The organism is Streptomyces sp. NPDC090021 (assembly GCF_044748225.1).
Lineage (GTDB): Bacteria > Actinomycetota > Actinomycetes > Streptomycetales > Streptomycetaceae > Streptomyces.
Genome location: NZ_JBIVFO010000019.1, coordinates 1 through 55,966, shown reverse-complemented (window position 1 = coordinate 55,966; position 55,966 = coordinate 1). Strand labels below are relative to the sequence as shown.

Sequence of the window (55,966 nt, the reverse complement as noted above, 5' to 3'; positions counted from 1 at the left end):
CTCGGTGATGCGGTAGGCGCAGACGCCCGCGACCGCGAAGGGGTCCTCGGCCGCGATCCTCTCGATCTCGGCCCGGGACACCCCTCCGGCCAGGATGACGCCCCCCTCGCGCGGGACCTTGCGCCCCGAGGCGAGGAAGACTCCGGAGGCGTAGTAGCCGTCCAGCCAGGCGATGTGGGCATCCATCTGCTCCTCGACCGCTTCGAGGGGCGCGGTGTAGGAGAGCTCCATGACAAACATGATCGTCAGGCTACTCTCGGTCCACCATGACGAGTGTGAAGACCCCCGCCGACGAGGCCGAGGCCCGGGCGATACAGGACGAACTGCGCCATCACGTCGTGCTCGGCGAGTCCGGGCCGCCACCCGGCCGCGGGCTCGTGACCGGAGTGGACGTCGCCTACGACGACGCGCGTGACCTCGTCGCCGCCGCGGCCGTGGTGCTCGACGCCGCCACGCTGGAGGTCGTCGAGGAGGCCACCGCCGTCGGGCACGTCAGCTTCCCCTACGTGCCGGGGCTGCTCGCCTTCCGAGAGCTGCCGACGGTCCTGGCCGCCCTCGACGCCCTGACCGCCGGACCCGGCCTCGTCGTCTGCGACGGCTACGGCCTCGCCCACCCCCGCGGCTTCGGCCTCGCCTGCCACCTCGGGGTGGTCACGGGGCTCCCCTCCATCGGCGTCGCGAAGAACCCGTTCACCTTCACCCACGACGAGCCGGGCGCCCGGCGGGGCGACTCCTGCGCGCTGCTCGCCGCCGACGGGACCGAGGTAGGGCGGGCCCTGCGGACCCAGGACGCGACCAAGCCGGTGTACGTCTCGGTCGGGCACAAGGTGTCGCTCGACAACGCCTGCGCGCACGTCCTGGCGCTGAGCCCGCGCTTCCGGATCCCGGAGACCACCCGCCGCGCCGACTCGCTGTGCCGCAGGGCGCTGCGGGAGGCCTCCTGAGCCGGCCCGCCGTCAGCGGGCGTCGGCCACCCGGAAGGTGATACCCGCCTTCTGCAGACGGTGGATCAGGGCGTCGCCCATCGCCACGGCGGTCGTCACCTGCCCGGCGGTCTCCGGCAGGGCGTCGTGGGCCAGGCAGAGCGCCGACTCCGCCAGCATCTTCGCGGTCTCCCCGTAGCCCGGATCGCCGCCCGACACCTCGGTGAACACGCGTCGGCCGCCCCCCGCGCCCACGAACCGCACGGTGAACCAGCTGCGGGCCCGCCGCTCCGCGTCCGGTCCGCGGCCCGGCTCCCAGCGGTCCATGAGCCACCGCCGGGCGGGCGGCACCTGTGCCAGCGCCGCCGTCGCGCCCACCGCCGCCGCACCGACCAGCGCGACGGGCAGGTGCCGGACGGAGGCGTAGTGCCGGTAGCGGAAGTCCGGGCCGTAGCGCTCCAGCGCGGCCGCGGACCGGGCCACGATCCGCGGGTCCAGCGAGGGCAGCGGCAGCGCCCAGGTGCCGGTCTCCCGGCTGAACCGCGGCGCGCCCAGCGGCCCGCGCGCCCGGCGCCCCGACAGCCGGGGCTCCCGCAGCCGGCGGGCGTGCGCGGCCGCCAGGGTCTGCGGTCCGCGGCCCAGCGCGGTCAGGGCGGAGGCCAGGGTCCCGCCGGAGAAGAACGCGTTGGACCGCATGAACCCGTCGACCGTCAGCGGGACCCCTTCCGGCAGCTGCCGGACGGTGAAGTACGCGCCGAGGTCGGACGGGATCGAGTCGAAGCCGCACGCGTGGACCAGCCGGGCCCCGCTCTCGCGGGCCCGCGCGTCGTGCTCCACGTACATCCGGTCCACGAACTCCGGCTCGCCGGTGAGGTCCACATAGTCCGTGCCCGCCTCGGCGCAGGCGGCCACCAGCTCGGCCCCGTACCAGACGTACGGGCCCACGGTCGTGGCCAGCACCCGGGTGGACATGGCCAGTTCGCGTACGGTGGCGGCGTCCCGGGCGTCCACGCGCAGCAGCGGCAGCGCCGCGCACGCGGGATCGACCGCGGCCAGCCGCTCGCGCAGCCGCTCCAGCTTCGCGAGGTCCCGGCCGGCGAGCGCCCACCGGCAGCCGGCGGGTGCGTGCGCGGCGAGGTACTCGGCGGTCAGCGTCCCCACGAACCCGGTGGCGCCGAAGAGTACGACGTCGTAGGCCCGTTCCGGCCGGTCCTGCGGGACCCCTGCGTTCATGAGAGCTCCTCCAGTGGGTGTCGGGTGGCCGAGGCTAGCGCGGCGGTCCGGTGTCCGCGCGAGCGGGCGCCGGGAGGGGGTGGCGAGAACCGGTCCCGCGGCGGGAACCGTTCCGCGGCGGGAGCGGCCCGCCCGGATGACGGAGCCCCAGGACGACGGAGCCCCAGGACGACGGAGCCCCGGGACGACGGCGCCCCGGGAACGGCCGTGCGGCCGCGCCCGGGGCGCCGTGGGGTTGTCCTACCGGTGCATCAGCCCTGCTGGTAGAGGCCGAAGAGGTCGACGATGACGTCGATGTCGTCCCAGCCGCGGTTCCAGACGTCGATGATGCCGTTGCTGCCGGTGCTCGCCTGGACCAGGTTCGGGACGGTGGAGCCCTTCGTCCAGTTCAGGTTGGAGGAGTTCGGCGGCGTCGGCCAGACGTCCGAGCCGTTGATGTAGTCGTCCAGCGAGTTCGGGTCCGGGGTGACCGTGAGGTGCCCGTCGCCCTCGGGGTTGGTGACCGTGGTGTTGAGCACGAAGCCCGTGATGCTCGGGTCGTCGAAGGACAGCGGCATGTAGATGTAGCTCTGGCCCCACAGCTTCCCGTAGACCGGGTCGTTGGGGTCACGGGTGTCGAGCAGACGCTCCGGCGTGATCGGCCGGTAGGCGCTCGTGCTGTCGGTGCTGTAGTAGCCGACCACGTCGACGACGACGTCGACGCCCGCCCAGGCGCCGTTGAAGACGCTGATCCTGCCGTCCTGGCTGACGGGGACGATGACCGAGTTGGCGATCGTCTGGCCCGCGGTGAAGTTCAGGTTCGACGCGGTCGGGGTGGCGCCGCCGCCCGGGAAGACCGACAGGTGGCCGGCCTCCTTCGGGTTGGTGACCGTCACGTTCAGCGCCACGGCGCTGATGCCCTGGGGCACGCCGCGCAGGCCGCCGATCTGGGTGGAGAAGGTCTTCCGGCCGCCGAGCTGGCCCTTCGTCGTACCGAGGCCCTCGCGGGTGTCGACGAAGCGGGACGGGGCGACCGGCGTGTAACCGCTGGAGGCGGTCGTGGAGAAGTAGCCGGTGACGTCGGCGATCAGGTCGACGGGCTTGTCGCCGCGGTTGGCGATCTCGACGTAGCCGTTCTTGCCGACCGGCACGATGACCAGGTTCGGGACGGTCTGACGGGCCTTGTAGTTGACGTTCGACGTGGTCGGACGCTGGGTGCCCTCGGGGAAGGCGGTGATGTGGCCGTCGGCGGAGGTGTTGGTGACCGTGATGTTGAGGACCACGGCGGTGACGCCGGCGGGGATCGAGCCGTTGCCGCTGATCTTCACGCGGGTCGAGCTGTACGCCTTGACCGGGGCCATCGGCGCGCCGGTCCCGTTGCGGGTGTCCAGCAGGCGGGTCGGGGAGACCGGGGTGAAGTCCGAGCCCTCGGTGACGAAGTTGACCTCGTTGACGGCCGAGAGGTTGTTCGCGGCGTCCGTCACGGTCACCTTGATCGTGTACGAGCCGACCTCGGCGTAGGTGTGGGCCGTGGTCCGCTCGTCGGAGCCGTAGGCGTTGAAGACGTCCTGCTTCCCGTCGCCCCACTCGATGGTGACCTGCAGGGCGGTGTTCACGCTCGCGATGGTGGTGTCCAGCTCGATGCCGTGGGCCGTGGTGCCGTAGGCGGCCACGCCGACGGCGAGGTCCGCGTTGGCGTTGACGGACTGCATCTGCGGGGCGGCGGCCGCCCCGGTCTTGGCGGACGGCAGGGCCTTGCGGACCGTGCGGTCCGCGGGGCTGGTGAACGCGTGGCCCTTGGCCTTGGCGTCCTTGCCCAGGTCCAGGTCCGGCTTGGTGGTGCCGCGCACGTCCGGCTTGGCCGGATCTGCCTGGGCCACGCCCGGGATGAGACCAACGCCTGCCGCGAGGGCGGCAACGGAAACTACAAGACGGCGACGACGCACCGATCCCCCCATGTATCTGATTGAACGCTTGATCAGCTCGAAAGCGTGTTCAGAGTACAGACTCCCGGGACGATCCATCAGGGGTGGCCCCTCGATTTCCTCGCTGCGCGGGAGCCCGGATGCACCCCTGCCCGCCGATCCCGCCGGAGCCCGGCCCGGGGGCTTGTGCTCGGTGGAACACGTTCCTAGCATCACCGGTGTTACATCAGTTGTGTCACACAGCCGCACACCAGGCACACCAGGCATACCAAGCACACCGCAGACGCTGGGGGCTCGATGGCAGTGACAGGGAACGGGACCGGGACCGGGGTGGCGAGCGGCGACGGCCCGCTCGCCGGCGTGCGCGTCGTCGAGCTGGCCGGTATCGGCCCGGGGCCGTTCGCCGCCATGCTCCTCGCCGACCTGGGGGCGGACGTCGTACGGGTGGACCGGCCCGGCGGTGGCGGGCTCGCGGTCGATCCCGCCCACGACATCACCAACCGCGGCAAGCGATCCGTCCTCCTCGACCTCAAGTCCGCCGACGGGCCCGCCCGAGTCCTGGACCTCGTCGAGCGGGCCGACGTCCTCATCGAGGGCTTCCGCCCCGGCGTCGCCGAACGGCTCGGCGTCGGCCCCGCCGACTGCCACGCCCGCAACCCCCGCCTCGTCTACGGACGGATGACCGGCTGGGGCCAGGAGGGCCCGCTCGCGCACACCGCGGGCCATGACATCGCCTACATCGCCGTCACCGGCGCCCTCGGCATGATCGGCAACCCCGGCGAGCCCCCGGCGGTCCCGGCCAACCTGGTCGGGGACTACGCGGGCGGCTCGCTCTACCTGGTGATCGGCGTCCTCGCCGCCCTCCAGCACGCCCGGGCCACCGGCACCGGCCAGGTCGTCGACGCCGCCATCGTCGACGGCACCGCCCACCTCACCGCCATGATCCACGGGATGATGGCGGCGGGCGGCTGGCAGGACCGCCGCGGCGCCAACCTCCTCGACGGCGGATGCCCGTTCTACGGCACCTACGAGACCTCCGACGGCGGGTACATGGCGGTCGGCGCGCTGGAGCAGCAGTTCTACGACACCTTCACGGAGCTCCTCGGCATCGCCGACCGGGCTCCGGCCCGCAAGGACATCGCACGCTGGGGCGAACTGCGCGAGGCCGTCGCCGCCCGGTTCCGGACCCGTACCCGCGAGGAGTGGACGGCGGTCTTCGAGGGGAGCGACGCCTGCGTGGCGCCCGTGCTCTCGCTGCGCGAGGCCCCCGGCCACCCCCACCTCGCCGCCCGGGGGACCTTCACCGACATCGGCGGGACCGTGCAGCCCGCCCCCGCGCCGCGGTTCTCCGCGACCCCGGCCGCCGTCACCGGCGGTCCGGCCCTGCCGGGTGCGCACACCGAGTCGGTGGCCGCCGACTGGGACGTCCCGGCCCTGCTCCCGAAAGAGGCCTGATGGAACTGTCGATGATGCTGGACTACGCGGGCGATGATCCGCGACGGGCCGCCGACGAGGCGGCCGCGCTGGAGTCCGCCGGCCTCGACGCCGTCTGGGTGGCCGAGGCCTGGGGCTTCGACTCTCCGACGATCATGGGCTACCTCGCCGCCCGCACCGAGCGGATGAGGATCGGTTCGGCGATCATGAACGTCTACTCGCGCACCCCCGGCCTCATCGCGCAGACGGCCGCCGGACTGGACGCCCTCTCCGGCGGCCGGGCGCTGCTCGGCCTCGGCGCCTCCGGGCCGCAGGTCGTCGAGGGCTGGCACGGGAAGCCGTACGACAGGCCGCTCGGCCGCACCCGGGAGACGGTCGAGCTGTGCCGGCGCATCTGGCGCCGGGAGACGATCGACCACCACGGCATCACCGACATGCCACTGCCCCCGGAGAAGGGCGGCCGGCACGGCAAGCCGCTGAAGATCCTGACCCGCCCGGTGCGCGACACCATCCCCGTCTACATCGCCTCGCTCGGCCCGGCGAACGTGCGGCTGACCGCCGAGATCGCCGACGGCTGGCTGCCCACGCTCTTCATCCCCGAGAAGGCCGCGTCCGTGTGGGGCGGCCCGCTCGCCGAGGGGGCCGCCGGGCGCCCGCCCGAGCTCGGTCCGCTCCACACCGTCGCGGGCGGCCTGCTCGCGATCGGCGAGGACGCGGCCGCCGTACGGGAACGCGCCCGCCCGCAGATCGCCCTGTACGTGGGCGGCATGGGCGCGGTCGGCAAGAACTTCTACAACGACCTCGCCGTCGCCTACGGCTACGGGGACGCGGCCCGCCGGATCCAGGAGCTCTACCTCGCCGGCCGCACGCGCGACGCGGCGGCCGCCGTACCGGACGAGTTCTGCGAGCTGATGACCCTGTGCGGGCCCGAGGGGTACGTGCGCGAGCGTGTCGAGGCCTTCCGGGAGGCGGGCGTCACCATGCTCAACATCACCCCCGTCGGCCCCGAGTCGGCCCGCCTGATCGAAACCGTCAAGAACTGGCTTTGAGGAGCCCTTCCGATGAAGCGCCTGATCTTCGACGCCGACCACGAGGCGTTCCGCGAGACCGTACGCACCTTCCTCGCCAAGGAGGTGCTGCCGCACTACGAGCAGTGGGAGAAGGACGGCATCGTCAGCCGGGAGGCCTGGCGGGCCGCCGGTCGCCAGGGGCTGCTCGGGCTCGCCGTCCCGGAGGAGTACGGGGGCGGCGGGAACACCGACTTCCGCTACGCCGCCGTCATCGCCGAGGAGTTCACCAGGGCGGGTGCGCCCGGACTCGCCATCGGCCTGCACAACGACATCATCGGGCCGTACCTGACCTCGCTCGCCACCGAGGAGCAGAAGCGCCGCTGGCTGCCCGGCTTCTGCTCGGGGGAGACCGTCACCGCCATAGCGATGACCGAGCCGGGCGCGGGCTCCGACCTCCAGGGGATCCGGACCACGGCCGAGGACCGCGGCGACCACTGGGTGCTGAACGGCTCCAAGACCTTCATCTCCAACGGCATCCTCGCCGACCTGGTGATCGTGGTGGCGAGGACGACTCCCGAGGGTGGGGCGCACGGTCTGTCGCTGCTGGTCGTCGAGCGCGGCGCCGAGGGCTTCGAGCGCGGCCGCAACCTCGACAAGATCGGCCAGAAGGCGCAGGACACCGCCGAGCTGTTCTTCCGCGACGTGCGCGTCCCGAAGGAGAACCTGCTCGGCGAACCGAACGGAGCGTTCGTCCACCTGATGACCCATCTCGCGCAGGAGCGGATGGGCATCGCCATGGCCGGGATCGCCGCCGCCGAGCACCTGCTGGAGATCACCACGCGGTATGTGAAGGAGCGCGAGGCCTTCGGGCGTCCGCTGTCCAAGCTCCAGCACATCCGCTTCGAGATCGCGGAGATGGCCACCGAGGTCGCCGTCACCCGGGCCTTCCTCGACCGGTGCATCACCGACCACTCCAACGGCGAGCTGGACCACGTGCACGCCTCGATGGCCAAGTGGTGGGCCACCGAGCTCCAAAAGCGCGTGGCGGACCGCTGCCTGCAACTCCACGGCGGCTACGGCTACATGACCGAGTACCGGGTGGCGCGGGCCTTCACCGACGGCCGGATCCAGACGATCTACGGCGGCACGACCGAGATCATGAAGGAGATCATCGGCCGGTCCCTCCTCAGCTGACCCCCTCACCCGAAGCCCACCCGAAGCCCACCCGCAGCCCCGCCGAGGACCTTCCCAGGACCTTCCAGCACACCGAAAGGCTTGACCAGTGAGCACCGAAGCTTACGTATACGACGCGATCCGCACCCCGCGCGGCCGCGGCAAGGCCAATGGCTCCCTGCACGGCACCAAGCCGATCGACCTCGTCGTCGGACTCATCGACGCCCTGCGCGAGCGCAACCCCGGTCTCGACCCCGCCACCATCGACGACATCGTGCTCGGCGTCGTCGGCCCGGTCGGCGACCAGGGCTCCGACATCGCCCGTATCGCGGCGATCGCGGCCGGGCTCCCGGACACGGTGGCCGGCGTACAGGAGAACCGGTTCTGTGCCTCCGGCCTGGAAGCGGTCAACCTGGCCGCCGCCAAGGTCCGTTCCGGCTGGGAGGACCTGGTCCTGGCCGGCGGCGTGGAGTCCATGTCCCGCGTCCCGATGGCCTCGGACGGCGGCGCCTGGTTCGCCGACCCGATGACCAACTGGGACACCGGCTTCGTCCCGCAGGGCATCGGCGCCGACCTGATCGCCACCGTCGAGGGATTCTCCCGGCGCGACGTCGACGAGTACGCGGCCCTCTCCCAGGAGCGCGCCGCCGCCGCGATCAAGGACGGCCGCTTCGCGAAGTCCGTGGTCCCGGTCACCGACCGCAACGGCCTGGTCGTCCTGGACCACGACGAGTTCGTCCGCCCGGGGACCACCGCCGACACCCTCGCCAAGCTGAAGCCGTCCTTCGCGGACATCGGCGAACTCGGCGGCTTCGACGCCGTCGCCCTGCAGAAGTACCACTGGATCGAGAAGATCGACCACGTCCACCACGCGGGCAACTCCTCCGGCATCGTCGACGGCGCCTCGCTCGTCGCGATCGGTTCCCGCGAGGCAGGAGAACGCAACGGGCTGGCGCCGCGCGCCCGGATCGTCTCGGCGGCCGTCTCCGGCTCCGAGCCCACCATCATGCTCACCGGCCCCGCCCCGGCCACCCGCAAGGCCCTCGCCAAGGCCGGTCTGACGATCGACGACATCGACCTGGTCGAGATCAACGAGGCCTTCGCCGGCGTCGTCCTGCGCTTCGTCAAGGACATGGGCCTCTCCCTCGACAAGGTCAACGTCAACGGCGGTGCCATCGCGCTGGGCCACCCGCTCGGCGCCACCGGCGCGATGATCCTCGGCACGATCGTCGACGAGCTGGAGCGCCAGGACAAGCGCTACGGCCTGGTCACCCTCTGCGTCGGCGGCGGCATGGGTGTCGCCACCATCGTCGAACGCCTCTGAACCGTCCCTGTCCCCCGACCCCTCCGACACGGAAGTAGCGAACATGAGCGAGTCCACCACGATCCGCTGGGAACAGGACGAGAGCGGCGTCGTCACCCTGGTCCTCGACGACCCGGGCCAGTCCGCCAACACGATGAACCAGGCCTTCAAGGACTCCATCGCGGCCGTCGCCGACCGCGCCGAGGCCGAGAAGGACTCCATCCGCGGCATCATCTACACCTCCGCCAAGAAGACCTTCTTCGCGGGCGGCGACCTCAAGGACATGATCCGGCTGCGCCCCGAGCACGCGCAGCTCGCCTTCGACACCGGAACCGAGATCAAGCGGTCCCTGCGCCGCATCGAGACCCTCGGCAAGCCGGTCGTCGCCGCCATCAACGGCGCGGCCCTGGGCGGCGGTTACGAGATCGCCCTCGCCTCGCACCACCGCGTGGCCCTCGACGCGCCCGGCTCCAAGATCGGCCTGCCCGAGGTCACCCTCGGGCTCCTCCCGGCGGGCGGCGGGGTCACCCGCACCGTACGCCTCATGGGCATCGCCGACGCGCTGCTCAAGGTGCTGCTCCAGGGCACCCAGTACACCCCGCGGCGCGCCCTGGACAACGGCCTGGTGCACGAACTGGCCGCCACACCCGAGGAGATGCTGGCCAAGGCCCGCGCCTTCATCGAAGCGCACCCCGAGTCGCAGCAGCCCTGGGACGTGCCCGGCTACAAGATCCCCGGCGGTACGCCGTCCAACCCGCGGTTCGCCGCGAACCTCCCGGCCTTCCCGGCCAACCTGAAGAAGCAGCTGAACGGCGCCCCGTACCCGGCTCCGCGCAACATCCTGGCCTGCGCGGTCGAGGGCTCCCAGGTGGACTTCGAGACCGCGCTGACCATCGAGGCCCGCTACTTCACCGAGCTGGTCACCGGACAGACCGCCAAGAACATGATCCAGGCGTTCTTCTTCGACCTCCAGGCCGTCAACGCCGGCCGCAGCCGCCCGCAGGGCGTCGAGCCGCGGCAGGTCCGCAAGGTCGCCGTCCTCGGCGCCGGCATGATGGGCGCGGGCATCGCCTACTCCTGCGCCCGCGCGGGCATCGAGGTGGTCCTCAAGGACGTCACCGCCGAGGCCGCCGCGAAGGGCAAGGCGTACTCCGAGAAGCTGCTCGACAAGGCGCTGTCCCGCGGCCGGACCACCGAGGCGGGACGCGCGGAGCTGCTCGCCCGGATCACCCCGACCGCCGACGCCGCCGACCTCGCGGGCTGCGACGCCGTCATCGAGGCCGTCTTCGAGGACACCGCTCTCAAGCACAAGGTGTTCCAGGAGATCCAGGACGTCATCGCGCCCGACGCACTGCTGTGCTCCAACACCTCGACGCTGCCCATCACCGGACTCGCCGAGGGCGTCAAGCGGCCCGCCGACTTCATCGGACTGCACTTCTTCTCGCCCGTCGACAAGATGCCGCTCGTCGAGATCATCAAGGGGGAGCAGACCGGCGACGAGGCCATCGCCCGCGCCTTCGACCTGGTCCGCCAGATCAACAAGACCCCGATCGTGGTCAACGACTCGCGGGGCTTCTTCACCTCGCGCGTCATCGGCCAGTTCATCAACGAGGGCGTGGCGATGGTCGGCGAGGGCGTCGAGCCCGCGTCGATCGAGCAGGCCGCCGCCCAGGCCGGCTACCCGGCCAAGGTCCTCTCCCTGATGGACGAGCTCACCCTGACCCTGCCGCGCAAGATCCGCAACGAGAGCCGCAAGGCATTCGAGGCGGAGGGCCGGACGTGGACCGAGCACCCCGCCGACACCGTCATCGACCGGATGGTCGACGAGTTCGGCCGCCCCGGCCGCAGCGGTGGCGCCGGGTTCTACGAGTACGACGAGTCCGGCAGGCGCGCCGGCATCTGGCCGGGCCTGCGCGAGCACTTCGCCAGGCCGGGCCACGAGGTGCCCTTCGAGGACATGAAGGAGCGGATGCTCTTCTCCGAGGCCCTGGACACCGTCCGCTGCCTCGACGAGGGCGTCCTCACCTCGGTCGCCGACGCCAACATCGGCTCCATCATGGGTATCGGCTTCCCGGCCTGGACCGGCGGCGTGATCCAGTACATCAACGGCTACGAGGGCGGGCTCACCGGCTTCGTGGCCCGCGCCCGCGAGCTCGCGGAGAAGTACGGCGAGCGGTTCACCCCGCCGGCCTCCCTCGTGGAGAAGGCCGAGCGCGGCGAGACCTACGCCGACTGATCCGCCACGGACGTCCCCGGGCCCGCACGGTGGGCCCGGGGACGTGCTGCGGGCCCACCGGACGTGTTGCGGGCCCGGGGACGTGCTGCGGGCCCGCCGGACGTCCTGCGGTCAGCGCTCGGACGCGGCCAGGTGGGCGAACGGCCCGTGCTGCCGGGCGCCGTCCGGGGCCGACCAGTCGGCCAGTAGCCGTCCCGTCGCGCCGTCACCCTCGGGAGCGGGCCCCGGGCGGAGCACCCGGCACAGGGTCAGGGTCGACACCGGGCCCTCCTGAGCCGTCGGGCCCACGGTGACGAGGCTCGCGTCGTCGGTGTCCGTCACGGTCCCGGGGCCGGTCAGGCCCTGCGGCACCCCGGAGCCCTCGCTACGGACCTCGACCGTCGGGTCGGGGGCGTTGCTCGCGTTCTGGTCCTGGGCGGTCGTAAGGCCCGCCAGCAGGGCGAGCAACTGCTCGACCAGGACCACGTCGTGGGCCCCGTCGTAGATCCAGCGACGGCCCAGCACACCGTGCTCGGAGGTACCGATCAGGCCGTCCGCGGCGGACGCCAGCGGTACCCCGCGGTAGGTCATCGGGACCTGGTAGGCGACGGGGGAGTCCCCAGAGGTGTCGGTGACCACCATGAACTCGATGCCCACCTCGCCCTCGGGGTCGTCGAGCCGGAACCCTCCGGCCTTGGCAAGCAGGGGCGCGTCCCCGCCCCGGTACCAGGGCCTCGACGGCAACCAGGCGGCGATCAGTTCGAGCTTGCCGGGCGACATGGTGGTGCGGTGAATGACTGCCATGATCCATAAACTACCGGGGCGGCGCGGGTGCCGACCCGTGGCCGGCCCGGGTCACCGGGGAACGGCCGCGGGGTGTTCCCGGACGGCGATCCTGGCCAGTTTCGTCAGCATCATGCCGTTGCGCACGGCGACGAGGTAGTCCACCGGCAGCCCGTGCATACGGGTGCCGGGCCCCCGCAGCGGATGCCAGTCGAGGGTGAAGAGGGTGTTCCCTCCCCAGGGGGCCAGGTTCATGGCGATGCGGGCCGCGCCGAAGGGTTCGGCGCGGGCCTCCAGCTCCAGGCGCCGCTGCGGTTCGCAGACGCGGACGACACAGGTGTCGTCGAGGGTCAGCGGGCCGGCGCCGACGCGGACCCGCAGCCGGGCGCCCACGTCGGGCCAGTGCGGGTCCGCGGCCAGGACCTGCCGGGTTCCCGTCACCCACTCCCCGTAGCGGTGCCCGTCGGCCAGAAGGCGCCAGACATCGGCGGGCGGACTCAGGATCAGACGGCGGTTGCGCGCCACGGCGGTCACGTTCCTTCCGGTCGGCGGCCGGGCCGTCGTGCCGCCCTGCCCACCCCCACCCTCACGCCGTGCACCCGCGCCCGCAGTCCGGCAGACCCGAACGGCTGCCACCGACGGCTGCCTCGGACGCCGCCACCGACGGCTGTCCCGGACGCGGCCACCGACGGGTGTGCCGGACGCCTGTCACCGACGGCTGTCCCGGACGCTGCCACCGACGGGGTCCCGCACGCGGCCACCGACGGCCGTCCCGGACGCCGCCGGGCCGGCCCGCCCCCGCCCCGGAACCGTCACCCGGGCTCCGGGACGAAGGCCGCGCGCAGCTCCTCCCGTAGCGACCGCTGGAAGGCCGTCACCAGTGCCTGCACCACCATCGGCTGCATGTGCGCCGACAGCGCCTTCATCGACTCCACCCGCTCCGGGTCGCTCTCGCCCTGCGTGAACGGTCCCCACACCTCGTCCCGGAACAGGGCCGTCAGCTCGTGCGCCGCCGACCGGGTGTGCTCCACCAGCACCTTGCGCGCCGCCAGGATCGTCTCGTGCGCGATCGGTACGTCGAGCAGCGCGACCCCCAGCCGCAGCAGTCCCACGTCCACCCGGAACCCGTCCCCCGCCGGGGCGAGCACGTTCATCGCCGCCAGCCGCCGCACGTCGGTGTCCGACAGGTTCCGACCCGCCCGCCTCTCCAGTTCCTCCCGGGAGACCTCCCGGGCCGCGTCGGGGGCCCAACTGGCCACCATGGCCCGGTGGATGGCGAGATCGTGGGCGCTCAGATCGTCGGGCAGGGCGTCCAGGTAGCGCTCGATCGCCGACAGGGTCATGCCCTGGTGCTGGAGCTCCTCGATCAGGGCCAGCCGCGACAGGTGCTCGGGCCCGTAGTGCCCCACCCGACGCGGACCGATCACGGGAGGGGGCAAAAGCCCGCGGGTGCTGTAGAACCGTACCGTGCGCACGGTGACGCCCGCCCGGGCCGCCAGCTCGTCGACGGTGAGCATCGGCTCGGGTGCCTGGTCGGCCATCGTCTGCGCCTCGCTCTCTGCTCCACAGCTTGGGTTCAACAGTATTGCTGTCGCACCAACGATGTGAAACGGCCAGGAGCTGCCCATGACCACGAACCTGCGACTGCCCGGACGACCCGAAGAGATCACCTTCTCCGCCCTGCTGGCCCGCAACGCCGCCGAGCACGGGGACCGCCCCGCCCTCTCCTGGCGCGCCGGGCCCGACGCGGCCGGGTGGACGACGCTCTCCTGGAGCGAGGTCCGCCACAAGGTCGCCGTCCTCGCCGCCGGCTACGCGGCCCTCGGCGTCGAGCGCGGCGAACACGTCCTGCTGATGATGGGCAACCGCCCCGAGCACTGGCTCAGCGACCTCGCCCTCTTCCACCTGGGCGCCGTGCCGGTCACCGTGTACGGGACCTCCGCGCCCGAGCAGATCGCGCACATCGCCCGCCACAGCCGGGCCCGGGTCGCTGTCGTCGAGGGAGCCCGTGAACTCGTCCGGTGGGAGCCCCTGCTGGCCGCCGCCGGCATCCCCCTGGAGCGCCTCGTCGTCGCCGAGGCCGCCGAGGCCGGACGGCACGGCACGTACGCGTCCCTGTACGCGAGCGGCGCCCGGATCCACCGCGCCGACGCCTTCGAGAAGGCCTGGCAGGAGAGCCGACCCGAGGACCCGCTCACCGTCGTCTACACCTCGGGCACCACCGGCGACCCCAAGGGCGTGCGCCTGACCCACCGCAACCTGATCCTGCAGGCGGTCCGCCTCGACGGGCGCGTGGACCTGCCCGAGCACGCCGAGCACATCTGCTACCTGCCCTTCGCGCACATCGCCGAGCGGGTCCTCGGCATCTACCTGCCCCTGCTGAGGGCCTCGCACGTGATGCTCTGCGCCGACCCCACCGCGGTGTCCGCGGCCGTCCGCGAGCTGCGTCCGGTGCAGTTCTTCGGAGTGCCCCGGGTCTGGGAGAAGCTCGCCGCCTCCGTCCGCGCGGTCCTCGCACAGCTCCCGGAGGACCAGCGCCGTGCCATCGAGGAGGCCAACGACCTCGCCCGCGCCCGGTCCGGCCACCACGAGCGGGGCGAGGAGGTGCCCGCCGGACTCGAAGCCTCGTACGCCTCCGCCAAGGAGCGGACCCTGGACCCGCTGCTGCGCATGGCGGGCATGGACCGGCTCGCCTGGACGGCGAGCGCCACCGCGCCCATGCCCATCGACGTCGTCCGCTTCTGGGCCGGCTGGGGCATCACGATCATGGACGCCTGGGGGCTCACGGAGACGGCCGGGGTGTGCACGGTCAACAGCGCCGACGGGTTCCGGCTGGGTTCGGTGGGCCGTCCGATCGAGGGGCTGGAGCTGCGGATCGCCGAGGACGGGGAGGTCCTCACCCGCGGTGCGACCGTCTTCGGCGGCTACCTGCGGCCCGACGGCTCGGTGGAGAGCGCCTGCGACCCGGAGGGCTGGTTCCCCACCGGGGACCTCGGCCGGATCGACGAGGACGGCTTCCTCTGGATCACCGACCGCAAGAAGGAACTGATCATCACGTCCAACGGGAAGAACGTCTCGCCCGCGCTGGTGGAGAACACGGTCAAGGAACACCCCCTGATCGGCCAGGCGCTGGTGCACGGCGACGGCCGCTCCTACCTCGTCGCCCTGCTCGTCCTGGACGCCGAACTGGCTCCGGTCTGGGCGGCCGCCCGGGGTATCGAGGCCGCCTCACCGGGGGCGCTCGCCGAACACCCCGCGGTCCGGGAGGAGATCGCCCGCGCGGTCGAGGCGGCCAACGCGCGGCTCAACCGGACCGAGCAGATCAAACGCTACCGGCTGCTGACCGAGGAATGGGGCCCCGAGAGCGGAGAGCTCACGCCCTCCCTCAAGCTCCGCCGCCGGGTGATCCGCGACAAGTACGGCGCGCTGATCGACGGCCTGTACGAGGAGCCGTACGACCCGGCGTGACCCGAACGCCCGGCCGGCGGGCGGCGAGCGCGCCCGCCGGTCGGGGCGGTTGCGGGCGTTACCGCGCGTGAGCAGCCCCGGCCTGAGGGGGGACTGCCGACTGGGGCGGTCTCATCTCGCCTGCGTGGCGGTTACACCGGCGGGCGGCCGGGGGTCGGGGCGGGCGGCGGTGACGGTAGCGGCGGGCCGGGGTCCGGCGGCAACTGGGGTCCTGAGGGAGATCCGTGCTTGCCCATCTTGAGCTTCCTTCCGTTGAGTCCGTAGATGCCGAGCGGGGGGAACAGGACCACGCGGGCTCGGTAGCCGGCTTCCGCGCAGGGGATGCACAGCAGGTCCCGGCCGTGCCGGTGCTCCATGGTGCGAGCGGCTTCCACCGGCTCCTGCCAGCAGGCCTCGCAGGTTGTGACGTCGGTCGAGGACGTCTTGAACTCGGTGGTGATCACGTCCACAGCTCCCGGGCGGGCTCGAACCCGGCGGCCTCGATGGCGGCCATGGTTCGGTCCCGCCAACCCGGGGTGGGAGCCTCGCTGCCGTTTACGGCCGGGTAGTGGTGGACGAACGTCTCAAGCCCCGCGCAAAGCTCCGCATAGATCGCGGTGTTGCCGATCAGGGCATGCCAGCCGGCATCCACCGGCCCGGACGGGACAAGGCCGACGGACGTGCTGCAGGCCACCGTGGCGACGAACTTGAGCGCTTCGATCACGCGCTGTTCGGCGGCGACCCAGCCGAGTTCGGGGTGCTGGCGGGTGAGTGTCGCGGTGACGATCGTGAAGTCGTCGGGCGAGAGGAGGTCGCGGGCGGGCCGTGGCGGTGCGGTAAGGGTGGCGCCGACGGCGGGCGTCGGTACGTCGCCGCGGCCTGCGGAGCAGGGGGGCGGGGGTGGGCTGGACATGGCTGTCTCTCCTTCGGTGAGGGAGTCGGGGTTCAGCGAGTGCTGAGGACGACAGCAGTCAGGTGATGCCGTGGCGGCCGCCGCGCGGGCAGCCTGGAGCGTGGACCACGGCGCCGCCCTCGGGGCCGCCGATCGGCAGGGGCCGGGCGCCGCACGGGCACGGCTGCGGTGGCTGCTTGGCCGCCCGCTGGTAGATGACCTCGTCGGTTGTCACCGGGGCGCCTCGATGTTCGTGACGGCCGTGGACAACTCGCGGCCGCCGCCGGCCGGTCGGATGTAGGCGATCTCCGCCCAGTGCTCCGGCTGGTCCACGTTGGCCGTGTTCTCCATCAGCACCGCCATGAGGGTTCCCTCGGTGCCGGACGCGATGTCGCGTACCGGCTTCCTGAGGAGCGGGTGCGGGATCTCTGTGTGCGCGTCCTGCGGGGCGGCCATGGTAGGTGCTCCCTACGTCGTCAGTGGGTGGTGAGACCAGCCTGACTCTTCGTAAGGGAGCGAATGCTCACAGAATTGTGAGTGCTACAGCCCGATCCAGCGAGCCATCCCCCCAAGGCCGTCGGGCGTCCGCCGAGACATGTGCACCAGTCCCCGGACCGTGCGCCGCGTTCCCGGCAGATGCCGCGTCTGCTCCGGTGCCACCTTCCGGGCCTGCGCCAGATATCGCAGCGACATCTTCGCAGAGCCCGCCTCCATTTCCACCAGCGCCCGGTCCACGAGGTACCGGGCCCGCCGCGACGTCAGCGTCGAGGCGGGCAGCTTCAGCCTGCGGGCCCGACTGAGAGCCTCGTCGAAGTCGGCCAGCACGATCGACGTGCCGATCTCGTGCAGTCGGACGTTCACCTGCCCGAAGGACAGCCAGTGGACCTCGCCGGCCTCGCCGCCGACGCGGTCGGCGAGCTCTCGGGCCGCGGCCAGGTGCGTTTCGACGGCGCTTCGGTCCCCGTTCTGCGCAGCCACGGTGGCCGCGCCCAGGTGGAGCTGGCCGGTTACCACCACGGCCTCGCGGCTCGTCGCCCCGGCGAGGAGCGCCTGCCCCGACGAGATGAGAGGGAGGGATGTTGCGCACCGCCACAGGGTCGCCCGCTTGTACCGTTGCACGGCCTCCAGGCACGGGTCCGACGCCCGGCCGGCGGCCCATCCCATTCGGTCCAGGGCGACGCGCGCGAGGTCGGGGTGGTCGAGCTTCAGCGCCACGTCGTGTGCGGTGCGGTACGCCGAGGCGAGGGCTTGCCATGCCTGGGTCGACGGCGCCGTCCACGCCGTGTGGGTCAGTTCCAGGATGAGGCTGGGGAGGGTCTTGGCTGCGGCCCGCAGATGGGTGGCTCGGACCTGCTGGCACAGGGCGTCGGCCGCGGCTGCCAGCTCCGGCACCGAGCGGACGGTGGGAAACACGGGGAGCGGGCCGAGGTCGTACCGGTCGAGGGCTTCTCGGATCGGTGCGACCAGAGCAACCAGCCGGTCCGGGGGCAGTGATGTCATGGCAGGGGGTCCTGCCAGCAGGGACGTGTCCACCCTGAGAGCTTGCGCCACCGCCGCCACGAAACCGGGGGTCGCTGCACGTGCGCCGCATTCAACCTGGTTCAAGAGGCTGAGGCTGTAGGGGATACGGTCGGCGAGTTCGCGCTGTGTCAGGCGCGCGAGGCGCCGCTGCTCCTGGATACGGGATCCGGCGTGGTCATCGTTGGGTGCGGGCATGCTGATCTCCGTCCACGACTCGTGAGCATGGACGGTACCGGTGCTCCGTCTCCCGGGTATGCCCTCTCCCCGACTCCTGCCGGATCGAGGGTGATTGCATAGGCTCAGGCGCCATGACGACGAGGACGCTCTACCTGCTCTGCTCGGCCGCGCCGCCCGTGTTCGACATCGCCGGCGTGGTTGAGGATGCCCAAGGCCGCGGCTGGGATGTGTGCCTCGGCCTGACGCCCACCGCCGCCGACTGGTTGGAGGACAGCCTGCCCGGCCTCGCCGCGCTCACCGGGCACCCGGTCCGCAGCCGTTACAAGAGGCCCGGAGACCCTGACGCTTGGCCGAAGGCGGACGCGATCCTCGTCGCGCCGGCGACCTTCAACACCGTGAACGCGTGGGCGCTCGGGCTTACGGACCGGTTCGTCGTCGGGGTGGTTGCCGAGGGCATCGGCAAGGGGATTCCGATGGCGGTCATGCCGTGCGTGAACGCAGCCTACGCCCAGCATCGGGCGCTGGAGCGGTCGTTGGGGGAGCTGAGGGAGATGGGCGTGGCGGTGCTGTACGGCGAGGGTGGGTTCGTGCCCAACCAGCCCGGCGAGAAGGTCCCCTATCCGTGGGGGCTCGCCCTTGACGCCGTAGACGGCCTCGGCCGGTAGGTGAGATGCGGGGCCGTGGTGTCCAGGCGGGGAGGTCCGGGACTGCTGAGACCGCCCGGGAGGCCAGTCGGCCTCAGCCCCGGCCGGGGGGGGGGGGGCGCGGCCCCCCCCCCCCGGGGGGGGGGGGGGCGCCCCGGGCCCGGGGGGGGGGGGGTGGGTGTGTGGTTTGGGGTGGGGGGGGGGGGGGGGGGGGGCCCGGGGGGGGGGGGCGCGCGCCCCCCCCGGGGGGGGGGGCCCCCCCCCCCCCCCCCCCCCGGCCCGGGACGGGGCGTCAGCGTCCGATCACGGGGTAGTGGTCGGAGAGGTTGGTGTAGGTGTAGGAGGTGCCCCAGCTGGAGACCGTCCAGGGCGCCGACTCCTCCTTGACCACGTTGTTCTCCCAGCCCGCCGGACGGGCGTGGCCCTTGCGGTGGAGCACGTAGTCCAGGTCCTCGCGCGGGTCCGACGGGTAGCGGTACTTCGCTATCGAGTTCAGTGCGGTGTCGAAGGAGTACGGGTGGCCCGTGCGCGTGTCGGAGTCGGCGAGGTCGGCGTCGGCGAGCATCGTCGCGTACTCGGGGGTGCGCGAGTCGACGTTGAAGTCGCCCGCCACGATGACCTGCTCGTTCGCCGGGATGTTCTTGCCGTCCAGGAAGGCGTCCAGGGCCCGGAACTGACGGGCGCGCATCTGCGCGGCCTCGCCGGCTCCGCAGCCCGGGTCGGTGGACTGCGCGTGCGTGCCGACCACGTGCACCTTCGTGCCGTTCACGTTCAGCACGACGTAGGCGAAGCCCTTGTTGGACCACCAGTCGGCGCCGCAGGCGTCCTTGTAGACGAACTGCTCCTTGCGGACGATCGGCCACTTGCTGAGGACCGTGACGCCGCCGTCCTCCGGGGTGGTGGAGGAGTAGGCGCCGCTCGTGGCGTCCCAGCCGCTCTTGCTGCGGCCGACGACCGGGGTCTGGTACGGGTACTGCGCGGCGGAGTTCGCCTTCAGCGCGTCCGAGGAGCTGTTGTCGAAGGCCTCCTGGAGCACGACCACGTCGTGGCCCTGGTAGAAGGAGGTCCTGGGGATCTGCGCGGCCCGGTGGTCCTGGCCCCAGTTCGGGTAGAGGTTCTTGCTCATCAGGAACACGTTGTACGACAGGACGCTGAGCCGGGGGGCGGCGGCGTTCTCCGCGGCGACGGCGGCGGGAGCGGTGGTGGCTGCCAGGGCGCCTGCGGCGATCGCCGCGACGGCCGCGGCTGCGGCCCGGTGGCGGCGGTGGGAGGTGTGCAGCATGGGGTCTCCATCATTCCTGCGCGGGAAGATCGGCCCCGTCATCCAAGCAGCCGCGGTTACCTCTGGGTAACACCCGTGCAGCCACTTTCTGTCCGGGCCGCGACGATCACACGGCGCGCCTGTCGTCACTCCTCGGGAGGGGTCCAGGTGAAGCCGGCGAGACCCCCCGCGGCCTCCTCACGGACCGCCCGGCGACGGCGCCGCAGCACCAGGTGCAGCACGACGACGATGCCCCCGGCGACCGCGCAGACGAGGGCGGCGGTCACCGCGGCGACCGCGAGCAGGTGAGGCAGGAGGGCTTCCCACCATGCCGAGGGAGACAGGTCCATGGCCGCAGGATGGCGTGCGGACCGGCCCGCCGGAAGGGCTTCGGCGCAGGTCATACTGGGAAGCGGAAGAGATCGACTGCTTGGGGGCGCGCATGACCGGGAACGACCGACGGGCCGCGCGGGGAACACCGGGTACGTCGGCCGCCCGCACCGACCCCGCACCGCCACCGCCCGGCGGGGTGCTGTGGACCATCGCCGGTGACATCCGCGCCCTGCTGATGCTGCCCGCAGCCTTCACGATGCAGGTCGCGCACCCGGCCGTCGCCGCCGGCGTCGACCAGTACTCCGTCTTCCGCACCGACCCCTGGGGCCGCGGCGAACGCTCCCTGCGCTCGGTCCAGCTGTGGGTGTACGGCGGCGAAGAGGCCGCCGAGGAGGGCCGCCGGGTCCGCCGCCTGCACAAGGACATCCAGGGCACCGACACCCGGGGCCGCCGCTACCACTCCCTCGACCCGGCCTGCTACGCCTGGGTCCACGCCACCGGCTTCCCGGTCTACCTCTACGCCGGGCGCTACCTGCTGCGCCGCTTCACCCCCGCCCAGGAGCAGCAGCTCTACCGCGAATGGCTGCAGGTCGGCCGGATCCTCGGCCTGCGCGACCGGGACATGCCGCAGACCATCGAGGAGTACTGGACGTACTGGGGCCGGATGCTGGCCGAGGAGATCGAGCCGACCGCGGTCGCCCGCGAGCTGGTCGCCACCGACGTGCCGCTGCCCCGGCCCGAGGGCGGGCCGCTCCCCGTACGGCTGCTGCTGCGGCTGACCTGGCCGGTGCTGCGGGCGGCGTTCCTGCGGCTGCGGGCCTTCGTCACCGCCGGGTACATGCCGCCCGAGGCGCGCGCCGCGATCGGGCTGGCGTGGAGCCCGGCCCAGGAGCGCAGGCTCCGCCGGTTCAGCACGGCCGTACGGATCCTCGTACCGCTGCTGCCCGAGCGGCTGCGCTACCTGCCGATCGCCTACCGGGCGCGCGCCGCCTGGCACGCGGGACGCCGCTGACGACAGTGCACGCGGCCCCCGCGAGCAGCGGGAGCCGCGTGCGGGGCGCCGGCCGGCGCGGGCTCAGTGCCGGTGGCCGGGACCGGAGCCGTGCCCGGTGTCGTGGATGGTGTTCGTCTCCGCGATCTTCTTCCACGACTTGGGCTCGGCGGCGGGCTTCGCGGGGGCGGACCGCGCCGACCGGGCCGTCTGCTGCGCGGCCGCCGGGTTCAGTGCCGACGCCTCGGGCCTGCCCGGGGTGTAGAGCCAGGTCTCGAACAGCTGGGCCAAGGGCTTGCCGGAGACCTTCTCGGCGTACCGGACGAAGTCCCCGACCGCGGCGTTGCCATAGGCGCGCTCGGTCGGCCAGCCCCGCAGGATCCGGAAGAACTTCTCGTCGCCGATCGCATTGCGCAGCGCCTGGAGGGCGATCGCGCCGCGGTCGTAGACGGCCCCGTGGAACTGGTTCTCCGGACCGGGGTCACCCGGCTTGACCTGCCAGAAGGCATCCTCCGTCGGGCGCAGGGAGTACGCCCAGTCGGCGAGCTCCTGAGCGGTGCCCTCGCCCTCCTTCTCCGACCACAGCCACTGGCTGTAGCGGGCGAAGCCCTCGTTGATCCAGATGTCCTTCCAGCCCTCCACGGACACGCTGTCGCCGTACCACTGGTGCGCCAGCTCGTGCACGACCACCGAGACGTTCGAGCCGTTGTTGAACAGGCGCGGACCGTAGAACGGCCGCGTCTGGGTCTCCAGGGCGAAGCCGGCGCTCACGTTCGGCACATAGCCCCCCAGCGCGTTGAAGGGGTACGGCCCGAAGACCCCCTCCAGCCATTCGGTGACCTCGCCGGTCCGCTCCACGCTCGCGCGCGCCGCGCCCGCGTTGTCGCCGAGGTCCTTGCTGTAGGCGTTGACGATCGGCAGCCCGCTCGCCGTCCGGTCGGTGGTGATGTCGAACCTGCCGACGGCGAGGGTGGCCAGATAGGTGGCCTGCGGCTTGTTGGAGCGCCAGTTGTACCGGGTCCAGCCGAGCCGCGAAGTCTGCGACTGGAGCACGCCGTTGCTGATGGCCTGGGTGCCGTCGGGCACGTTGACCGAGACGTCGAAGGTGGCCTTGTCCAGCGGGTGGTCGTTGCTGGGGAACCACCAGACGGCCGAGTCGGGCTCCTGCGCCGCCACGCCGCCGTCCGGGGTGCGGTGCCAGGCGGTCCAGCCGTCGATCTTCAGCTCGGAGGGCTTGCCGGCGTACGTGACGACGATGGTCAGCGGGCTGTTGCGCGCCAGCGGCCTGGCCGGGGTGACCTCCACCTCGTGGGTGCCGGAGGTGGCGAACTTCGCCCTGGCGCCGTTGACCCGGATCTCACTGACCTTCAGGCCGAAGTCCAGGTTGAAACGGGACAGGTCCTGCCGGGCGGTGGCGATCAGGGTCGCGGTGCCCTCCAGCAGGTCTGTCGTCGGCTGGTACTTCAGGCGCAGGTCGTAGTGCGACACGTCGTATCCGCCGTTGCCGCTGGCCGGGTAGTAGGGATCGCCGATACCCGGGGCGCCCGGACCGGAGCTCGCCGCCGACGCCGGGATCACCAGCAGGAGGGAGGCGGCGAGCACGCTCGGGACGATGACTTTGCGGTGCACGAATGGCTCCAAGTGGTAGGGGAGACAGCTCGGTTCAAGGTCGTCGCTCGACCGTATTCACCCCTGGCCCCGCAGGTCGTGTCCATGGCCCGCACTGTCACACGATCGCCATTCGGCCGTCACGCTTCCGCGCGGGGAACGGTCGCGAGCGCGCCGAGCCGCCGCCGCCCACCCCGTCGCACTCGCCCGGCCTGCGCCCCGGCCGCCCGGCGCCCGCCCCCGGCGGCCCGCCGGACCTCCCGGCCCCGCCCGCGGGAAAGTCCGGATCGAACCACCGGCCCGCGGCCCGGGGCCGGCCGGCGGTTCCCGACCGGCTCCGTGACCGGTCTATCCGACATACCGAACAGTCGGTAATGTGCCGCGCATGACCCTTCACCCGCTCGCCGCGCGCCGCTGCTGGCATGCCGCCATCAACCCGCTGCACGCCATCGTCTACTTCTCGCCGGAGATCGCCGAGGAGTTCGCCGCACGGGGTGTGACCGACCCGGTCGCCGTCAACCTGGCGCACCGCTCCGCCGCGATGGGCGCCGTCGGGGCCGGTGCGGTCACCGCCACCTTCTACAACTACCGGCACGACCTCGTCGCCCGGCACCTGCCCGCCGTCTGGGACACCGTCACCCCCGCCCAGGCCCTCGCCGCCCGGCTGCGCGCCGCCGACGCCGCCCTCACCCGCCTCCTCGGCGCCGACACCGTGAAGTCCCCCGAGGTGGCCGAGGCCGCCGACCTGGCGATGCGTGCCACCGAGGGCTGCACCCGGCACGCCCGCACCCTGTACGCCGCCCACGCCGACCTCCCCGTACCCGAAGAACCGCACCTGCGGCTGTGGCACGCCACCACCCTGCTGCGCGAGCACCGCGGCGACGGCCACCTCGCCGCCCTGCTCCTCGCGGGCCTGGACCCCGTCGAGGCGCTGGTCAGCCACACCGCCACCGGCAAGGGCATGACCCCGAAGTGGCTCAAGGCCATGCGCGGCTGGGCGCAGGACGACCTCGACGCAGCGGCCGGCCGGCTGCGCGAACGCGGCGTGCTCGACGACGCCGGCGAGCTGACCGAGGAGGGCACGGCCCTGCGCGAACGGCTGGAGAGCGACACCGACCGCCTCGACGCCGGCCCCTACGAGCACCTCGGCGCGGACGGCCTGGCCCGCCTCACCGACCTCGGCGGCGCCCTCGTCGTCAAGGCCGTGACCGCCGGGGCCTTCCCGAAGGACCTCATGGGCAGGGCCTGACGGGCAGGGCTCCCGCCGTCCGTCACGACCACCTGCCACAATTGGCAGCCTTCCAGTGCAAACGAAGGCAGGCGGGACCCGATCGTGACGATGTCCATCGAAGGCAGGATCGCCGAGGAGCTCGGCGTACGGGAGCGGCAGGTCAAGGCCGCCGTCGAGCTGCTCGACGGCGGCTCCACCGTGCCGTTCATCGCGCGCTACCGCAAGGAAGCGACCGAGATGCTCGACGACGCCCAGCTGCGCACCCTGGAGGAGCGGCTGAGGTATCTGCGCGAGCTGGAGGACCGGCGCGCGGCGATCCTGGACTCCGTACGGGAGCAGGGCAAGCTCGACGCCGAGCTGGAGGCCCGGATCAACGCGGCCGACACCAAGGCGCGCCTGGAGGACATCTACCTCCCCTTCAAGCCCAAGCGGCGCACCAAGGCGCAGATCGCCCGCGAGGCCGGCCTGGAGCCGCTCGCCGACGGCCTGCTGGCCGACCCGTCGGTGGACCCGGCGGCAGCGGCGGCCGCGTTCGTCGACGCCGACCGGGGCGTCGCCGACCCGGCGGCGGCCCTGGAGGGCGCCCGCGCCATCCTCACCGAGCGGTTCGCCGAGGACGCCGACCTGATCGGCGAGCTCCGCGAACGCATGTGGGGCCGCGGCCGGCTCGCCGCGAAGGTCCGCGAGGGCAAGGAGGAGGCCGGCGCGAAGTTCGCCGACTACTTCGACTTCGCCGAGCCGTTCACCGCGCTGCCCTCGCACCGCGTGCTCGCCATGCTCCGCGGCGAGAAGGAGGACGTCCTCGACCTCAACCTGGAGCCCGAGGCCCCCGAGGACGCCGACACCCCCGGCCCCTCCACGTACGAGGGCATGATCGCGCGCCGGTTCGGCGTCGCGGATCGCGGCCGTCCCGGGGACAAGTGGCTCGCGGACACCGTCCGCTGGTGCTGGCGCACCAAGGTCCAGGTGCACCTCGGCATCGACCTGCGGATGCGGCTGCGCCAGGCCGCCGAGGACGAGGCCGTACGGGTCTTCGCGTCGAACCTGCGCGACCTGCTGCTCGCGGCGCCCGCCGGCACCCGCGCCACGCTCGGCCTCGACCCGGGCTTCCGTACCGGTGTGAAGGTGGCCGTCGTGGACGCCACCGGCAAGGTCGTGGCCACCGACGTCATCCACCCGCACGTGCCCGCCAACCGGTGGGACGAGTCCCTCGCCAAGCTGGCCCGCCTCGCGAAGGAGCACGCGGTCGAGCTGGTCGCCATCGGCAACGGCACCGCCTCCCGCGAGACCGACAAGCTGGCCGGGGACCTCATCACCCGGCACCCGGAGCTGGGGCTCACCAAGGTGATGGTCTCGGAGGCGGGCGCCTCCGTGTACTCGGCCTCCGCCTTCGCCTCGCAGGAACTGCCCGGCATGGACGTGTCGCTGCGCGGCGCCGTCTCCATCGCCCGCCGCCTGCAGGACCCGCTGGCCGAACTGGTCAAGATCGACCCGAAGTCGATCGGCGTCGGCCAGTACCAGCACGACCTGTCCGAGGTGAAGCTGTCCCGCTCCCTCGACGCGGTGGTCGAGGACTGCGTGAACGGCGTCGGCGTCGACGTCAACACCGCCTCCGCGCCGCTGCTGTCGCGGGTCTCCGGCATCAGCGGGACCCTCGCGGAGAACATCGTCGCGCACCGCGACGCCAACGGCCCCTTCCGCAGCCGCAAGGGCCTCAAGGACGTGGCCCGCCTCGGCCCCAAGGCGTACGAGCAGTGCGCGGGCTTCCTGCGCATCCGCGGCGGCGACGACCCGCTGGACGCCTCGGCCGTGCACCCCGAGGCGTACCCGGTGGTGCGGGCGATGGGGAAGACGGCGGGCGGCGAGGTGGCCGCGCTGATCGGCAACACGGGGGTCCTGCGCTCGCTGCGGCCCGAGCAGTTCGTCACCGAGGCCTTCGGCCTGCCCACGGTCACCGACATCCTGCGCGAGCTGGAGAAGCCGGGGCGCGACCCGCGACCCGCCTTCAGGACGGCGACCTTCAAGGAGGGCGTCGAGAAGATCGGCGACCTGGCCCCCGGGATGATCCTGGAGGGCGTGGTCACCAATGTGGCCGCCTTCGGCGCCTTCATCGACATCGGCGTCCACCAGGACGGTCTGGCGCACGTCTCGGCACTGTCGAAGAACTTCGTCAAGGACCCCCGGGACGTGGTCAAGCCGGGTGACATCGTCCGCGTCAAGGTCATGGACGTGGACATCCCGCGCAAGCGGATCTCGCTGACCCTGCGGCTGGAGGACGAGGCCGGAGCCGAGCGCGGTGCCCCGCGCCAGCGCGAGGAGCGGCGAGGCGGCGGCCGACCCCCGCAGCAGCGCGGCGGAGCGGGCGGCCAGGGCGGCGGCGGCAGGAACCAGGGCGGCGGCAGGAACCAGGGCGAGCGCGGCCAGGGCCAGGGCGGCGGCCAGAGCCGTCGGCAGGGCGCCGGAGCCCCCGCGCCCGCGAACAGCGCCATGGCCGACGCCCTGCGGCGGGCCGGCCTGACCGGCCCCGAGGAGCGCCGCAACCGGTGACCCGGGGCCTCGGCGGTGTGCGGGAGCGGTTGCGCACACCGCCAGGGGCGGCGGCCTCCGGCCACCCGGCGCGTGAGCACCTCCGTACGTGATGGCCGAATAGGTTCCCCACCTGGGGACTTTCCTTGCCAACTCCCGTACAAGATCTGTAGGCATGGTGGAACGCCCGTTCGTCACCCGGCGGACGGGCTTCCGTGTTTCTCCCCCTCAGGACCGCATTCCCCGAGGCCGCCTTGAAGGCACAGGACGTCATGCCCATGCCCACACACGCCTACCGACGCTGCCCCGGAAAGGCTCCGAAGAGGGATCACATGTCCCACCGGCAACTCAGCATTCGTAAAAGGTGCGAGAACATTCTCGGCCATCTGGATCTGACCCATCCGTTCTCCCTCGACGCCCTGTGCGGGCGGATAGCCGAGCAGCGCGGCCGCCCCATCCGGCTCCACCCCCTCCCCAAGGAGGCGGCGGAATCCGGGGTCTGCGGACTGTGGGTGGGCACGGCCAGCGTCGACTACGTCTTCTACGAGGCGCAGACCACCCCGCTGCACCGGGAGCACATCGTCCTCCACGAGCTCGGACACATCCTCTTCGGACACAACTCGCTGGAGGGCGAGGAGACCGACGACGGCGCCCCGGTCGTACTGGGCCGCACCAACTACACCACCCGCCAGGAACAGGAGGCGGAGATGCTCGCCAGCATGATCCGCATCCGTACCGCGAACACCGGCCCGCGCACCCCCGCCCGGGACCGCGGCACCCTCGCCCGGCTGGAGTCCGCCATGGGGTACGAGCGGGGCACCGATGGCGGCTGACCTGACCGACTTCGGCAACTGGCTCGCCGTCCCGAGCGTGGTGTTCCTGTGGGCCGCCGTCCTGCTGCGCGCCCCGGGCGCCCTGCGCTCGCCCCAGCAGCGCGGCCTGTGGCTGGCCGTCGCGACCGCCGCCGCCGCGATGACCCTGAACCTGCCCGACGTCGTCTCCTACGCGATGGGCCGGGGCGCGGCCTACGCCCACTCCATCGGCCTCGTCCGCAACCTCATCGGGGTGCTGTCGGCGGGCGCCGTGCTCTACTTCGTCGCCGCCACCACCCGCGGCCGCCGCCTCCAACTGGCCTCCTGCGCCGCCACGGCGGCCTGGCTGACCGCCCTCGTGGCCCTGGACGCCGCCGCACCCGGCCACGGCACCCACACCATGCCCCCGGTCGGCGACCCGGTGCCCTCCCTCGCGTACTGGCTCGTGCTGATCTCCGCCCACGTGATCGCCAACACCGTCTGCGTCTCGCTGTGCTGGCGCTACAGCCGGCGCACCGAGAGCCGTGGACTGGCCGCCGGCCTGCGCCTGTTCGGCCTCGGCACCGCGCTCGCCGGACTGTTCTGGCTCGCCTACCTCGTCAAGGCGCTGTTCGCCAGCACCTGGGCCATGCCCGCCCTCCCGCTGCTGATGAACCTGCACGGCGTGCTGCGCGCCGCCGCGATCCTCGTGCCCACCCTGTTCACCCTCCGGCGCGGCTTCGCCGACATCGCCACCGCCTGGCGGCTGTGGCCCCTGTGGCGCGACCTCGTCGACGCCGTCCCGCACGTCGCCCTCAACAAGCCGCGCTCCGGCCGGGTGGCCGAGCTGCTGTGGCCACCGGTCCCGCGCAACCTGCTGGTCTACCGCAAGGTCATCGAGACGCGCGACGCCATCCTGGTCCTGGGGGAGTACGTCGGGCCGGGCGCCCTGGAGCAGGCCCGCGGCCGGGCCGCCGAGCACGGGATCCCCGAGCAGCGGCGCACCGCGGCCGCACTGGCCCGCGTACTGCGGGACGCCCGGCGGGCCAAGCTCGCCGGGCTGCCCGGGCGGCCGGGCGAGGCGGCCGCACTGGAACTGCCCGCCGCCATCCAGAGTTCGAACGAAGGCGGGGACCTGGCGGACGAGGCGCGGTTCCTCGTCGACGTCGCCGAGGCCTACGCCGCGCCGGCCACCACCGAGGAAGTGAACGCGCCGTGACCACCGTACTGATCACCGGAGCCAGCGCCGGACTGGGCGCCGCCTTCGCCCGGGGATTCGCCGCCAAAGGCTGCGACCTCGTCCTCGTCGCCCGGGACAAGGACCGGCTGGGCGCCGTCGCCGACGCGCTGGCCCGCGAGTACGGCACCGCCTGCGAGGTGCTGCCCGCCGACCTGCTGGACCCGGCGGACCTCGACGAGGTCGCCGGGCGGCTCGCCGACCGCACCCGGCCCGTGGACATCCTGGTCAACAACGCGGGCTTCGGGCTCCCCGCGCCCTTCCCGTACAGCCCGGTCGAGGACGAGGAGCGGATGCTCGACCTCCTCGTCAAGGTCCCGCTGCGGCTCACCCATGCCGCGCTGCCCGGTCTGCGCGAGCGCCGCCGCGGGGGCGTCGTCAACGTCTCCTCGGTGGCCGGGCTGCTGCCCACGGGCACCTACGGGGCCGCCAAGGCCTGGGTCACCGCGTTCAGCGAGTCCCTGCGGGTGGACATGGAGCCGTACAACGTGCGGGTGCTGGCCGTCGTCCCCGGCTTCACCCGCACCGAGTTCCAGGAACGCGCCGGGATGGACGTCAGCGCGCTGCGCGACGCGGTCTGGCTGGAACCGGAAGCCGTCGTGGAGCAGGCGCTCAGGGACCTCGCCCTGCGCCGTCCGGTCAGCATCACCGGCCGCCGCTACCAGGCCTACGCCCTCGCCGTCCGCCACCTCCCGCGCGCCTTCGTCGCCCGGAGAATGGCCCGCACGCGCAGGCCCCCGGCCGGTCCGGACGCATGACGGGCGGCCTGGACGGGGCCTGTCATACCCTGCGCTCCGGTTCCGGCGCCCGCCACGAGTTGCCGCGGGCCGACGACGTGTGCGCGCCGAACCCGCGGCGGGCTCCTGCGAGGGCGCGCCGCCCGGGCGTCCGGGCGGGCGGCGGGATCCGGCTCAAGGCTCCTGCGGGCCGTGCCGGTCGAGCTGGTCCTGGAGGTCGTCCCAGCGGATCGTCTCCCAGCGTTCGGTCAGGGCGGACAGCAGACGTCGGGAGTCCTCGGCGTCGAGGTCGGGCAGGGTCAGCGTGCGTGCCTGCCGTGCTCTGCGTTCGAAGCCCTCGCAGAGCAGGGCCAGGGTCTCGGCCTTGCGGGCCTGGTCGGCGGGGCGGCTGAACCCCAGGACGGCTCCCAGCGCGGAGGAGGCGAGGGCGAGCACGGCGGCCGGCCCCTGGTACTGCTCCGCGGCCAGGACGGTGACCCCGGCCAGCGCCGAGAGGACCGCCACGGTCAGCCCCGCCCATGTTTCGACGAAGCGCCACCACACCGCCCAGCTCCGCTGCCCGCGCGCGGTCTTCGTGGCTTGCTCCTCCAGCGAGGAGATCTCCCCGGCGGTCATGCCGCGCACGGTGTGCGCCAGGTCTGTCTCTCCGGCAACGCCCTCGCTACGCTCGGTAGCACGAGCACGAGCACGGACCTCGGGGGGAGAGGTGGAGTCGTGATCCGCAGAAGGTGTCTGGTTTTCCTGGTCCTGATCGGGCTCGCGCTGACGGGGTGTTCCCGTGAAACCGTCGGACAGGGCCCCTCCCGGCGCTACGGCAAGCTCACCCAGGACTGCTCGGAGGAGTACATCGTGGTGTTCGCCCGTGGATCGAGTCAACCCCAGGAGGTGTCGGGGCAGCCCGAGACCCGACGCTTCTTCGACGCGATCGACGAGGTGATCCGCCACGAGGCGAAGATCGGGTTCGTCTCGGTGGAGTACCCGGCGCGCGGCGGGCACACCGGCAACTGGGAGGCGTACCGCAACCAGGCCACGTCCGGTTCCTACCACGACAGTCGGGCTGCCGGCTCGGAGGCGGCGGCCCGTCTGCTGAACGACCGCTCCGCGCACTGCGACGGGCTCGAAGCGGGGACGAAGGGGCGCGCCCGGCAGTGGTTCATCCTCGGCGGCTACTCGCAGGGAGCGCACGTCATGCGCGAAGCGCTCTTCCGGTTGACCGACTCGGCCAGGCAACGGGTGCTCTACGTCGCCCTGTTCGGCGACCCCACCTTCCGGGACTCGAAGATCGCCGCCGGCAGCCGCCAGAAAGGCGCCCACGGCGTCTTCGGCGGGCCGGAACAGCAGGTCCCGGCGGACCTCGCGGACAACGCCGAGTCGTACTGCGACGGTCGGGACCTGTTCTGCGGCGGTGGCCGGGAGCTGGGCGCTCTGGCGGCCAGCCAGGCAAAGGACATCCTGCTCAGCGCGGTGGGCCGGCAGTCGGCACACGCCCTCTACCCCTTCGAGGAGATGTACGAGGCGGCCGCCCGGTACCTCAGGCGGCGGACCGTGCCCTTCGCCCTGCCCCACATCGACATCAACAGCGGGCAGTTCGCCGGCCGGTACCAGGGGACCGCCGGATGCGAGTGGAGCGGCGAGGTGAGCTACTCCGATCCCGGGCTGATGATGTACCTGACCCTCGACATCACCCCGGAGGGCACCGACCTCAGCGGTACCGAACGGGTCGACCGCCTCACAGCGGTGCTCACCTACGAGGACACCGGCCAGCCTCGGCGCAACCGCCTGGGGCAGGCACAGCTGACGGGGAGCGCACGGGAAGGAAGCGTCGACCTCAAGCACCAGAAGTGGCTCAGCGGCGGCAAGGGCGTGACACCCCTGGACATCGTCGCCGAGGCCTCGTTCCGGGTGACGGGGGACGGGCCGGTCGGCAAGGCCAAGAAGCTGGCCGCTCTCGCCACCCCGCTCTCCGGCCACCAGGGCTGCTTCTACCGGTTGGGCGACACGGTCCGCACCGGCCAGTGAACGGCGGCCGGGGGGCCTTGCCGCCCCCGCCCCGAACCGGACGCCCGCCCTACAGCTCGGTGACCCTGCCGCCGCAGACCTCCAGGCGGCGGGTCACCTGGACCGCGTCGAGCATCCGGCGGTCGTGCGTGACCAGCAGGAGCGTGCCCTCGTACGCCTCCAGCGCGGACTCCAACTGCTCGATCGCCGGCAGGTCGAGGTGGTTGGTCGGCTCGTCCAGGACCAGCAGGTTCACCCCGCGGCCCTGGAGCAGCGCGAGCGCGGCGCGGGTGCGCTCACCGGGGGAGAGGGTCGCCGCCGGACGCAGGACGTGCGCCGCCTTGAGGCCGAACTTGGCCAGCAGGGTGCGCACTTCGGCGGGCTCGGTGTCCGGGACGGCCGCGCAGAAGGCCTCCAGCAGCGGTTCGTCGCCGAGGAACAGGCCGCGCGCCTGGTCGACCTCGCCCACCAGGACGCCGGAGCCAAGGGTGGCCGAGCCGGAGTCCGGGGCCAGCCGGCCCAGGAGCACGGCGAGGAGAGTGGACTTGCCGGCGCCGTTCGCCCCGGTGATCGCCACCCGGTCGGCCCAGTCGATCTGCAGGCTGGCCGGGCCGAAGGCGAAGTCCCCGCGCTTGACGGCCGCCTCGCGCAGGGTGGCCACCACGGAGCCCGAGCGCGGGGCCGCCGCGATCTCCATCCGCAGCTCCCACTCCTTGCGCGGCTCCTCGACGACCTCCAGCCGCTCGATCGCGCGCTGCGTCTGGCGGGCCTTGGCGGCCTGCTTCTCGCTGGACTCGCCGCGCAGGGCCTTGCCGATCTTGTCGTTGTCGGTGGACTTGCGGCGCGCGTTGCGCACGCCCTTGTCCATCCAGTTGCGCTGCATCTGGGCCCGGCCTTCGAGCGCGGCCTTCTTGTCCGCGTACTCCTCGTACTCCTCACGCGCGTGGCTGCGGGCCCGGGCCCGCTCCTCCAGGTAGGAGTCGTAGCCGCCGCCGTAGAGGTTGATCTGCTGCTGTGCCAGGTCGAGTTCGAGGACCTTGGTGACGGTCCGGGTCAGGAACTCGCGGTCGTGGCTGATCACGACGGTGCCGGCCCGCAGCCCCTTGACGAACCGCTCCAGCCGCTCCAGACCGTCCAGGTCCAGGTCGTTGGTGGGCTCGTCCAGCAGGAAGACGTCATAGCGCGAGAGGAGGAGCGAGGCCAGCCCCGCACGGGCCGCCTGACCGCCCGAGAGCGCCGTCATCGGCAGGTCGAGGCCGACCGAGAGGCCGAGGTCGTCGGCGACCTCCTCGGCGCGCTCGTCGAGGTCCGCGCCGCCCAGGTCCAGCCACCGGTCGAGCGCGGTCGCGTACGCGTCGTCCGCACCCGGCGTCCCGTCCACCAGGCCCTGCGTCGCCGTGTCGAGCTCCGTCTGGGCGGCGGCCACGCCCGTACGCCGGGCCAGGAACTCCCGGACCGACTCCTGCGGACGGCGCTCCGGCTCCTGCGGGAGGTGGCCGACGGCAGCGGTGGGAGGGGAGAGCCGCAGCTCCCCGGTCTCGGGGGTGTCCAGCCCCGCGAGCAGCCGCAGCAGGGTCGACTTCCCGGCGCCGTTCACGCCGACGAGGCCGATGACGTCGCCGGGTGCGACGACGAGGTCGAGATCGGCGAACAGCGTGCGCTCGCCGTGCGCGGCGGTGAGCTTCTTGGCGACGAGGGTTGCAGTCATGATGTGCCGATCCTATCGGCGCGCGGACCCGGCCCCGGATGACGGTGGCGGGCGGGCCACCCCGAAGGGTCGCTCTGCGTGAAGGTGTGAACACGATAGGTTCGCACCGGTCCGGAGTGGGGGTGCGGGAACCGGGCCGCAGCCGTTCGACCGCTCCGGAGGAGCCATGCAGATCGCCGTCCTGCTCTACGACCGCTTCACCGCGCTCGACGCCATCGGCCCGTTCGATACTCTCGGCCGGCTGTCCGGCGCCGAGGTCGTGTTCGTCTCCGAGCGGCCCGGGCCGGTACGGACCGACAACGGCTCGCTCGCACTCGTCGCGGACAGGGGGCTCGACGAGGTGACCCGGCCCGACCTCGTCATCGTGCCCGGCGGGCCGCACCCCGAGCTGGAGATGGCCAACCCCGTGGTCATGGACTGGCTGCGCACGGTCGACGCCACCACCACCTGGACCACCTCGGTGTGCACCGGATCCCTGCTGCTGGCCGGCGCGGGACTGCTGCGGGGGCGGCGGGCGACCAGCCACTGGCTGCACCTGGACCGGCTGGCGAAGCTCGGGGCCGAGCCGACCGGCGAGCGCGTGGTGTTCGACGGCAAGTACGTCACCGCGGCCGGGGTGTCCTCCGGGATCGACATGGGGCTCGCCCTCCTCGGCCGGATCGCCGGTGACGGGTTCGCCCAGGCCGTGCAGCTGATGACCGAGTACGACCCCCAGCCGCCCTATGACGCGGGCTCGCCCGAGAAGGCCCCGGCCGCCATCGTCGCGATGCTGCGCGAGAACAACGCGCCCGGCCGGGACGCGGTCAGGGCGTCCAGGTGAAACGGGGCGCCCGTCGCTCCAGGAACGCGGCCACCCCCTCGGCGGTGTCGGCGTTCCCGGCCGCCTGCTCCTCCCAGTACGCGGCCCGGTCCTCGCGGCCGTCGGCGAACTCCTTGGCCGCCGCCTGCGTCAGCTGCGAGCGGGAGGCCAGGACGCGGGCGAACTCGGCGACGCGCTTGTCCAGCCCGCCGGCCGGCAGCAGCTCGTTCAGGAACCCGGCGTGCAGCGCCTGCTCCGCGCCGATCAGCTCCGCGGAGAAGAGGAGGTACTTGGCCCAGGCCGGGCCGACCAGGGAGGCGAGCCTGCGGGTCGAGGACGCCGGGTAGACGATGCCCAGCTTCGCCGGGGTCACCCCGAAGGACGCCCCCTCCTCGGCGAAGCGCAGGTCACAGGCGGCCGCCAGCTGGCTGCCGCCGCCCACGCAGAACCCGCGGATCGCGGCCAGCGTCGGCTTCGGGAAGGCAGCCAGGGCCTCCTCCGCCGCCACGGCGAGGGCCCGCGGGTCGTCGTCCCCGGTGAGGGAGGAGATGTCGGCGCCCGCGCAGAAGGTCGCTCCGGCCCCGGTGAGGACGAGCACCCGTACGGCCGGATCGCCCGCCAGGCCGTCCAGCAGCCCGGGCAGCGCCCGCCACATCGAGGCGGTCATGGCGTTGCGCTTGGCGGGGTGCGAGACGACGACGGTGGCGACCCCGTCGGAGACCGTGTGCAGGAGGGTTGCGTCCAGGGCTGCGTCCATGCGCCGGATGCTATCCCGGTCGGTGAAACCTATGATCGAAGGAGTCTGTCGGGGGTGCGAGGAGGTGGCACGGCCATGGGCGCAGACCGTACGCGGCGCACCCCGGCCGGGGGCCGGGAACCGCAGCGGGAGAAGCGGGAGGTCAGCCGCAGCTTCGGTCTGATGGCCGGGCTCGGGGTACTCCTCGTGCTGGCCGGCCTGGTGGGTCTGGTCTACACCGGCCTCGCCACGCTCACCTCGATGTTCCTCTTCGGCTGGCTGCTGCTCATCGGCGGTGTGGTCGGTCTGGTGCAGGCGGTGCAGTCGCGGGGGAGCAGCTACTTCTGGCTCGCCGTCATCGTCGCCGCGATCAACATCGCGGCGGGCTTCGTGATCCTGCGCCGCCCCGAGGCGAGCGCCGAGGCACTGACCATGTTCGCGGCCCTGCTCTTCCTCACCGGGGGACTGTTCCGGCTGGTCGGAGCGCTGGTGGTGCGGGGTGCCAACTTCGGGCTGGCACTCGTTCAGGGTGCCTTCGGGGTGCTGCTGGGCTTCCTGATCCTCTCCAACTGGCCCGGCAACAGTCTGTACGTGATCGGAACCTTCTTCTCGCTCGCCCTGCTGTTCGACGGCCTGAGCCTCATCGCCATGGGCCTGGGTGCGCGGCGCATCCTGGGGTTGGTCAGGGAAGACGAGGCGACGGCGGAGAACGGCGACGCGAAGGGGACGCGTGAGGCGGCCGAGAAGCGCCCGGCAGAAGATCAGGAACAGACCAACAACTGACGGCGTCATACGCCAATGGTCAGAATGTGTCCGAATGACGCTGACTTCTGGTCAGCAGTCCGGGCCGGACCCACCCCTTCACCACTCTTGTCGCGTGGAGACGATCGAGCGTGAAGACGGGGGCCGGGAGATGGACGCCAGCGGGAGCGGCCCACGGGCCGGGGAAGGGGGGCCGCAGGCCCCGGCCGGCCCCCTCGCCTACGAGGGCGTGTGGAGGTTCACCGCTCCCGCGGTAGAAGAATCCGTTCCGCAGGCACGCCGGGCCGTCCGGGACCTGCTCGGGCGCCAGGGGGTGCCGGCCCATCAGGACCTCGTGTACTCCCTGCTCCTGATCGTCTCCGAACTGGTGACGAACTCGGTCCGGCACGCCGCCCTGCTCTCGCCCGAGGTCGCGGTCGAGGTCGCCATCGGCCGCGAGTGGGTACGGGTGGCCGTCGAGGACAACCATCCCTACCGCCCCAAGGCGCTGGAGGCCGACTTCGGCCAGACCGGCGGCCGGGGCCTGCTGCTCGTCCGCGAGATCACCCTGGAGTCCGGCGGGGTCTGCGACGTCGAGCACACCTCCACCGGCGGCAAGGTCGTCTGGGCGGCCCTCCCGCTCGCCACCCCGCCGGCCACGCGCTGAGCGCAGGACGGCGGGGGCGGCGACGAGGACGGTGCGGGGGACTACCAGCCCGCCGCGTCGCCGGTCAGCTCGCGGATCGCGGGCCGTGCCGCGTCCAGCACGGTCATGAACCAGGCCGAGAACGGAACTTCCGCGTGACGTTTCGCCAGCTCCTCGGCGGTCACGAAGGCGGTGTCCTCGACCTCCTCCGGATCCGGCCGCACGGCGGCCTGCGCAAGTCCCACGAACAGGTGATTGAACTCCTGCTCCACGAGGCCCGACGCCGGGTCCGGGTGGTTGTAGCGCACCGTCCCCGCCTGCGCGAGCAGCGACGGCGACAGCCCCAGCTCCTCGTGGGTGCGCCGGGCCGCGGCCGCGAACGGAGATTCCCCGGGGTACGGGTGACCGCAGCAGGTGTTCGACCAGACGCCCGGCGAGTGGTACTTCCCGAGGGCCCGCCGCTGCAGCAGCAGACGGCCCTGCTCGTCGAACAGGAACACGGAGAACGCCCGGTGCAGCTGCCCGGGGGCCTGATGGGCGGAGAGCTTCTCCGCCGTGCCGATGGTGTTGCCGGACTCGTCGACCAGTTCGAGCATGATCGGTTCTTGAGTACCGGTGCCGTGGGACGCGCTGTTCGCGGCGGTGGCTGGTGTGGTCGGCATACCCATCCTTCGCTTCGGACTTCGGCCTTCAGTCTGCCGTACAAAAGAGGCTTGTCCCCACTTCGGACATCCGCGCATGTCCGCCCCCCGCCCCGTGCTAGGCGGGGGGCGGACCCCTGCGGATCACCTCGTGCGGCGCTCCCGCGCGTCAGACTCCGAACGGGGCCGGATACGTGATCGTTCCCGCCGGGACCTCGACGGAACCGTCCAGTACCAGCGCCATCAGCGCCTCGTCCGGGACCTCGAAGGGCGCCCGGATCCCGAACCGCGACGCCGCCGTGAAACCGAAACGCGGGTAGTACGAGGGGTGCCCCAGGACCAGCACCAGTGCCTCCCCCCGCTCGCGGGCCGCCGCGAGCAGCGCCCGTACGACGGCGCTGCCCGCGCCCGAGCGCTGGTGGGCGGGATCCACGGCCACCGGGGCGAGCGCCAGCGCCGGGGCGCCGCCGACCTCGCACCGGGTGAGCAGCGCGTGCGCCACGACCGATCCGTCGGGGGCCTCGGCCACGTACGACAGCCCGGGCAGCCAGGCGCCGTCCGCGCGCAGCGCGTCCACGAGATCCGCCTCCAGCGGGGTCTCGAAGGCCGCCAGGTTGACCGCCCGTACGGCGGCCGTGTCCGCCGCCGTCTCCGGGCGGGCGGGCCAGGCGTCGCCGCCGCCGGCCTCCACCGGACGCGGCACGTAGCCGGTGCAGCCGTACTCGTGCCCGTGGCGGGCCCGTACGCCGAGTTCCTCGCGGGTGGCGTCCACCGCCCGCGCCGTCGCGGGGGAGTCCTCGCCGGTCCGGTCGCGGACGCGCTCGGCGAGCGGGCCGTCGTGCTGAAGAGTGAGGAAGGCCCCGAAGGAGGCGTTCTCCTCGGTGTCGCGGGTGTTGCCGGTGGTGTGGGTGTTGCCTGGGGTGTGGGTGTTGTCGGTCAACGTGAACCCTTGAAAAGGGGCTCCGGCCGATCTGGATGTTCCCCGGCGAAATCCGGGAGAACGGTGGATCAGGCCCGGCCGGTCGCCCGGGGGAAACGGGGGATGCACCGGAGTTCGCAGCGCTCGGCCGCGACCACTGCGACGGTCATCGACCCACCTCGATCCACTCGACACCTTCAGGGGCGTGTCCACCGTAACATCCAGGCCGTTTGTGGTACCGCGTCGTGATCACCGATGATGATCACGACCCGGCCCGAACCCCGGATATTCGGCTTATCGGGGCGTGAACGGGTGATGAATCCCTGCTTCCATTCATCCGATAGCCTCAGCCGACGTGCCGCCGCCCCGAACGGGCGCGCCCGTTCGGAATCCGTTACAAGGAGTGAGTTCGCCTGCCGACCGTCATCCTCACCGGCCTGCCGGTCCCCGGATCGCCGCTCGCGGACGAGCTCCGCTCCCTGGGCTTCGAGGTCCGCCCGGCCGCCGGTCCCCAGGACGCCGCCGCCGCGCTGGCCGGCGTACCCGCCGAGCAGCGGGTGGCCGTCGTGGACGCCGCCTTCGTCGGGCACGTGCACGCGCTGCGGCTCGCGCTGACCGACCCGCGCTTCGACGCCTGCGCCGTCACCGGCGCCCTCTCCGTACAGGCGGGCGCCCGCGAGGCCCTCGACAAGGCCGTCGCCACCGAGGGCGCCCACGGGCCCGGCCCCTACGCCGACCGGCTCGCCGCCGCCGTCGAGGCCACCGGCACCACCGTCCAGCGGCCCGAGCTCGGCAGCCTGGTCGCCGCCGTCCCCGCCGACGCGGAGGCGCGCGCGGCGGCCACCGCCGCCGTCGCCGCCGTGGACGAGGAGGCCGTGCGGCTGCGGTCCGCCGTGAAGTCCCGCGACGGGTTCTTCACCACCTTCTGCATCAGCCCGTACTCGCGCTACATCGCCCGCTGGTGCGCGCGCCGCGGCCTCACCCCGAACCAGGTCACCACCGCCTCGCTGATCACCGCGCTGATCGCGGCGGGCTGCGCGGCCACCGGCGAGCGCTGGGGCTACGTCGCGGCCGGTGTCCTGCTGATCGTCTCCTTCGTCCTGGACTGCACCGACGGGCAGCTCGCCCGCTACTCCCTGCAGTACTCGACGATGGGCGCCTGGCTCGACGCGACCTTCGACCGGGCGAAGGAGTACTCCTTCTACGCCGGCCTCGCGCTCGGCGCGGCCCGCAACGGTGACGACGTCTGGGGCCTGGCCCTCGGCGCGATGATCCTGATGACCTGCCGGCACGTCGTGGACTTCTCCTTCAACGAGGCCAACCACGACGCCGACGCCAACACCAGCCCGACGGCCGCCCTCTCGGACCGGCTCGACAGCGTCGGCTGGACGGTCTGGGCCCGCCGGATGATCATCCTGCCGATCGGCGAGCGCTGGGCGATGATCGCGGTCCTGACCGCCTTCACCACCCCCCGGATCGTCTTCTACGCCCTGATCGTCGGCTGTTCCTTCGGTGCCCTCTACACCACCGCGGGCCGCGTCCTGCGGTCCCTGACCCGCAAGGCCCGGCGCACCGACCGCGCCGCCCGGGCGCTCGCCGACCTCGCCGACTCCGGCCCGCTCGCCGAGCTGCAGGCCCGGCTGCTGCGCGGCCGCTCCGGAAGCTTCGGCTCCGTCTACGTCGCCGCCCTCGGCACCGCTCTGATGGCCGGCGCCGCCGTCTACCTCCCCTTCGGCGACCCGCGGCTGATCGCCGTCGCCGTGATCTACGCCATGACGGCCGGGCTCGCCGTCGCCGCCCCCCTCAAGGGCGCGCTCGACTGGCTGATCCCGCCGCTGTTCCGCGCGGCCGAATACGTGACGGTCCTCGCGCTCGCCGTCAAGGCGGACGTCCCCGGGGCCCTCCCGGCGGCATTCGGCCTGATCGCGGCGGTCGCCTACCATCACTACGACACGGTGTACCGCATTCGCGGTGGCACCGGCGCGCCCCCGCACTGGCTGGTGCGGACCATCGGCGGCCACGAGGGCCGGGTCCTGCTGACCGCGGTCCTCGCCGCCGTCCTCGTGGACCGCGCATCGGACTTCCCCGTCGCGCTCACGGCCCTGGCCGTGTTCGTGGCACTCGTGGTGCTCGTGGAGAGCATCCGCTTCTGGGTCTCCTCCGGGGCACCCGCCGTACATGACGAAGGAGAACCAGCATGATCGGCCTTGTCCTCGCTGCCGGTGCGGGACGCCGCCTGCGCCCCTACACCGACACCCTGCCCAAGGCCCTCGTGCCCGTCGGCCCCGAGGGTGACGAGGAGAGCCTGACGGTTCTCGACCTGACCCTCGGCAACTTCGCCGCGGTCGGTCTCACCGAGGTCGCGGTCGTCGTCGGCTACCGCAAGGAGGCCGTCTACGCGCGCCAGGCCGCGCTGGAGGCCAAGTACGGGCTGAAGATCACGCTGATCGACAACGACAAGGCCGAGGAGTGGAACAACGCCTACTCCCTGTGGTGCGCCCGTGAGGTCCTGGGGCGCGGTGTGATCCTCGCCAACGGCGACACCGTCCACCCGGTCTCCGTCGAGGAGACCCTCCTCGCCGCCCGCGGCAACGGCCAGAAGATCATCCTCGCCCTCGACACGGTCAAGAGCCTTGCCGACGAGGAGATGAAGGTCGTCGTCGACGGGGACCAGGGCGTCCGGAAGATCACCAAGCTCATGGACCCCGCCGACGCCACCGGCGAGTACATCGGCGTCACGCTGATCGAGGCCGAGGCCGCGCAGGCCCTCGCCGAGGCGCTGAGGACCACCTTCGAGCGAGACCCGGACCTCTACTACGAGGACGGCTACCAGCAGCTCGTCAACGACGGGTTCGTGGTCGACGTGGCCCCCATCGGCGACGTCAAGTGGGTCGAGATCGACAACCACGACGACCTCGCCAAGGGCCGGACGATCGCATGCCAGTACTGACGAGGCTCATCCCCTCGCCCGTCGTCGTCGACATCAGTCGCGGGGCGATGGACGACCTGGCCGGCGTTCTGGCCGACCAGCGGATCTCCGCCTCCGGCAAGCTCGCCATCGCGATCAGCGGGGGCTCCGGCGTGGCGCTGCGCGCCAGGCTGGAGCCCGTGCTCCCGCACGCCGACTGGTACGCCGTCGTCGACGGCACCATCGACTCCGCGGTCAAGCTGGCCGACGACATAAAGGGCCGCCGCTACGACGCCGTCGTGGGCCTGGGCGGCGGCAAGATCATCGACGTGGCCAAGTACGCCGCGGCGCGGGTCGGGCTGCCCATGGTGGCCGTCGCCACCAACCTCTCGCACGACGGCATCTGCTCCCCGGTGTCCATCCTGGACAACGACAACGGCCGCGGCTCCTACGGCGTCCCCACCCCGATCGCCATGGTGATCGACCTCGACGTCATCAAGGACGCCCCGGTGCGGTTCATCCGCGCCGGCATCGGCGACGCGATCTCCAACATCTCGGCGATCGCCGACTGGGAGCTCTCGCACCGGACCACCGGCGAACCCGTCGACGGCCTGGCCGCCGCCATGGCCCGTACGGCGGGCGAGTCCGTGCTGCGCCACCCCGGCGGCTGCCGCGACGACGAGTTCCTCACCGTGCTCTCCGAGGCGCTCGTGCTCTCCGGTATCGCCATGTCGATCAGCGGGGACTCCCGCCCGTCGTCCGGCGCCTGCCACGAGATCAGCCACGCCTTCGACCTGCTCTACCCGGGACGCTCCGCGCTCCACGGCGAGCAGGTCGGCATCGGCGCGGCCTTCGCGATGCACCTGCGCGGGGCGGGGGACGCCTCCGGCCATTTCGTCGAGGTGCTGCGCCGGCACGACCTGCCGGTCGCGCCCGAGGAGATCGGCTTCAGCGTCGACGAGTTCGTCGCGGCCGTCGAGTACGCCCCCCAGACCCGCCCGGGACGCTTCACGATCCTGGAGCACCTCAACCTGTCCGCCGCCGAGATCAGGGACGCTTACGCCGACTATGCCAAGACCATCCGTAGCTGAACTCCGGCCCGTCGTTCACCCCGCGGGCGTGAAGGACCGGGTCAGCGGCGAACACTGGGGCGGGCGCCTCTACATGCGCGAGATCTCCCTGCGCATCACCCGTCTCCTGGTCACCACCAAGGTCACGCCCAACCAGCTGACCTACCTGATGACCCTCGCCGGCGTCCTCGCCCTTCCCGCCCTGCTGGTGCCGGGCATCCCGGGCGCCGTCCTCGGCGTGGTCGCGGTCCAGATGTACCTGCTGCTCGACTGCGTCGACGGCGAGGTCGCCCGGTGGAAGAAGCAGTACTCGCTCTCCGGGGTCTACCTGGACCGGGTCGGCGCCTACCTGTGCGACGCGGCGGTCCTGGTCGGCTTCGGCCTGCGCGCCGCCGACCTGTGGGGCACCGGCGGAGCCGACTGGCTGTGGGCCTTCCTGGGCACCCTCGCCGCGCTCGGCGCGATCCTGATCAAGGCGGAGACCGACCTCGTCGGCGTCGCCCGCCACCAGGCCGGGAAGCCCGTGGTCAAGGACGCGGCGGCCGAGCCGCGTGCGAAGGGCATGGCGCTCGCCCGCCGGGCCGCCGCCGCGCTGAAGTTCCACCGCCTGATCCTCGGCATCGAGGCCTCGCTGCTCATCCTGGTGCTGGCCGTCCTGGACCAGATGCGCGGAGACCTGTACTGGTCCCGCGTCGGCGTCGCCGTGCTCGCGGCCATCGCGATGCTCCAGACCGTGCTGCACCTGGTGTCCATCCTCGCGTCCAGCAGGCTCAAGTGACCGCCCCGATGCGGCTGGGCGCCGTCGTCATCACCATGGGCAACCGGCCCGACGAGCTCAAGGCACTTCTGGACTCGGTGGCCCGCCAGGACGGCGACCCGGTCGAGGTCGTCGTCGTGGGCCAGGGCGTGAAGGTCGCCGAGGTGGCGGACCTGCCGCCGGGGGTCCGCTCCGTCGACCTGCCCGAGAACCTGGGCATCCCGGGCGGCCGCAACGTCGGCATCGAGGCCTTCGGCCCCGGCGGCCGCGACGTGGACGTGCTGCTCTTCCTCGACGACGACGGACTGCTGGAGCGCACCGACACCGCCGAGCTGTGCCGGCGGGCCTTCGCCGAGGACCCCGCGCTCGGGATCGTCAGCTTCCGGATCGCCGATCCCGACACCGGGCGGACCCAGCGCCGCCACGTGCCGCGGCTGCGGGCCTCGGACCCGATGCGGTCCTCACGCGTGACCACCTTCCTGGGGGGCGCGAACGCCGTCCGCACGACGGTGTTCGAGCAGGTCGGCGCCCTCCCGGGGGAGTTCTTCTACGCTCACGAGGAGACCGATCTGGCCTGGCGCGCGCTCGACGCGGGGTGGCTGATCGACTACCGAGCGGACATGGTGCTGCTGCACCCGACGACCGCCCCCTCCCGGCACGCGGTCTACCACCGTATGGTGGCCCGTAACCGCGTGTGGCTCGCCCGCCGCAACCTGCCCGCACCGCTGGTACCGGTCTACCTGGGCGTCTGGCTCCTGCTGACGCTCGTACGGAAGCCCTCGGGACCCGCGCTCAAGGCCTGGTTCGGCGGGTTCCGCGAGGGATGGACCACCTCTTGCGGACCGCGCCGCCCGATGAGATGGCGCACGGTCTGGCGGTTGACCCGCCTGGGCCGACCTCCTGTCATCTGACCAGCCCGCGTCTGGGAACATGACGCGATCACGGGCTTCGGGCCACCAGCCCGATGCCCACCTGGCCGCATCTTGAAGACGAAAGTTTCAACTTGTGAGTGACACAACCCACGACGGCGCCCTCGCCACGAGCAGGCCGCCGTCCGCAGACGCGGGGCTCAGCGCCGCGGAGCTGGCCAGGAAGTACGGCCTCTCGGTCAGCGGCGCCCGGCCCGGCCTGGGCGAGTACGTGCGGCAGCTCTGGGGCCGGCGCCACTTCATCCTGGCCTTCTCCCGGGCCAAGCTGCTCGCGCAGTACAGCCAGGCGAAGCTCGGCCAGCTCTGGCAGGTGGCCACCCCGCTGCTGAACGCGGTCGTCTACTGGCTGATCTTCGGGCTGATCCTCGGCGCGGGCCGGGAGATGCCCAAGGACGTCTACATCCCCTTCCTGGTGATGGGCATCTTCGTCTTCACCTTCACGCAGAGTTCCGTGATGGCGGGCGTCCGGGCGATCTCGGGGAACCTCGGGCTGGTGCGCGCGCTGCACTTCCCGCGCGCCTCCCTGCCGGTGTCGTTCTCGCTCCAGCAGCTCCAGCAGCTGCTGTACTCGATGATCGTCGTCTTCGTGATCGCCCTCTGGTTCGGCAACTACCCGCGGCTGTCCTGGCTGCTGGTCGTCCCGACGCTGGCGCTGCAGTTCGTCTTCAACACCGGCCTCGCCATGATCTTCGCGCGGATGGGTTCCAAGACCCCCGACCTCGCGCAGCTGATGCCGTTCGTGATGCGCACCTGGATGTACGCCTCCGGCGTCATGTTCCCGATCGCGGTCTACCTCAAGGACCAGCCGCAGTGGATCAGCGACGTGCTGCTGTGGAACCCGGTCGCGATCTACATGGACCTCATCCGGTTCGCGCTGATCGACGACTACGGCGCGAGCAACCTGCCCCCGCACGTGTGGGCCTTCGCCGTGGGCTGGGCCGCGGTGATCGGTATCGGCGGCTTCGTCTACTTCTGGAAGTCCGAGGAGCGTTACGGCCGTGGCTGACAACACCCAGGGGCGCGTCCCCACCGTGATCGCGGACGGCGTCCACATCGTCTACCGCGTCAACACCGGCAGCAGCGGCAAGGGCGCGGCCACCGCCGCGCTCAGCAAGATAGTGCGCCGGAGGAAGGGCGACGCCCCGGGCGTCCGCCGCGTCCACGCCGTGCGCGGGGTCTCCTTCACCGCGTACCGCGGCGAGGCCATCGGCCTCATCGGCTCCAACGGCTCCGGCAAGTCCACCCTGCTGCGCGCCATCGCCGGCCTGCTGCCCTGCGAGGAGGGCAAGGTCTACACCGACGGCCAGCCCTCGCTGCTGGGCGTGAACGCCGCGCTGATGAACGACCTCACCGGTGAGCGCAACATCGTCCTCGGCGGTCTCGCCATGGGGATGAGCCGCGAGCAGATCAAGGAGCGCTACCAGAGCATCGTCGACTTCTCGGGGATCAACGAGAAGGGCGATTTCGTCTCCCTGCCGATGCGCACCTACTCCTCCGGTATGGCGGCGCGACTGCGGTTCTCCATCGCGGCGGCCAAGGACCACGACGTCCTGATGATCGACGAGGCGCTGGCCACCGGTGACCGCGCCTTCCAGGTGCGTTCGGAGAACCGGATCAAGGAACTCCGGGAGAAGGCCGGCACGGTCTTCCTCGTCAGCCACAACAACAAGTCCATCCGGGACACGTGCGACCGCGTGCTGTGGCTGGAGAAGGGCGAGCTCCTGATGGACGGGCCCACCGAGGAAGTCGTCTCGGCCTACGAGAAGGCCACCAGCGGCTGACCCCGGGGTCGCGCGGCGCCGCCGCGGCGTCCACCCGCTTCCCCTGAAGGCCCCTGCCGCTCAGCTCAGCGCGGCGGGGGCCTTGAGCGTGCGCCCGCAATACGCCGCGTGCGCGTTCTCGTATTGAGCGACGACATTCGGTGGCGCAGCGAATACCCGAGCGGCCTCCGCGGCGTTGTACAGCGTAAGCTGAAGCGGTCCTGAATCGCGGCAAGAGGGGACGATTCCCCGCAGGTGAACGGCCCTGGGGCAGCCCCGGGAAAACCCCGGCGGCGTGTCCGAAATAGGATGCATTCGGTCGGCAGTGTAGAACGGGAGATGTGACGGCAATGGCTACGGGAATTCTCCGGCCCCCAGGGACGGCGGCCGTCCCCGCCCCGGGCGGCGGGCGGTGAACCCGGGGCACGGCACCCGACCCCTGTCCGACACGGTCCATGTGAGCGCCACCCTCGACAAGGCGACGGCGGAGAACTTCCCCGTCGCCCCCGCCTTCCTGCCCCGCGCCTGGCGCGACGGGCTGACGGCCGTCTACGGCTACGCCCGCCTCGTCGACGACATCGGCGACGGCGACCTCGCCCCCGGCGGACGCGACGCCGTGCTCCTCGGCCTCGACCCGGCCGCGGTGGACGACCGGCTCGCCCTGCTCGACGCCCTCGAAACCGACCTGCTGCGCGTGTTCGGCTCCGCCGACGGCCCCCCGCGCCACCCGCTGCTACTCGCCCTGCGGCCCGTGGTCGGCGCCCACGGCCTGACCCCCGAGCCCTTCCTCGGACTCATCGAGGCCAACCGGCAGGACCAGCGGGTCAGGCGCTACGAGACCTACGGGGACCTCGTCGCGTACTGCGAGCTGTCCGCCAACCCGGTCGGACGGCTCGTGCTGTCCCTCACCGGCACCAGCACGCCCGAGCGGATCCGGCTCTCCGACGCCGTCTGCACCGCCCTGCAGATCGTCGAGCACGTCCAGGACGTCGCCGAGGACCTCGGCCGCGACCGGATCTACCTGCCCGCCGAGGACATGCGGCGCTTCCACGTGTCCGAGGCCGACCTCGCGGCCCCGTCCGCCGGCGCCTCGGTGCGCGCCCTGGTCGCCTACGAGTCCGAGCGCGCACGCGCGTTGCTGGATGAAGGCATCCCGCTCGTGGGTAGCGTGCACGGCAGGCTCCGGCTGCTGCTCGCGGGCTTCGTGGGAGGAGGGCGCGCCGCCCTGCGAGCCGTCACCGCCGCGGGCTTCGACGTACTCCCCGGCCCGCCCAAACCCACCAAGAGCGGCCTGCTCCGCGAGGTTGCCGCCGTCCTGCGCACAGCGCCGAGAAAGAGGTGAGCCCGACCGTGGAGGGCCCCACACACGCGTCCGCACAGACTGCGATGTCCGCACCGGTCTCGGCGGCCTACAGCTACTGCGAGGCCGTCACCGGCGCGCAGGCACGCAACTTCGCGTACGGAATCCGGCTGCTGCCCACCGACAAGCGCCATGCGATGTCCGCGCTCTACGCCTTCTCCCGCCGTGTCGACGACATCGGCGACGGCACGCTGCCCGCCGGGACCAAGCTCGCGCGCCTGGAGGAGACCCGGGCCGTCCTCGGACGGATCCGCGCCGGCGAGGTGGACGAGGACGACACCGACCCCGTCGCCGTCGCGCTGGCGCACGCTGCCCGCCGCTTCCCGATCCCGCTCGGCGGCCTCGACGAACTCATCGACGGCGTGCTGATGGACGTCCGCGGCGAGACCTACGAGACCTGGGACGACCTCAAGGTCTACTGCCGGTGCGTGGCGGGCGCCATCGGACGGCTCTCGCTCGGCGTCTTCGGCACGGTCGGCGCACCGGGACGGGGCACGCCGGAGGCCGCGCGCGCCGCCGAGTACGCCGACACCCTCGGCCTCGCCCTGCAACTCACCAACATCCTGCGCGACGTTCGCGAGGACGCGGGCAACGGACGCACCTACCTGCCCGCCGAGGACCTCGCCAAGTTCGGCTGCTCGGAAGGGTTCCGGGCCGGCCGGCTGCCCGCCGGGGCCGACTTCGCCGGACTGGTCCACCACGAAGTCCGGCGCGCCCGCGCCCTGTTCGCCGAGGGCTACCGGCTGCTGCCGATGCTCGACCGGCGCAGCGGCGCCTGCGTGGCCGCCATGGCCGGCATCTACCGGCGCCTCCTCGACCGCATCGAACGGGAGCCGCAGGCGGTCCTGCGCGGCCGCGTCTCGCTGCCGCCGCACGAGAAGGCGTACGTCGCCGTGCGCGGCCTGTCCGGCCTCGACGCCCGCACCGTCACCCGCCAGGCCGTCCGGAGGCGGATGTGACGATCCGGACGAAGGCCGTCCCGCCGCGCACCGCCACCGCCCGGCGGCTGCCCCGCACCCGCCCCCGGCACTCCACGGCCCCGCCGACCCCCCTCCCGGCCGGCCCGACCGCCGCCGCGGCCCGGGCGACCGCCCCGGAAGGCGCACACACGGGTGCGGTCAGCGCCCCGCGCGTCACGGGCGCGGCCGCGGACCGGGCCGGCGCTCCCGGGACGCCCCCGCAAGCCCACCCGGCGCGCGCCGGCGGCGCACGGCGTACGGGTGCGGCGCGCCGCACCGGCCGCGCGCCGGCCGGGGCAACCACGCCGACGGCGGGCGCGTCCCTCCCTGCGGACCGAGACCGGACCGGGCGGGACACGGCAGGAAGCGCGGGCCTGCCCACCGGCCCGGAGGGCAGGCGCACCACAGGGGAGGGCGCATGACGGGCACCGACCGGCACGCCGTCGTCGTGGGCGGCGGACTCGCAGGCGTCACCACCGCCCTCGAACTCGCCGACGCCGGACTCCGCGTCACCCTGCTCGAAGGCCGCCCCCGGCTCGGCGGGCTCGCCTTCTCCTTCAAGCGCGGCGACCTGCACGTCGACAACGGCCAGCACGTCTACCTGCGCTGCTGCACCGCCTACCGGTGGTTCCTCGACCGCGTCGACGGCGCCGCCCTCGCACCGCTCCAGGACCGGCTCGACGTACCCGTCCTCGACGTCGCCCACCCCCGCGGGCCGCGCCTGGGACGGCTGCGCCGCGGCGGCCTGCCCGTGCCCCTGCACCTCGCCGGAGCCCTGGCCCGCTACCCGCACATGTCCCTCGCCGAGCGCGCGAGCGTCGCCCGCGCCGCCCTCGCCCTGCGCCGCCTCGACCCGGCGGACCCGGCACTGGACGGCCTGGACTTCGCCACCTGGCTCGGCCGCTACGGACAGTCCGCCCGCACCATCGAGGCCCTGTGGGACCTCGTCGGCATCGCCACCCTCAACGCCACGGCCGCGCACTCCTCGCTCGGCCTGGCCGCCATGGTCTTCAAGACCGGCCTGCTCTCCGAGAAGGGCGCGGCCGACATCGGCTGGGCCCACGTGCCGCTCGGCGACCTGCACGACACCCTCGCCCGCAAGCAACTCGACGCGGCCGGGGTACGGACCGAACTGCGCACCCGGGTCACCGCCGTCACCCGCACCGCCGCAGGGGCCTGGCGTGTCGACACCGAGCAGGAGTCGCTGGAGGCGGGCACCGTCGTTCTCGCCGTACCCCAGCGCGAGGCCCACGGGCTGCTGCCCCCCGGAGCCCTCGCCGATCCCGACACGCTCCTCGACATCGGCACCGCACCCATCCTCAACGTCCATGTCGTCTACGACCGCAAGGTGCTCAAGCAGCCCTTCTTCGCCGCACTCGGATCCCCGGTGCAGTGGGTCTTCGACCGCACCGACTCCTCCGGACTCCCCGACGGCGGCCAGTACCTGGCGCTGTCCCAGTCCGCAGCCCAGGACGACATCGACGAGCCCGTCTCGGTGCTGCGCGCCAAGTACCTGCCCGAGCTGGAGCGGCTGCTGCCCGCCGCCCGCGGGGCCAAAGTACGCGACTTCTTCGTCACCCGGGAGCGGACGGCGACCTTCGCACCCACCCCCGGCGTCGGCCGGCTGCGCCCCGGGGCGCGGACCGACACGCCGGGGCTCTACCTGGCCGGTGCGTGGACTGCCACGGGTTGGCCCGCGACCATGGAGGGCGCCGTCCGGAGCGGACTGAGCGCGGCGCAGGCCGCACTCGCCGCGCTCGGCCGCCACCGCGAACATCCTCTGCAGGAGGCGGCATGACGACCACCACCACCGGCACTACCGGCACCACCAGCACAGCACGTACAGGAACAAGAGGAGCGCCAGTGAACCCGGGGAACCCGGCTGTCGAGAACACGGATGCCAGTGTGGGCGCAGCCGGAAGGGGCGTGGAGAAGGCGGACACCGTCGCCCTCCTGGAACGCGGCCGGACGATGTCGACCCCCGCGCTCCGCGCGGCCGTCGACCGGCTCGCCGCACCCATGGACACCGTCGCCGCCTACCACTTCGGCTGGATCGACGCCCAGGGCCACCCGGCCGACGGCGACGGTGGCAAGGCCGTGCGCCCCGCCCTCGCCCTGCTCTCCGCCGAGGCCGCGGGCGCCGCACCGGAGGTCGGCATCCCCGGCGCCGTCGCGGTGGAACTCGTGCACAACTTCTCGCTGCTCCACGACGACCTGATGGACGGCGACGAGCAGCGCCGCCACCGCGACACCGTGTGGAAGGTCCACGGACCGGCCCTCGCGATCCTGGTCGGCGACGCCCTCTTCGCCCTCGCCAACGAGATCCTGCTGGAACTCGGCACCGTCGAGGCGGGCCGCGCCACGCGCCGCCTGACCACCGCCAGCCGCAAGCTCATCGACGGCCAGGCGCAGGACATCTCCTACGAGCACCGCGAGCGCGTCAGCGTCGAGGAGTGCCTGGAGATGGAGGGCAACAAGACCGGCGCCCTGCTCGCCTGCGCCGTCTCCATCGGCGCCGTGCTCGGCGGCGCGGACGACCGTACGGCCGACAAGCTGGAGGAGTACGGCTACCACCTCGGCCTCGCCTTCCAGGCCGTCGACGACCTCCTCGGCATCTGGGGCGACCCGGAGTCCACCGGCAAGCAGACCTGGAGCGACCTGCGCCAGCGCAAGAAGTCCCTCCCGGTGGTCGCCGCCCTCGCCGCCGGCGGCCCGGCCTCCGAACGCCTCGCCGAACTGCTCGCCGCCGACGCCAAGACCAGCGACTTCGAGAACTTCTCCGAGGAGGAGTTCGCGGCCCGCGCGGCCCTCATCGAGGAGGCCGGCGGCCGCCAGTGGACCGCGGACGAGGCGCGCCGCCAGCACGCCGTCGCGATCCGGGCCCTGGACGACGTCGACATGCCGCAGCGGGTACGCGAACAGCTCGTGGACCTCGCCGACTTCGTCGTCGTACGCAAGAGGTGACCGTCACCCGGCAGCGGATATGAATCGCGAGTCGCCGGCCGGCGCCGCCACCTGAGCGTGGCGCGCACCGGCCGACGGCGGACCCCAGCACAGCACAGGACACTGTTCTAAGGGGAAGCCATGACAGCGACGACCGACGGCAGCGCGGAGAGCGCCGGCGCCGGCAGCGAATCCACCCCGGGCGCCCCGCCGCCCGGCACCGCCGGGGCGGCCGTCCCGCGGACCGAGTACGGGCTCGCGGGCCCGCCCGACCCCGCCGTCGGAGCCGGGACCCCGGCCGGCGCCGGCCCCTGCGTGCCGGTGGCGGTCACCGAGCGGGTCGCCGCGCCGCCCGGGCCGGTCCGGCGCCCCGGCCCGCCGGCCACCTACCGGCAACCGGGCGAACCCTGCACGGGACGGGCCGCGGCGGACCTGCCCCCACCGCCGGCCGGCAGCCCGAGGGAGGTGTACGAGGCCGCCGCGCGCGCGACCCGGCACCTTCTGGCGCGCCAGGACCCCGCGGGCTGGTGGAAGGGCGACCTGGAGACCAACGTCACCATGGACGCCGAGGACCTCCTGCTGCGGCAGTTCCTCGGCATCCGGGACGAGGCCACCACGTACGCGGCCGCCCTGTTCATCCGCGGCGAGCAGCGCGAGGACGGCACCTGGGCCACCTTCCACGGCGGACCGCCCGAACTGTCCGCCACCATCGAGGCCTACGTCGCGCTGCGCCTGGCCGGAGACCTGCCGGACGCCCCGCACATGAGCCGCGCCTCGGCCTGGATCCGGGCGAACGGCGGGATCGCCGCCGCCCGCGTCTTCACCCGGATCTGGCTCGCCCTCTTCGGCTGGTGGAGCTGGGACCACCTGCCCGAACTCCCGCCCGAGCTGGTGTTCCTGCCGCCCTGGGTGCCCCTGAACATCTACGACTTCGGCTGCTGGGCCCGCCAGACCATCGTCCCGCTCACCGTGGTGTCCGCCCTGCGCCCCGTCCGCCCGGCGCCCTTCGCCCTGGACGAGCTCCACACCGACGCGCGGACCCCGTACCCCGCCACCCGCATGGCACCGCTGACCAGTTGGGACGGCGCCTTCCAGCGGATGGACAAGGCCCTGCACGTCTACCGGAGGTTCGCCCCGCGCCGGCTGCGCAAGGCGGCCATGGACACCGCCGCCCGCTGGATCGTCGAGCGCCAGGAGAACGACGGCTGCTGGGGCGGGATCCAGCCGCCCGCCGTGTACTCCGTCATCGCACTGCACCTGCTCGGCTACGACCTCGGGCACCCGGTGATGCGCGCCGGGCTGGAGTCCCTGGACCGGTTCGCGGTGCGTCGCGAGGACGGCGCCCGGATGATCGAGGCCTGCCAGTCCCCGGTGTGGGACACCTGCCTCGCCGCGATCGCACTGGCTGACGCGGGCGTGCGCCCCGACCATCCGGCGCTGGTGCGGGCCGCCGACTGGATGCTCGGCGAGGAGATCACCCGCACCGGGGACTGGGCGGTGCGCCGGCCGGGGCTGGCACCGGGAGGCTGGGCGTTCGAGTTCCACAACGACACCTACCCCGACATCGACGACACCGCCGAGGTCGTCCTCGCCCTGCGCCGGATCAGGCACCCGGACCCGGTCCGGGTCGACGCGGCCATCGCCCGCGGAGTGTCCTGGAACCTCGGCATGCAGTCGAAGGACGGCGCCTGGGGCGCCTTCGACGCCGACAACACCAGCCCCTTCCCCAACAGGCTCCCCTTCTGCGACTTCGGCGAGGTCATCGACCCGCCGTCGGCCGACGTCACCGCCCACGTGGTGGAGATGCTCGCCTTCGAGGGCCGGGCGGGCGACGCCCGGACCCGGCGCGGCATCGCCTGGCTGCTCGACGCACAGGAGCCGGACGGCAGCTGGTTCGGCCGCTGGGGCACCAACTACGTCTACGGCACGGGCTCGGTGGTGCCGGCCCTCATCGCGGCCGGCATCGCCCCGGGGCACCCCGCGGTGCGGCGGGCCGTGCGCTGGCTGGAATCCGTACAGAACGAGGACGGCGGCTGGGGCGAGGACCAGCGCTCCTACCAGGACCGGTCGTGGGCCGGGAAGGGCGCCTCCACCGCCTCGCAGACCGCGTGGGCCCTGATGGCCCTCCTGGCGGCCGGGGAACGCGACGGCAAGGCCGTCGAACGCGGCATCGCCCACCTGGTCCGGACCCAGCACGAGGACGGTTCCTGGGACGAGCCGTACTTCACCGGCACCGGCTTCCCCTGGGACTTCTCCATCAACTACCACCTGTACCGGCAGGTGTTCCCGCTGACCGCGCTCGGCCGCTACCTGTACGGCGAACCGTCCGCCCCGGCGGGCTCACCCGGCGGGGGCCACTGATGTCCCCCGCCGCGGGGGACCGCACCGCGGGGGACCGCACCGCGCGGGGCGGCCCGCTGCTGGTCGCCTGCGCGCTGCGCATCGAGCAGATGGCGCTGCGCAGCGCGGGGCACCGCTCCCCGCACGGCACGGACGCGCACGGCGGGGCGTACAGCGGGGCGTACACCCTCCTGCGCACCGGGATGGGCCCGCGCGCGGCCGAACGGGCCGTCCTCGCGGCCCTGGACGGCCCCGGCACGGACCGGGCCGCCGTCCTCGCCACCGGGTTCTGTGCCGGGCTCGTCCCCGGCATGAGCCCCGGCGACCTCGTCGTCGCGGAGGAGACCCGCGACCCGCGGGGGACCGTCCCCTGCACCGGGACCGCGCTGCTCGCCGAGGCGCTGGCCCGGGCCGTCCCCGGCCGGACCGTGCACATCGGCCCGCTGACCGGCTCCGACCACGTCGTCCGCGGCCGGGAGCGCGCGCGGCTGCGCGCCACGGGCGCGGTCGCGGTCGACATGGAGTCCGCGGCGACCCTCCGGGCCGCGGTCCGCGGCGGGGACCGCCCCGTTGCGGCCGTCCGGGTGATCGTGGACGCTCCGGAGCACGAGCTCGTCCGGATCGGCACGGTGCGCGGGGGAATATCGGCCTTCCGTGTCCTGCGTGCCGTACTGCCCGCGTTTTACGAATGGCACCGTTCTTCGCTGCTCCCCAGGAGGTGAGCCAGATGGCCATGCCGCTGCGCCAGACCATCAGGGTCGGGACCTATCTGCTCGAACAGAAGCTCCGCAAGCGTGAGAAGTTCCCGCTGATCGTGGAGCTGGAGCCGCTCTACGCGTGCAACCTGGCCTGTGAGGGCTGCGGGAAGATCCAGCACCCGGCGGGCGTGCTCAAGCAACGCATGCCGGTCGCCCAGGCGGTCGGCGCCGTGCTGGAGTCCGGTGCGCCGATGGTGTCCATCGCGGGCGGGGAGCCCTTGATGCACCCGCAGATCCACGAGATCGTGCGGCAGTTGGTGGCCCGGCGGAAGTACGTCTTCCTGTGCACCAACGCGCTGCTGCTGCGCAAGAAGATCGAGAAGTTCACCCCCTCCCCGTACTTCGCCTTCGCGGTGCACATCGACGGCCTGCGTGAGCGCCACGACGAGTCGGTGGCCAAGGAGGGCGTCTTCGACGAGGCGGTCGAGGCCATCAAGGAGGCGAAGCGGCGGGGATTCCGGGTGACCACGAACTCCACTTTCTTCAACACCGACACCCCGCAGACGATCATCGAGGTGCTCAACTTCCTCAATGACGACCTGCAGGTGGACGAAATGATGATCTCGCCCGCCTACGCCTACGAAAAGGCGCCGGACCAGGAGCATTTCCTCGGCGTCGACCAGACCCGCGAACTCTTCAGGAAGGCCTTCGCGGGCGGCAACCGGCGGCGCTGGCGGCTCAACCACTCCCCGCTCTTCCTCGACTTCCTGGAAGGAAAGGCCGATTTCCCCTGCACCGCCTGGGCCATTCCGAATTACTCCCTCTTCGGCTGGCAGCGCCCCTGCTATCTGATGAGCGACGGCTACGTGCCGACGTACCGGGAACTCGTGGAGGACACCGACTGGGACAAGTACGGCCGCGGGAAGGACCCGCGCTGCGCGAACTGCATGGCGCACTGCGGTTACGAGCCCACCGCTGTCCTCGCCACCATGGGCTCCCTGAAGGAATCCCTGCGGGCCGCCCGGGAGACGGTCGGCGGCAACCGGGACAGGTCGGCATGAGTCCGGCGGAAGAGGGACGGGACGGGGGTTTCGACCTCCGGGCCCTGCTCGCCGCGCGCGGGGCGGAGCGGTACGAGCTGCACGCCCGCCACCTCAACCACCAACTGCCCCGGATGCTCCGCACCATCGGCTTCGACAAGGTCTACGAGCGGGCCGAGGGAGCCCACTTCTGGGACGCCGAGGGCAACGACCACCTCGACATGCTCGCCGGCTTCGGGGTGATGGGCCTGGGCCGGCACCACCCCGTCGTCCGCCGGGCCCTGCACGACGTGCTCGACGCCCAGCTCGCCGACCTCACCCGCTTCGACTGCCAGCCGCTGCCCGGGCTGCTGGCCGAGAAGCTCCTGTCGTACAGCCCGCACCTGGACCGGGTCTTCTTCGGCAACAGCGGCACCGAGGCGGTGGAGACGGCTCTGAAGTTCGCCCGGTACGCCACCGGGCGGCCCAGGATCCTCTACTGCGACCACGCCTTCCACGGGCTGACCACCGGCTCGCTGTCGGTGAACGGCGAGGCCGGGTTCCGGGACGGGTTCGCGCCGCTGCTGCCCGACACCGGGGTCGCGCTGGGGGACCTGGCCGCCCTGGAGCGGGAGCTCAGGCGCGGGGACGTCGCCGCCTTCGTCGTGGAGCCGATCCAGGGCAAGGGGGTCCTCGCCGCCCCGCCCGGGTTCCTGCTCGCCGCGCAGGAGCTGCTGCACCGGCACGGGGCGCTGCTGATCGCGGACGAGGTGCAGACCGGGCTGGGGCGTACCGGGGACTTCTACGCGTACCAGCACGAGCCGGGTGTCGAGCCCGACCTGGTGTGCGTGGCCAAGGCGCTGTCCGGCGGCTACGTGCCGGTCGGCGCGACCCTGGGCAAGGACTGGATCTTCAAGAAGGTCTACTCGTCCATGGACCGGGTGCTCGTGCACTCCGCGAGCTTCGGGTCCAACGCGCAGGCGATGGCGGCCGGGCTGGCGGTGCTGTCGGTCATGGAGGACGAGCAGCTCGTGGCCCGCGCGCGGGCCACGGGCGACCTGCTGCGCGGGCGCCTGGCGGCCCTGGTGGACGAGTACGAGCTGCTGCACGAGGTACGCGGGCGCGGCCTGATGATCGGCATCGAGTTCGGGCGGCCCACCTCGCTGGGGCTGCGCAGCCGGTGGACGATGCTCCAGGCGGCCCGCAAGGGTCTCTTCGCGCAGATGGTCGTGGTGCCGCTGCTGCAGAAGCACCGGATCCTCACCCAGGTGTCCGGGGACCATCTGGAGGTGATCAAGCTGATCCCGCCGCTGGTGCTGGACGAGCGGGACGTCGACCGGTTCGTCGGCGCCTTCCGCGAGGTCATGGACGACGCGCACGGCGGGTCCGGACTGATGTGGGACTTCGGCAGGACGCTGGTGAAGCAGGCCGTCGCGGCGCGCTGAAGGCCTGCTCCCACCAGGCGGCCTGCGTCCCTCTCCGGCGGCCGGCGTCCCCTTCCGGTCTTCCCGGATCAGACCAACAGCCGGTCGCGGAGCCGGTCGAGGGGGGGGGGGGGGCGCCCCCCCCCCCCCCCCCCGGCCCCCCCCCCCCCCCCCCCCCCCCCCCCCACGGGGGGGGGGGGGGGGGGGGCATCATAATGGCCCGGGGCGGGGCCGCGG

At 72.6% G+C, this 55,966-nt stretch carries 51 protein-coding genes and 1 pseudogene (1 of these 52 cut by a window edge); 33 read left to right on the top strand and 19 right to left on the bottom strand.

Annotated elements, in window-relative coordinates:
- A protein-coding gene (locus tag ACIPXC_RS17300) for a YciI family protein (protein ID WP_392576817.1) crosses the window boundary here: on the bottom strand, window positions 1-240 show its 5' portion. The gene continues 60 nt to the left of window position 1, outside the view; only the first 240 of its 300 coding nucleotides appear in the window; its start codon is at window positions 238-240; its stop codon lies off the left edge, out of view.
- 26 nt (window positions 241-266) lie between these two features.
- Between ACIPXC_RS17300 and ACIPXC_RS17295 the strand changes: the two genes are divergently transcribed.
- Window positions 267-944, top strand: a complete 678-nt coding sequence (locus tag ACIPXC_RS17295) for an endonuclease V (protein WP_401618423.1) — start codon at window positions 267-269, stop codon at window positions 942-944.
- A gap of 12 nt (window positions 945-956) precedes the next feature.
- Here the strand turns inward: ACIPXC_RS17295 and ACIPXC_RS17290 are convergent, their stop codons facing one another.
- Both ACIPXC_RS17290 and ACIPXC_RS17285 read right to left on the bottom strand, forming a co-directional pair.
- Complete coding sequence (locus ACIPXC_RS17290; RefSeq protein ID WP_401618420.1) at window positions 957-2,156, bottom strand: saccharopine dehydrogenase family protein; 1,200 nt, start codon at window positions 2,154-2,156, stop codon at window positions 957-959.
- 251 nt (window positions 2,157-2,407) lie between these two features.
- The gene (locus tag ACIPXC_RS17285; protein WP_401618417.1) at window positions 2,408-4,015 is read right to left on the bottom strand and encodes a PKD domain-containing protein; all 1,608 of its coding nucleotides are present in this window, start codon (window positions 4,013-4,015) and stop codon (window positions 2,408-2,410) included.
- Window positions 4,016-4,357: 342 nt separating this feature from the next.
- On the opposite strand from ACIPXC_RS17285, the gene ACIPXC_RS17280 reads away from it, so the two are divergent.
- From ACIPXC_RS17280 to ACIPXC_RS17260, 5 genes are all read left to right on the top strand, one after another.
- Entirely contained in the window at window positions 4,358-5,515 is a 1,158-nt protein-coding gene (locus ACIPXC_RS17280) for a CaiB/BaiF CoA transferase family protein (RefSeq protein ID WP_401618415.1), read from the top strand.
- On the top strand, window positions 5,515-6,543 hold the full coding sequence (locus ACIPXC_RS17275; RefSeq protein WP_401618412.1) for an LLM class F420-dependent oxidoreductase: 1,029 nt from the start codon (window positions 5,515-5,517) through the stop codon (window positions 6,541-6,543). The genes ACIPXC_RS17280 and ACIPXC_RS17275 overlap by 1 nt, the downstream gene beginning before the upstream one ends.
- A gap of 12 nt (window positions 6,544-6,555) precedes the next feature.
- Window positions 6,556-7,698, top strand: a complete 1,143-nt coding sequence (locus ACIPXC_RS17270; RefSeq protein ID WP_401618409.1) for an acyl-CoA dehydrogenase family protein — start codon at window positions 6,556-6,558, stop codon at window positions 7,696-7,698.
- Window positions 7,699-7,786: 88 nt separating this feature from the next.
- Complete coding sequence (locus ACIPXC_RS17265; protein ID WP_401618406.1) at window positions 7,787-9,001, top strand: acetyl-CoA C-acetyltransferase; 1,215 nt, start codon at window positions 7,787-7,789, stop codon at window positions 8,999-9,001.
- 43 nt (window positions 9,002-9,044) lie between these two features.
- Window positions 9,045-11,216 (top strand): 3-hydroxyacyl-CoA dehydrogenase NAD-binding domain-containing protein, encoded by a 2,172-nt coding sequence (locus ACIPXC_RS17260; protein WP_401618403.1) that lies wholly within the window; start codon window positions 9,045-9,047, stop codon window positions 11,214-11,216.
- Between the two features lie 111 nt (window positions 11,217-11,327).
- Here ACIPXC_RS17260 and ACIPXC_RS17255 read toward each other — a convergent pair whose 3' ends face one another.
- From ACIPXC_RS17255 to ACIPXC_RS17245, 3 genes are all read right to left on the bottom strand, one after another.
- Window positions 11,328-11,999 carry a 1,4-alpha-glucan branching protein gene (locus tag ACIPXC_RS17255; RefSeq protein ID WP_401618400.1) on the bottom strand — a complete coding sequence of 224 codons (672 nt, stop codon included), beginning with the start codon at window positions 11,997-11,999 and terminating at the stop codon, window positions 11,328-11,330.
- Window positions 12,000-12,050: 51 nt separating this feature from the next.
- Window positions 12,051-12,503, bottom strand: a complete 453-nt coding sequence (locus ACIPXC_RS17250; protein WP_401618397.1) for an SRPBCC family protein — start codon at window positions 12,501-12,503, stop codon at window positions 12,051-12,053.
- Between the two features lie 287 nt (window positions 12,504-12,790).
- Window positions 12,791-13,519 carry a MerR family transcriptional regulator gene (locus ACIPXC_RS17245; protein WP_401618394.1) on the bottom strand — a complete coding sequence of 243 codons (729 nt, stop codon included), beginning with the start codon at window positions 13,517-13,519 and terminating at the stop codon, window positions 12,791-12,793.
- Between the two features lie 85 nt (window positions 13,520-13,604).
- Between ACIPXC_RS17245 and ACIPXC_RS17240 the strand changes: the two genes are divergently transcribed.
- Window positions 13,605-15,446: an AMP-dependent synthetase/ligase gene (locus ACIPXC_RS17240; RefSeq protein ID WP_401618391.1), complete on the top strand. Its 1,842-nt coding sequence runs from the start codon at window positions 13,605-13,607 to the stop codon at window positions 15,444-15,446.
- Window positions 15,447-15,577: 131 nt separating this feature from the next.
- Here the strand turns inward: ACIPXC_RS17240 and ACIPXC_RS17235 are convergent, their stop codons facing one another.
- The 5 genes from ACIPXC_RS17235 to ACIPXC_RS17215 form a co-directional block, all read right to left on the bottom strand.
- A complete protein-coding gene (locus ACIPXC_RS17235; RefSeq protein WP_401618388.1) occupies window positions 15,578-15,889 on the bottom strand; it encodes a hypothetical protein in 312 nt (103 codons plus the stop codon).
- Window positions 15,886-16,338, bottom strand: coding sequence for a hypothetical protein (locus ACIPXC_RS17230; protein ID WP_401618385.1), 453 nt, complete (start codon window positions 16,336-16,338; stop codon window positions 15,886-15,888). The genes ACIPXC_RS17235 and ACIPXC_RS17230 overlap by 4 nt, the downstream gene beginning before the upstream one ends.
- A gap of 58 nt (window positions 16,339-16,396) precedes the next feature.
- On the bottom strand, window positions 16,397-16,552 hold the full coding sequence (locus tag ACIPXC_RS17225; protein ID WP_401618382.1) for a hypothetical protein: 156 nt from the start codon (window positions 16,550-16,552) through the stop codon (window positions 16,397-16,399).
- Window positions 16,549-16,773, bottom strand: a complete 225-nt coding sequence (locus ACIPXC_RS17220) for a hypothetical protein (RefSeq protein WP_401618379.1) — start codon at window positions 16,771-16,773, stop codon at window positions 16,549-16,551. Before ACIPXC_RS17220 ends, ACIPXC_RS17225 begins: the two co-directional genes overlap by 4 nt.
- A gap of 84 nt (window positions 16,774-16,857) precedes the next feature.
- A complete protein-coding gene (locus ACIPXC_RS17215; protein WP_401618376.1) occupies window positions 16,858-18,033 on the bottom strand; it encodes a helix-turn-helix domain-containing protein in 1,176 nt (391 codons plus the stop codon).
- 113 nt (window positions 18,034-18,146) lie between these two features.
- Here ACIPXC_RS17215 and ACIPXC_RS17210 point away from each other — a divergent pair, with 113 nt between their 5' ends.
- Window positions 18,147-18,680, top strand: coding sequence for a flavoprotein (locus ACIPXC_RS17210; RefSeq protein WP_401618373.1), 534 nt, complete (start codon window positions 18,147-18,149; stop codon window positions 18,678-18,680).
- Window positions 18,681-18,951: 271 nt separating this feature from the next.
- Here ACIPXC_RS17210 and sph read toward each other — a convergent pair whose 3' ends face one another.
- Together sph and ACIPXC_RS17200 are read right to left on the bottom strand one after the other, a co-directional pair.
- Window positions 18,952-19,941 carry a sphingomyelin phosphodiesterase gene (gene sph, locus ACIPXC_RS17205; RefSeq protein WP_401618370.1) on the bottom strand — a complete coding sequence of 330 codons (990 nt, stop codon included), beginning with the start codon at window positions 19,939-19,941 and terminating at the stop codon, window positions 18,952-18,954.
- Window positions 19,942-20,066: 125 nt separating this feature from the next.
- Window positions 20,067-20,270, bottom strand: a complete 204-nt coding sequence (locus ACIPXC_RS17200; protein ID WP_401618367.1) for a hypothetical protein — start codon at window positions 20,268-20,270, stop codon at window positions 20,067-20,069.
- A gap of 92 nt (window positions 20,271-20,362) precedes the next feature.
- Here ACIPXC_RS17200 and ACIPXC_RS17195 point away from each other — a divergent pair, with 92 nt between their 5' ends.
- On the top strand, window positions 20,363-21,265 hold the full coding sequence (locus ACIPXC_RS17195) for an oxygenase MpaB family protein (RefSeq protein WP_401618364.1): 903 nt from the start codon (window positions 20,363-20,365) through the stop codon (window positions 21,263-21,265).
- Between the two features lie 63 nt (window positions 21,266-21,328).
- Here ACIPXC_RS17195 and ACIPXC_RS17190 read toward each other — a convergent pair whose 3' ends face one another.
- A complete protein-coding gene (locus ACIPXC_RS17190) occupies window positions 21,329-22,873 on the bottom strand; it encodes a M1 family metallopeptidase (RefSeq protein WP_401618362.1) in 1,545 nt (514 codons plus the stop codon).
- A gap of 364 nt (window positions 22,874-23,237) precedes the next feature.
- Between ACIPXC_RS17190 and ACIPXC_RS17185 the strand changes: the two genes are divergently transcribed.
- From ACIPXC_RS17185 to ACIPXC_RS17165, 5 genes are all read left to right on the top strand, one after another.
- Window positions 23,238-24,101: a hypothetical protein gene (locus ACIPXC_RS17185; protein ID WP_401618359.1), complete on the top strand. Its 864-nt coding sequence runs from the start codon at window positions 23,238-23,240 to the stop codon at window positions 24,099-24,101.
- An 84-nt stretch (window positions 24,102-24,185) separates the two neighbouring features.
- Window positions 24,186-26,630: a Tex family protein gene (locus ACIPXC_RS17180; protein ID WP_401618356.1), complete on the top strand. Its 2,445-nt coding sequence runs from the start codon at window positions 24,186-24,188 to the stop codon at window positions 26,628-26,630.
- A gap of 311 nt (window positions 26,631-26,941) precedes the next feature.
- Window positions 26,942-27,442, top strand: a complete 501-nt coding sequence (locus ACIPXC_RS17175) for a hypothetical protein (protein ID WP_401618353.1) — start codon at window positions 26,942-26,944, stop codon at window positions 27,440-27,442.
- Window positions 27,432-28,619, top strand: a complete 1,188-nt coding sequence (locus tag ACIPXC_RS17170; RefSeq protein ID WP_401618350.1) for an MAB_1171c family putative transporter — start codon at window positions 27,432-27,434, stop codon at window positions 28,617-28,619. The genes ACIPXC_RS17175 and ACIPXC_RS17170 overlap by 11 nt, the downstream gene beginning before the upstream one ends.
- Window positions 28,616-29,395 carry an SDR family NAD(P)-dependent oxidoreductase gene (locus ACIPXC_RS17165; RefSeq protein WP_401618348.1) on the top strand — a complete coding sequence of 260 codons (780 nt, stop codon included), beginning with the start codon at window positions 28,616-28,618 and terminating at the stop codon, window positions 29,393-29,395. The genes ACIPXC_RS17170 and ACIPXC_RS17165 overlap by 4 nt, the downstream gene beginning before the upstream one ends.
- A gap of 153 nt (window positions 29,396-29,548) precedes the next feature.
- Here the strand turns inward: ACIPXC_RS17165 and ACIPXC_RS17160 are convergent, their stop codons facing one another.
- A complete protein-coding gene (locus ACIPXC_RS17160) occupies window positions 29,549-29,989 on the bottom strand; it encodes a hypothetical protein (protein WP_401618345.1) in 441 nt (146 codons plus the stop codon).
- 99 nt (window positions 29,990-30,088) lie between these two features.
- Between ACIPXC_RS17160 and ACIPXC_RS17155 the strand changes: the two genes are divergently transcribed.
- Window positions 30,089-31,393: a cutinase family protein gene (locus tag ACIPXC_RS17155; protein WP_401618342.1), complete on the top strand. Its 1,305-nt coding sequence runs from the start codon at window positions 30,089-30,091 to the stop codon at window positions 31,391-31,393.
- Between the two features lie 49 nt (window positions 31,394-31,442).
- Here the strand turns inward: ACIPXC_RS17155 and abc-f are convergent, their stop codons facing one another.
- Window positions 31,443-33,080 carry a ribosomal protection-like ABC-F family protein gene (gene abc-f, locus ACIPXC_RS17150; protein WP_401618339.1) on the bottom strand — a complete coding sequence of 546 codons (1,638 nt, stop codon included), beginning with the start codon at window positions 33,078-33,080 and terminating at the stop codon, window positions 31,443-31,445.
- A 166-nt stretch (window positions 33,081-33,246) separates the two neighbouring features.
- On the opposite strand from abc-f, the gene ACIPXC_RS17145 reads away from it, so the two are divergent.
- Window positions 33,247-33,900 (top strand): DJ-1/PfpI family protein, encoded by a 654-nt coding sequence (locus ACIPXC_RS17145; RefSeq protein ID WP_401618336.1) that lies wholly within the window; start codon window positions 33,247-33,249, stop codon window positions 33,898-33,900.
- On the opposite strand, the gene ACIPXC_RS17140 is transcribed toward ACIPXC_RS17145, so the two are convergent.
- On the bottom strand, window positions 33,884-34,624 hold the full coding sequence (locus ACIPXC_RS17140; protein ID WP_401618629.1) for an enoyl-CoA hydratase/isomerase family protein: 741 nt from the start codon (window positions 34,622-34,624) through the stop codon (window positions 33,884-33,886). The two genes, ACIPXC_RS17145 and ACIPXC_RS17140, sit on opposite strands and share 17 nt — an antisense overlap.
- 87 nt (window positions 34,625-34,711) lie before the next feature.
- Between ACIPXC_RS17140 and ACIPXC_RS17135 the strand changes: the two genes are divergently transcribed.
- Entirely contained in the window at window positions 34,712-35,398 is a 687-nt protein-coding gene (locus ACIPXC_RS17135; RefSeq protein WP_401618333.1) for an HdeD family acid-resistance protein, read from the top strand.
- Between the two features lie 130 nt (window positions 35,399-35,528).
- Window positions 35,529-36,023: an ATP-binding protein gene (locus ACIPXC_RS17130; protein ID WP_401618627.1), complete on the top strand. Its 495-nt coding sequence runs from the start codon at window positions 35,529-35,531 to the stop codon at window positions 36,021-36,023.
- Between the two features lie 41 nt (window positions 36,024-36,064).
- Here ACIPXC_RS17130 and idi read toward each other — a convergent pair whose 3' ends face one another.
- The gene (gene idi / locus ACIPXC_RS17125; protein WP_401618330.1) at window positions 36,065-36,664 is read right to left on the bottom strand and encodes an isopentenyl-diphosphate Delta-isomerase; all 600 of its coding nucleotides are present in this window, start codon (window positions 36,662-36,664) and stop codon (window positions 36,065-36,067) included.
- Window positions 36,665-36,812: 148 nt separating this feature from the next.
- Window positions 36,813-37,478: pseudogene (locus ACIPXC_RS17120) on the bottom strand (GNAT family N-acetyltransferase); the annotation flags it as partial.
- Window positions 37,479-37,975: 497 nt separating this feature from the next.
- Here ACIPXC_RS17120 and ACIPXC_RS17115 point away from each other — a divergent pair.
- The 15 genes from ACIPXC_RS17115 to ACIPXC_RS17045 all read left to right on the top strand — a co-directional run bounded on the left by ACIPXC_RS17115 (window position 37,976) and on the right by ACIPXC_RS17045 (window position 55,750).
- Window positions 37,976-39,763, top strand: coding sequence for a DUF5941 domain-containing protein (locus ACIPXC_RS17115; RefSeq protein ID WP_401618624.1), 1,788 nt, complete (start codon window positions 37,976-37,978; stop codon window positions 39,761-39,763).
- Window positions 39,760-40,512: a sugar phosphate nucleotidyltransferase gene (locus ACIPXC_RS17110; protein ID WP_401618328.1), complete on the top strand. Its 753-nt coding sequence runs from the start codon at window positions 39,760-39,762 to the stop codon at window positions 40,510-40,512. The genes ACIPXC_RS17115 and ACIPXC_RS17110 overlap by 4 nt, the downstream gene beginning before the upstream one ends.
- Complete coding sequence (locus ACIPXC_RS17105; RefSeq protein ID WP_401618325.1) at window positions 40,500-41,561, top strand: iron-containing alcohol dehydrogenase family protein; 1,062 nt, start codon at window positions 40,500-40,502, stop codon at window positions 41,559-41,561. Before ACIPXC_RS17110 ends, ACIPXC_RS17105 begins: the two co-directional genes overlap by 13 nt.
- Complete coding sequence (locus ACIPXC_RS17100) at window positions 41,539-42,318, top strand: CDP-alcohol phosphatidyltransferase family protein (RefSeq protein WP_078906844.1); 780 nt, start codon at window positions 41,539-41,541, stop codon at window positions 42,316-42,318. Before ACIPXC_RS17105 ends, ACIPXC_RS17100 begins: the two co-directional genes overlap by 23 nt.
- Window positions 42,319-42,326: 8 nt before the next feature.
- Entirely contained in the window at window positions 42,327-43,208 is an 882-nt protein-coding gene (locus tag ACIPXC_RS17095) for a glycosyltransferase family 2 protein (RefSeq protein WP_401618621.1), read from the top strand.
- Window positions 43,209-43,302: 94 nt separating this feature from the next.
- Entirely contained in the window at window positions 43,303-44,232 is a 930-nt protein-coding gene (locus ACIPXC_RS17090; RefSeq protein WP_401618322.1) for an ABC transporter permease, read from the top strand.
- Window positions 44,225-45,007 carry an ABC transporter ATP-binding protein gene (locus tag ACIPXC_RS17085; protein WP_401618319.1) on the top strand — a complete coding sequence of 261 codons (783 nt, stop codon included), beginning with the start codon at window positions 44,225-44,227 and terminating at the stop codon, window positions 45,005-45,007. Before ACIPXC_RS17090 ends, ACIPXC_RS17085 begins: the two co-directional genes overlap by 8 nt.
- Before the next feature lie 436 nt (window positions 45,008-45,443).
- A complete protein-coding gene (hpnC, locus tag ACIPXC_RS17080) occupies window positions 45,444-46,328 on the top strand; it encodes a squalene synthase HpnC (RefSeq protein WP_401618316.1) in 885 nt (294 codons plus the stop codon).
- Window positions 46,325-47,305, top strand: a complete 981-nt coding sequence (gene hpnD / locus ACIPXC_RS17075) for a presqualene diphosphate synthase HpnD (RefSeq protein ID WP_401618314.1) — start codon at window positions 46,325-46,327, stop codon at window positions 47,303-47,305. Before hpnC ends, hpnD begins: the two co-directional genes overlap by 4 nt.
- Window positions 47,306-47,723: 418 nt before the next feature.
- Entirely contained in the window at window positions 47,724-49,103 is a 1,380-nt protein-coding gene (hpnE, locus tag ACIPXC_RS17070; protein WP_401618311.1) for a hydroxysqualene dehydroxylase HpnE, read from the top strand.
- Entirely contained in the window at window positions 49,100-50,269 is a 1,170-nt protein-coding gene (locus tag ACIPXC_RS17065) for a polyprenyl synthetase family protein (RefSeq protein ID WP_401618309.1), read from the top strand. Before hpnE ends, ACIPXC_RS17065 begins: the two co-directional genes overlap by 4 nt.
- A gap of 120 nt (window positions 50,270-50,389) precedes the next feature.
- Entirely contained in the window at window positions 50,390-52,609 is a 2,220-nt protein-coding gene (shc, locus tag ACIPXC_RS17060) for a squalene--hopene cyclase (protein WP_401618306.1), read from the top strand.
- Window positions 52,609-53,310 (top strand): 1-hydroxy-2-methyl-2-butenyl 4-diphosphate reductase, encoded by a 702-nt coding sequence (locus tag ACIPXC_RS17055; protein ID WP_401618303.1) that lies wholly within the window; start codon window positions 52,609-52,611, stop codon window positions 53,308-53,310. Before shc ends, ACIPXC_RS17055 begins: the two co-directional genes overlap by 1 nt.
- A 5-nt stretch (window positions 53,311-53,315) precedes the next feature.
- A complete protein-coding gene (gene hpnH, locus ACIPXC_RS17050) occupies window positions 53,316-54,347 on the top strand; it encodes an adenosyl-hopene transferase HpnH (protein ID WP_401618619.1) in 1,032 nt (343 codons plus the stop codon).
- Window positions 54,344-55,750, top strand: a complete 1,407-nt coding sequence (locus tag ACIPXC_RS17045) for an aspartate aminotransferase family protein (RefSeq protein WP_401618300.1) — start codon at window positions 54,344-54,346, stop codon at window positions 55,748-55,750. The genes hpnH and ACIPXC_RS17045 overlap by 4 nt, the downstream gene beginning before the upstream one ends.
- The last annotated feature ends 216 nt before the right edge of the window (window positions 55,751-55,966 follow it).

Coding starts and splice junctions, on each gene's coding strand:
- ACIPXC_RS17275 (WP_401618412.1), top strand. CDS start 5,515: ATGGAACTGTCGATGATGCTGGACTACGCGGGCGATGATCCGCGACGG.
- ACIPXC_RS17045 (WP_401618300.1), top strand. CDS start 54,344: ATGAGTCCGGCGGAAGAGGGACGGGACGGGGGTTTCGACCTCCGGGCC.
- ACIPXC_RS17210 (WP_401618373.1), top strand. CDS start 18,147: ATGACGACGAGGACGCTCTACCTGCTCTGCTCGGCCGCGCCGCCCGTG.
- shc (WP_401618306.1), top strand. CDS start 50,390: ATGACAGCGACGACCGACGGCAGCGCGGAGAGCGCCGGCGCCGGCAGC.
- ACIPXC_RS17095 (WP_401618621.1), top strand. CDS start 42,327: ATGCGGCTGGGCGCCGTCGTCATCACCATGGGCAACCGGCCCGACGAG.
- ACIPXC_RS17255 (WP_401618400.1), bottom strand. CDS start 11,999: ATGGCAGTCATTCACCGCACCACCATGTCGCCCGGCAAGCTCGAACTG.
- ACIPXC_RS17065 (WP_401618309.1), top strand. CDS start 49,100: ATGACGACCACCACCACCGGCACTACCGGCACCACCAGCACAGCACGT.
- ACIPXC_RS17185 (WP_401618359.1), top strand. CDS start 23,238: ATGACCCTTCACCCGCTCGCCGCGCGCCGCTGCTGGCATGCCGCCATC.
- ACIPXC_RS17195 (WP_401618364.1), top strand. CDS start 20,363: ATGACCGGGAACGACCGACGGGCCGCGCGGGGAACACCGGGTACGTCG.
- ACIPXC_RS17105 (WP_401618325.1), top strand. CDS start 40,500: ATGCCAGTACTGACGAGGCTCATCCCCTCGCCCGTCGTCGTCGACATC.
- ACIPXC_RS17260 (WP_401618403.1), top strand. CDS start 9,045: ATGAGCGAGTCCACCACGATCCGCTGGGAACAGGACGAGAGCGGCGTC.
- ACIPXC_RS17220 (WP_401618379.1), bottom strand. CDS start 16,773: ATGGCCGCCCCGCAGGACGCGCACACAGAGATCCCGCACCCGCTCCTC.
- ACIPXC_RS17215 (WP_401618376.1), bottom strand. CDS start 18,033: ATGCCCGCACCCAACGATGACCACGCCGGATCCCGTATCCAGGAGCAG.
- ACIPXC_RS17175 (WP_401618353.1), top strand. CDS start 26,942: ATGTCCCACCGGCAACTCAGCATTCGTAAAAGGTGCGAGAACATTCTC.
- ACIPXC_RS17200 (WP_401618367.1), bottom strand. CDS start 20,270: ATGGACCTGTCTCCCTCGGCATGGTGGGAAGCCCTCCTGCCTCACCTG.
- ACIPXC_RS17295 (WP_401618423.1), top strand. CDS start 267: ATGACGAGTGTGAAGACCCCCGCCGACGAGGCCGAGGCCCGGGCGATA.
- ACIPXC_RS17110 (WP_401618328.1), top strand. CDS start 39,760: ATGATCGGCCTTGTCCTCGCTGCCGGTGCGGGACGCCGCCTGCGCCCC.
- ACIPXC_RS17280 (WP_401618415.1), top strand. CDS start 4,358: ATGGCAGTGACAGGGAACGGGACCGGGACCGGGGTGGCGAGCGGCGAC.
- ACIPXC_RS17055 (WP_401618303.1), top strand. CDS start 52,609: ATGTCCCCCGCCGCGGGGGACCGCACCGCGGGGGACCGCACCGCGCGG.
- sph (WP_401618370.1), bottom strand. CDS start 19,941: ATGCTGCACACCTCCCACCGCCGCCACCGGGCCGCAGCCGCGGCCGTC.
- hpnH (WP_401618619.1), top strand. CDS start 53,316: ATGGCCATGCCGCTGCGCCAGACCATCAGGGTCGGGACCTATCTGCTC.
- ACIPXC_RS17130 (WP_401618627.1), top strand. CDS start 35,529: ATGGACGCCAGCGGGAGCGGCCCACGGGCCGGGGAAGGGGGGCCGCAG.
- abc-f (WP_401618339.1), bottom strand. CDS start 33,080: ATGACTGCAACCCTCGTCGCCAAGAAGCTCACCGCCGCGCACGGCGAG.
- ACIPXC_RS17100 (WP_078906844.1), top strand. CDS start 41,539: ATGCCAAGACCATCCGTAGCTGAACTCCGGCCCGTCGTTCACCCCGCG.
- hpnE (WP_401618311.1), top strand. CDS start 47,724: ATGACGGGCACCGACCGGCACGCCGTCGTCGTGGGCGGCGGACTCGCA.
- ACIPXC_RS17135 (WP_401618333.1), top strand. CDS start 34,712: ATGGGCGCAGACCGTACGCGGCGCACCCCGGCCGGGGGCCGGGAACCG.
- ACIPXC_RS17270 (WP_401618409.1), top strand. CDS start 6,556: ATGAAGCGCCTGATCTTCGACGCCGACCACGAGGCGTTCCGCGAGACC.
- ACIPXC_RS17290 (WP_401618420.1), bottom strand. CDS start 2,156: ATGAACGCAGGGGTCCCGCAGGACCGGCCGGAACGGGCCTACGACGTC.
- ACIPXC_RS17245 (WP_401618394.1), bottom strand. CDS start 13,519: ATGGCCGACCAGGCACCCGAGCCGATGCTCACCGTCGACGAGCTGGCG.
- ACIPXC_RS17160 (WP_401618345.1), bottom strand. CDS start 29,989: ATGACCGCCGGGGAGATCTCCTCGCTGGAGGAGCAAGCCACGAAGACC.
- ACIPXC_RS17145 (WP_401618336.1), top strand. CDS start 33,247: ATGCAGATCGCCGTCCTGCTCTACGACCGCTTCACCGCGCTCGACGCC.
- ACIPXC_RS17240 (WP_401618391.1), top strand. CDS start 13,605: ATGACCACGAACCTGCGACTGCCCGGACGACCCGAAGAGATCACCTTC.
- ACIPXC_RS17230 (WP_401618385.1), bottom strand. CDS start 16,338: ATGTCCAGCCCACCCCCGCCCCCCTGCTCCGCAGGCCGCGGCGACGTA.
- idi (WP_401618330.1), bottom strand. CDS start 36,664: ATGCCGACCACACCAGCCACCGCCGCGAACAGCGCGTCCCACGGCACC.
- ACIPXC_RS17170 (WP_401618350.1), top strand. CDS start 27,432: ATGGCGGCTGACCTGACCGACTTCGGCAACTGGCTCGCCGTCCCGAGC.